Source organism: Bacillus sp. C28GYM-DRY-1 (genome assembly GCF_030519405.1).
In the GTDB taxonomy this organism is placed as follows: Bacteria; Bacillota; Bacilli; order Bacillales; family Bacillaceae; genus Bacillus; species Bacillus spizizenii_A.
In genome coordinates this window covers 1-57,671 of sequence record NZ_JAUMKF010000009.1, presented here as the reverse complement: position 1 = coordinate 57,671, position 57,671 = coordinate 1, and the positions used below count along the sequence as shown (strand labels likewise).

Here is a 57,671-nt window from a genome sequence, read left to right as displayed (position 1 = left end):
GTTTAATTTTCCCAATCGGGCTGAAAATCAAAAAGAGACAGAACCCGACAAATAACGAAACAACTAAAAGATAATACCAGCCAAACGAATTGGTGATAAAAGCTTGCGCGGATTGGGATACGTTTTGCAGGCTGACAGGAGACACAACGCCCCACAATACAGCAGCAGCTGTGATCACAATCACAATCCAAAATACACTAGATATATTTTTCAAATATTCTCACCCTCTAAATTTTTTGTGTACGCCTATATCTTGCTCGCAGGCTTAGTATGGTCGTACGATGGCAGATCATTCCTCTCTTAAAATTACCCCGCAATCAGGTGAAACAAAACAAGTCTCACCCTACCATGAATGCGGAGAATTTTCAAATGTTCAGCGTTTTGTAAAAATTTGAAAAGGCTGGTCAAGCGCGGGCAAAGCGACCGGCATTGAACCCCGCAAGCCTTCCTGTTACAAGGGCTGAGGTAATATTGTATCCTCCTGTGTAGCCATGGATATCCAGAATTTCACCACAAAAATAAAGGCCCTCCATTTTTTTAGAAGCCATCTTTTTCGGATCAACTTCTTTTACAGAGACACCCCCTCCTGTGACAAATGCCTTATCAAGAGACAGTGTGCCGTTTGCGAGAACGGTAAACTGCTTGCAGTCCTTTACAAATTGTCTGAAAGGGTCCTTCGGCAGCTCAGAAAATGATACGTTCGGAGAGATGCTGTTTTTTTCGAGCAAGAATAAGAGATAGCGCTCCTGCATCCAAGGTTTCAGCACGTTTTTAATGGCTTTTTTCGGTGCTTCCTTCATTTCTTTATACATCTTTTGGAATAGTGTTTCTTCATTGATATCTGGATACAAATCAATTCTGATTGGCACTTGCGGCTGTTTTTTCAGCTCTTTCACGACAAATTGGCTGCATCTGAGAATGGCGGGTCCCGAGAGGCCGAAATGGGTGAACAGCATGTCCATTTTATGTGTGATGATCGGTTTGCCTTTTTTATTTAACACACTGACAGCAACATCTCTAAGTGATAATCCTTGAAGTGTTTTTTGCTTAATGAACGGTTCGGCAGAAGTGACGGGAACCTCTGTTGGAAACAGCTCTGTTATTGTATGCCCAGCGGCTTCAGCCCATTCATAGCCGTCTCCTGTGCTTCCGGTATGAGGCACGCTTTTACCGCCGACAGCGATAATGACTGACTGACTATGAATTATTTCGCCGTTATTCGTCACAATCCCTGCTGCTTGCCCATCTTCATAGATGACAGATTTAATTTTCTCGTTCGTTCTAATGGTTACGCGGAGCTGTTTCAGCCTGTTTAACAGCGCGTCAACGACGCTTTGGGCTTTGTCTGTTACAGGAAACATCCGGCCGTGATCTTCTTCCTTCAATTGAATGCCGAGATTTTCAAAAAACTTGATAATGTCTTCATTGCTAAATTCAGAAAACGCACTGTATAAAAAACGCCCGTTGCCGGGGATGTGCTTAATTATTTCCTCTACAGGAAGTCGGTTCGTCACATTGCAGCGGCCGCCCCCGGAAATCGCGAGTTTCCGGCCTAATTTATTTCCTTTATCTATCAGCAAAACATCTGCGCCCTGTTCACCTGCTGCAATCGCAGCCATCAAGCCTGAGGGGCCTCCGCCGATTACGATTACGTCGTATTGTTTCATCTTTATCATCAACTTTCTTTATCCGTTTCGTGTTCGAACACCTTGTCCGCATTACTATTATAGCGAAAGAAAGCCTCTCCTTAAACGTCTTTTGCCGCGAACCTGAATGTTCACCAGATTGCTTTTGTATTTATTACCGTCTAAATGCCCAGTTGTGGTAAAATAGAAAAGTTGAATCTTCGTAGAAAATGGTGATGAAGAAACATGTCAAGCAAACTGTTAAGAGGCACGTTTGTATTAACGCTCGGTACATATATATCGCGGATTCTGGGAATGGTCTATTTAATTCCCTTCAGCATTATGGTCGGGGCGACAGGCGGTGCATTATTTCAATACGGATACAACCAATACACTTTATTTTTGAATATTGCTACGATGGGCTTTCCGGCCGCTGTTTCTAAATTTGTTTCCAAATATAATTCCAAAGGGGATTATGAAACAAGCAGAAAAATGCTAAAGGCGGGCATGTCAGTTATGCTCGTCACTGGAATGATTGCCTTTTTCATTCTGTATTTATCCGCTCCGATTTTTGCGGAAATATCGCTTGGGGGCAAGGATAATAACGGCGTGACAATTGATCATGTCGTTTATGTCATTCGCATGGTCAGCTTAGCGCTTTTGGTCGTGCCGATTATGAGCCTTGTCCGCGGATTCTTTCAAGGGCACCAAATGATGGGACCGACAGCTGTTTCCCAGGTCGTTGAACAAATTGTCCGCATCATCTTTTTACTGAGCGCGACATTCTTAATTTTGAAGGTTTTCAACGGCGGCCTTGTGATCGCCGTCGGTTATGCAACCTTCGCAGCGCTGATTGGCGCCTTCGGAGGACTGATCGTGCTGTATATTTATTGGAACAAACGGAAGGGCAGCCTGTTGGCGATGATGCCGAATACGAGGCCGACAGCAAACTTAAGCTACAAGAAAATGTTTTTCGAGCTGTTCAGCTATGCCGCTCCGTACGTTTTTGTGGGACTAGCCATCCCTTTGTATAACTATATTGATACAAATACGTTTAACAAAGCGATGATCGAAGCCGGCCATCAAGCCATCAGCCAGGACATGCTGGCGATTCTTACCCTGTATGTACAGAAGCTCGTGATGATCCCGGTTTCCCTTGCGACGGCTTTCGGGCTGACATTAATTCCAACGATTACTGAATCGTTTACAAGCGGAAACTATAAGCTGCTGAATCAGCAGATCAATCAAACGATGCAGACGATCCTGTTTTTAATTATTCCGGCTGTTGTCGGGATCTCTCTACTGTCAGGACCGACGTATACGTTCTTTTACGGATCAGAGAGCCTTCATCCTGAGCTGGGGGCAAACATCCTGCTTTGGTATTCGCCAGTTGCGATTCTGTTCTCATTATTTACGGTCAACGCAGCCATTCTGCAGGGCATCAACAAACAAAAATTTGCGGTTGTCAGCCTTGTGATCGGCGTCGTGATCAAGCTTGTGCTGAATGTTCCGCTGATCAAGCTGATGCAGGCTGACGGCGCGATTTTAGCGACAGCGCTTGGATATATTGCTTCACTTTTATACGGATTTATCATGATTAAGCGCCATGCAGGCTATTCGTATAAGATATTAGTTAAACGGACTGTTTTGATGCTGGTCTTATCAGCCATTATGGGTATTGCCGTGAAAATCGTACAGTGGGTATTAAGCTTCTTTATTTCCTACCAGGATGGCCAGGTGCAAGCTGCGATCGTTGTGGTGATTGCGGCAGCTGTTGGCGGAGCTGTTTATCTGTATTGCGGCTACCGGTTAGGATTTTTGCAGAAAATATTAGGCCGCCGTTTGCCGGGGTTCTTAAAGAGAGGCAGACATGCTGGCTGATGAACAAGATTGAAACTGAGAGCTCGCAGCTGCGGGCTTTCTTTTATAAAGGAGAGATCGGGTATGAGACTTGATAAGCTGCTTGCCAACAGCGGATATGGTTCCAGAAAAGAAGTCAAAGCTGTTGTGAAGGCGGGTGCCGTCATGGTCGACGGTAAACCGGCAAAAGATGTAAAGGCGCACGTTGATCCTGATACGCAGGAGGTTACTGTATACGGGGAACCGGTTGATTACCGCGAGTTCATTTATCTGATGATGAATAAGCCCCAGGGAGTGCTGTCGGCGACTGAGGACAGCCGGCAGCAAACAGTGATCGATCTGCTGACGCCAGAGGAGATGAGATTTGAGCCGTTTCCCGCCGGCAGGCTTGATAAAGATACAGAGGGCTTTTTGCTGCTTACAAATGACGGCCAGCTCGCACATCGGCTCCTTTCGCCTAAAAAGCATGTTCCCAAAACGTATGAAGTCCATTTAAAATCACAGATTTCACCGGAAAACATCTCTGATCTGGAAACGGGTGTCTACATTGAAGGCGGCTATAAAACAAAGCCGGCAACAGCGGAAATCAAAGCCAACGACAATGGCAATTCCGTAGTTTACCTGACGATTACAGAAGGAAAATACCATCAGGTCAAGCAAATGGCAAAGGCTGTCGGCAATGAAGTCATTTATCTGAAGCGGCTTTCGATGGGTCCAGTTTCCTTGGATCCCGCTCTGGCGCCGGGAGAATATCGTGAGCTTACAGAAGAAGAGCTTAAGAGGCTGAATGAGCCGCAAGCATGAAAAAATCCCGCATTTCGATGCGGGATTTTTTATATTTATAAGCACACAAAAACAAGGCTCAGACGTTTCTGCGCCCTATATCTATCAGGCCGCTCACAGGCGGCCCTATGTAATTTTTCAATTTATGAGGTAATCTTTACTTTCTTTCTCGTTGTCTCCCACTTGCCACGGCTTGGACTATGAACAAGATCATTATATGCCAACACATTTAAGTCTCTTTGAATTGTTCTAGGTGTAATGCCGAATTCGTCAACCAGTTCCTGTGTTGTCACAAGACCTTTTTCTTGGATAAACATGTAAACTGATTTGATTCGAGTTAGCATACGGTTTGTTGAAGGTTTCAAAAAACCACTCCCTATCATAAGATCGGATGGACTTGACTAACCACAACTCACGACTATCAACTGCGTACGAAATAGCAACAAAGGCAGACATCTGTAATCTTTATAAAATAATTCGCCCTCATTATACACGATATCGCAGTGATGAATCTAGGGATAACTCCTATAAATTTTTTCCAATTTGAGTTGGGCAGCCATCCTTGTTGGATAACTATGTATTTCGACACAATATTATTATAGTTAAAGAAACTTTTTTTATTCTGTTTCGTAGTAAATTTTGGAGGTGGGTGAGATTTGACAAAATTGCTTGAAGCTTCAATAGAACAGGCAGGGTATACAAGCCGAAAAAAAGTGCTCACCAATGTTTTTTTGGAAGTTGGAAAAGGAGAGCTAGTCGGTCTGATCGGAGCTAACGGCGCCGGAAAAAGCACCGCAATCAAGGCCATTCTGGGACTCTCAGAAGACTTAAAGGGCATATTGCCTGGAACGACTGTTCATTTGCGTATATTCCGGAGCATCCGTCCTTTTACGAAGAACTGACGCTGTGGGAGCATTTGGATCTGATCAGCACGCTCCACGGTATTGAGGAAAGTGAATTTGCGCATCGGGCCCAAAGCCTGCTGGAGACGTTTTCGCTTCATCATGTCATGCACGAGCTGCCAGTCACCTTTTCAAAAGGCATGCAGCAAAAACTGATGCTTATCCAGGCTTTTCTCTCTAAGCCGGATATATATGTGATTGATGAACCATTTATCGGTCTTGATCCGATATCGACAAAACGTTTTGTGGACATGCTTAAGGCAGAAAAAGATCGAGGAGCCGGCATTCTCATGTGTACCCATGTACTCGATACCGCCGAAAAAATCTGTGACCGGTTTTACATGATTGAGAATGGTTCTTTATTTCTCCAAGGCACGTTAAAAGATATTCAGGGCGAGACCGGATTAGAGGGACAATCATTGCTTGACTGTTTTTATCAGGCGGTCCAAGGTGATCGGCCATGAACGGGCGATCGCTCTTTTTTCGAAGGCTGTTTGACTATTATAGATATCAGTTTAACGTATTCCATGCGGTCATTGACTGGACAGTCGCCCTCTACATTGTTTTGCCGGCGGTTGCTTTTGTCATCTATCAGTATATTGATTTGATGAACGGAAGAGGCCTTTTTTATGAGTGGTCTGAAATGATGGGATGGAGATGGCTGTACGCTGTGTGTGTGCTTATCTTGTGCACAGGCTCAATCCATACGTTTTTAATGGAAGCAGACAAAGTGTTTTTGCTGCAAAAGAAAGAGATAATCTATTCACTCAAGCGGTACGCGCTGGTGTATACTTTTTTGGTCACGCTGGTCAAATGGCTGCTGCTCTTTTTCATTGTCCTTCCCTTTATCAGTCATTCTGTTCACGTCACATCGGCAGAAAGCGCTGCTCTATTGTGTTACATGTTTGGCCTTCATACAATTTTTTTATCCTTAAAGCAAGATAGGATCAGAAAGCCGCGTTCCATTTCGGGACGGATTGCCGAAATTCTTTTCAGAGCCGTTCTTTTCTCTGGTTCTGCTGTCCTGATCGTATTCACTGAGCGGCGTTTGCTTGCGTTCATTGGCATTTTGTTTTTGATTTTTGCATTCGTCCGCGGTTGGAAAAAGACAGCTTCGATATCGGCTTTTGAAGCGGAGGTAACTGAAGAGAAGAAAAGCAGGCTTGCGCTTGCCGGGCTTGTGATGATGATGAGCCAGGAGGCGGGAATCCCGAAAGTGAAGGACAGGTTGAGAAGGAAGCCATTATTATACCGGAATTCAAAAAGGATATATAAAAGACGAACGATCATGACTGGCTATAAGGAATTGTTTTTTAAAGTTATGCTGAGGAATGTTGAGTATACGAGGCGGATGTGCATGCTGTTGTCAGCATTCATCATCTTAATTTTGATGTCCCCGATCTGGCTGAAGGTGATTGCACTGCTGGTGTATACAGGAGTTTGCTATTATATCCTTACGCTTATCTTTGACAAAGTGATGGACGCGCCTATTTTAATTGGAGCCCATAAGGAAAGTGATGAGTATTACCGAGCCAGAAAAAGCTGTATAAGCACCCTGCATTATGCATTTGTCGCCTGCTGTTTTGTAGCGGCCGTTGTTTCTTTATTGTTTACATAAAAAACCCAAACGTCAGACGTTTGGGTTTTTGCATGTGCTATAAAATAAACAGCTGGATGAAAAACAGAATGGCGAAAACGATGACGAGCGGGTGAATCTCTCTCCATTTTCCACGCGCTGCTTTAACGATCGGATACAAAATAAATCCGAGCGCAATTCCTGTAGAAATGCTGGATGTCAAAGGCATGGCCAGAATGACAAGAAACGCAGGAAAGGCCTCGTCCATCTCTTTCCAATTTATACGAGAAACCGAGTTCATCATCAGGCTGCCGACAATAATCAAAGCAGGAGAGGTGATGGCGGCTATGCCGGATAATGCACTGACAAGCGGACTGAAAAACAATGAAACCGCAAACAGCACCGCAACAGTTAAAGCCGTAAGCCCCGTTCTTCCACCGGCTGCGACACCGGCGGAAGACTCGATAAATGCGGTTGTCGGACTTGTGCCGAAAACAGCTCCTACTGTCGTCGCCGTAGAATCGGCAAGCAGCGCTTTTCGCACGTTCGGCAGCTTGTTGTTCTTCATCAGCCCGGCTTGCTCGGCAACACCGATCATCGTGCCGGTCGTATCAAATATCGTGACCAATAGAAAAGAAAAGACGACAGCGTACAGGCCGTGATGAACGACATCGCCAAAAGCGGAAAACGGATTAGAGATGATCAATCCTTCCGGCAAATGTGGAAGTGACATAAAGCCCTTTGGAAAATGCAGCTGCCCGGTAAAAAAGGCGATCAAAGCGGTAGCTGCCATTCCGATGAATAAGGCGCCACTGACATTCAGCACCATTAAGACTACACTGATCAGAAGGCCGATCAGCGTTAATATGACACCTGGTGAATGCAAATTGCCGAGAGTAACCAGGTTTGACTCATCAGCCGCCACAATTCCCGCCTGCCGCAAACCGATAAAAGCAATAAAAAGCCCAATCCCTGTTGTGATTCCGTATTTTAAATTATTTGGAATCGCTTCTATAAGTTGTTTTCTTAAAGGTGTTAACGATAGAATAATGAAGAGAACCCCTGCTGTAAATACGGCACTGAAAGCTGTTGCGTACGTAATGCCGCCATCGCTTGCGCTTACGACATGAAAGGCTAAATAAGCGTTCAAGCCCATGCCGGGCGCAATAGCAATCGGATAGTTTGCTGCCAGGGCCATCCACAGCGTTCCGACAATGGAGGCAATAATCGTTGCGGTGAAAACCTGGTCGAAAGGAACTCCGGCGTTAGCCAGAATGACCGGATTAACCACGACGATATAGACCATTGTGAAAAAAGTGGTCAGTCCTGCTATGACTTCTTGCTTTATGGATGTTTGCTGCTCTTTTAGATGAAACATAGTATCCTCCAATTACGAACGTTTTAACAAAACACCATTAATATTATTCGTTTTATTTTGTTTTTGCAAGTCATATCTTGCGGAAAGGGGAACGTTATGAACTGGGAAGTCGAAGTGATCAGAAAAAAAGAGGATTTAATTCGTGATACGCAGGAATTTTTGAGAATCAACAGCGTAATGGACGAGACAACTGCCGGACCCGGCAAACCGTTTGGAGAAGGGGTAAACGCCAGCTTGACTTCATTGCTGAAGCTGGGAGAAAAAGAAGGCTTTACAACAAAAAATCTTGACGGCTTTGCGGGCCATATTGAATGGGGCGAGGGCGATGACATTGTCGGCGTACTTTGCCATGTTGACGTCGTGCCGCCAGGAGATGGGTGGACGAGTGATCCGTTTTCAGCTGATATCCGTAACGGAAGGATTTATGCAAGAGGCGCCATTGATGATAAAGGTCCGACAATGGCTGCGTTCTACGCGCTGAAAATCGTGAAAGATATGAATCTGCCGCTGTCCAAACGTGTCAGAATCATTATCGGAACAGATGAAGAAAGCGATTGGAGATGTGTGGAGCATTATTTCAAGCACGAAGAGATGCCAACGCTGGGATTTGCGCCTGACGCCGATTTTCCGATTATTAACGCGGAAAAAGGGATCATTGATGCTTCATTACTCATCCCGCACTGCTCAAACGAAGCCGATTCAGAAACAGTGCTTGTCTCATTTCAGTCGGGCCTCCGCTTGAACATGGTGCCTGATGCTGCGGAAGCTGTCATTCAAGGGCCGAAAAAAGAAGAGATTCTTGCTTCGTTTAAAGACATGCTTCGTACGACAGATCGAAAAGGGGAAGCTGAAATAGAGAACGGACAGCTCATTTTGCGTATGTACGGGCTTTCCTGCCATGCGATGGAACCGAACAACGGAATTAATGCCGGCCTTTTATTGTGCGAATTTCTGGACCAGGCTGAGCTTGATAAAGCAGGGAAGCGATTTGTGCAAGTTGTGACAGGCAAGTTTTCAGACGATACGAGAGGGAAGAAACTGAATATCGACTGTGAGGATGACATTAGCGGAGAACTGACATTAAATGTCGGAACATTGCGCTATACGGAAGGGCAAGGAGGCGAGCTTGGGATTAATATCCGATATCCTGTGACCGCAGACAGCAAAGTGATCCGTGATGCATTCGAAAACGCCGATGAATTTGAGCTCGGAGAATTCAAAGACAGCAAGCCGCATCACGTGTCAGCAGACCATCCGTTAGTCAAAACCCTGCAAAAGGTTTATGAAGGCCAGCTGGGCAAAAAAGCTGAATTAATCTCAATCGGCGGGGGAACTTATGCCAGATCTTTAAAAGCCGGTGTCGCGTTCGGCCCGCTGTTCCCCGGACGTCCCGACAGTGCACATCAAAAGGATGAATATATCGAAATCGATGATCTGCTTAGATCGACAGCTTTATATGCGCAGGCGATCTATGAACTTGCAAAATAAAAGGACCGGCTTCTTCTGAAGCCAGTCCTTTTTTAAACAAATGACCATAAATCAGTTGATAAATACCGTTCTCCCGTATCGGCTGTCATGCAGACCACAACTTGGTCAGGAGAGAGGCGTTTCGCTGTTTCGATTGCTGCGAAGCAGGCAGCTCCTGACGAAGGCCCGACAAGAATTCCTTCTTCAGCAGCAAGGCGTCTTGTGGTCGCATATGCGTCTTCATCAGAGATTTTGAAAATTTCATCATATACCTCTTGATTTAAAATCGGGGGAATAAAGCCCGGACTCGTCCCTACAAGCTTATGGGCCCCGGGTTTACCTCCGGATAATACGGGCGACCCCGCAGGCTCGACAACATGAACCGTAATTTCCGGAAAAATCTCTTTGAGCGCTTCACCTGTTCCGGTAATGGTTCCGCCCGTTCCGGAAGAGGCGACAAAAGCGCCGAGCGGTTTTCCGATTTCCTTTATTGCCCGGGCAATTTCAAGCGCCGTCGTTTTCCGGTGCGCGTCAGGATTGGCGGTGTTATCGAACTGCATCGGAATATAGCTGTTCGGAATTTGTTCGGCAAGCTCCTTCGCTTTTTTGATGCTTCCCGGCATTCTTTCCGCTCCGGGTGTTAATACAACCTCGGCGCCGTAAGCTTTTAGTAGGTTGATCCGTTCCTTCGTCATCGTATCAGGCATGACTAGGATCGCTTTATAGCCGCGTGCTGCCGCATTCATGGCGAGCCCGATTCCGGTATTTCCGCTTGTCGGCTCTATAATAACTGAGTCCGGCTTGAGCAAACCGTTTTGTTCTGCTTCTATGATCATCTGATAAGCGGCTCTGTCTTTCACACTGCCGCTCGGATTAAAGAATTCAAGCTTTAAATAGACCTGTGCCGCGTTTTCCGGCTGAAGCCGATTCAATCTCACAAGCGGTGTATCTCCTATTAAATCGGCTGTATTTTCAACGATTTTCAACATTGTCATTCCTTTCTGAATAAAACAAGTGTCACATAATATCCTAACATAATAAACGTTTGTGCGAGAGTGTTTTCATACACTGTTCCTCTATTCGCACAGCCTCTTTATTGATAAAATAATAGCTGTCAAAGGAAGGGAGTGTCAGACGGATGCCAGATATACGGCCTCATTATTTCATCGGTGTTCCCATTCCTGAGGGAATTGCGAATCCGGTTTACCATGCTGCGAAAAACGAGCCGATTTTGACGTTTCAAAAATGGGTGCACCCGCTTGACTACCATATCACGTTGATTTTTCTCGGAGCGGCGGATGAGACGCAAATCCAGCAGCTTGAAGGCTCACTAGCTGCGGTTGCTTCAGAAACAAATCCGTTTCCAATTGAGTTTGGCAAAATTGATGTATTCGGCGACCGCAGAAGGCCGCGTGTCTTACACCTCGAGCCAAAGAAAAACAAAACACTTGAAATGCTGCGGGAACATACAAAACAGGCTGTTCTTCAAGCTGGATTTCAAGTGGAAAAAAGACCGTATCACCCTCATATGACGCTGGCTAGAAAGTGGACAGGCGAAGAGGGATTTCCGGCACATGTTCCGTTTGAAAGCAGCGAAGTTTCCATGATGGCTGAACGGTTTTCGCTCTTTCAAATACACTTGAACCAATCACCAAAATACGAGGAAATAATCAAATTTCATTTATCTTAATTCATTGCGGAGTGGAGAAACAAACATGGCACAAATCATCAAAATTCATGATTATATATCGAGATATGAGCTTGATCCGTACCATTATATTAATCAGTTTGTACGGCTGAAAAAAGAGCGCTGGCTTTCACTATTAGAAGCAGCGGAGCGCCAGCATGAAGAAAGACAAGCCAGTACAGAAGAGCCGGAATCGGTGCGGAAACGAAAAAAATTTTCATTGAAAAGAAGAAAAGAAGAGATAAAAGCCGATATACAAGAAGAGAGACACCAATGGTTTGAGGAAGAAGACGATTTACATGTAAGGCTGCCGAAGAGCAGGATGGCGCTTGCTTCTTTTTATAAAAGACATTTATATGACTTTCAGCTAAAATGGGCAAGCTCTACTCTTTCAGAAATATCACATCTCTCAAACCAGGTGAAGCAGGACCGCATTTTGCGTTATCTGACCCAGCAGCTGCCTGACTCTTATTTCATTATGTATAAGCCTGTGCTGCAAATTCAGCAGGCGGCGGTTGAATTAAGCATTGTGATTATTTCCCCGCTTGACATTTATTGCGTTTCTTTTTTAGAGGCAGAGGAAGACAGTGTATACATAGGGTCTAAAAATCGTTTTTGGGAGAAGAAAACAGCCTCTCAGACTGCATCAGTGTTAAATCCGGGGCTGAGCGTGTTTCGCACGGACTCCGTTGTATCAAAAATCATAAAGGAAAAACAGGCTGAAATTCCAGTTCGAAAATTGCTTCTGAGCAGAACGTCGTACATCGATTACCCGGAACCGCCATACGGCTTAGAAATAGCAGATAAGCGGGGCGCGGAGGAATGGATTGAGCGGCAGAAGAAAAACACTGCTCCGATTAAACATCATCAGGTAAAGGCAGCGAAAGCTCTATTGTCCTACTGCATGTCTGACTCCTATCGCAGACAAGAGTGGCTGGAGTAATAGAGAACGATTTAAGCGGTTTTCTCATACCATAAGCAGGTGAGAAAGATGAGCCATTGGTTTTTTATTATTAATCCGACAGCAGGGCATCGAAACGGCCTGCGTGTTTGGAAGTCCATTCAAAAGGAATTGATCAAACGAAAGGTCGAGCACCGCTCATTTTTAACTGAACACCCGGGACACGCCGAGGTGCTCGCCAGGCAGATTTCAACGATACAGGAATATAAGATAAAGCGCCTGATCGTCATTGGCGGAGACGGAACCATGCACGAAGTTATCAACGGGCTGAAAGATGTTGACGATATTGAACTGAGCTTTGTGCCGGCGGGCGCGTATAATGATTTTTCGAGAGGATTCTCTGTTAAAAAAATAGATTTGATACAGGAAATCAAAAAGGTAAAGCGCCCGTTAACCCGAACCTTTCATTTAGGGAGCCTTAATTTCCTTCAGGATAAATCTCAAATTCTATATTTTATGAATCATATCGGGATCGGGTTTGACGCATATGTCAATAAAAAGGCGAAGGAATTACCGTTGAGACGGTTTTTTCTTTTTCTTCGCCTACGATTTCTTGTGTATCCGCTTTCCCATTTGCATGCCTCGGCGACCTTTAAGCCGTTTTCATTAGCTTGTACAATAGAAGGAGAAACACAAGAATTTCAAGATGTCTGGTTTGCGGTTGTATCCAACCATCCGTTTTATGGCGGCGGCATGAAGGCTGCGCCGCTTGCAAATCCGCGCGAGAAGGCATTTGATATCGTGATCGTTAGAAATCAGCCGTTTTTAAAAAAATATTGGCTTTTATGTCTGATGGCATTTGGAAAACATACAAAGCTGGACTGCGTGACAATGTTTAAAGCGAAGGACATTACGTTTTACACGAAGGGCAAAATTCCTTTCCATGCTGACGGAGAAATCATGGGCACCACCCCGTTTCGTCTGGCATCGAGTCCTTCACCCCTGAGGATCAAAACATAAACGTGTTTGGAGGAGAGAGGTCCCAATGGTCAACATCCGCCGCAGCCTCGAAGCGTATGTCGATGACATGAATGTCATTACCGTTCTGATTCCTGCAGAACAAAATGCAATCATGACACCGCCGTTTCGGCTTGAGACAGAAACAACCGATTTTCCTTTGGCTGTCAGGGAGGAATACCGCCTTGAAGGCACATACAAGTACGTCTGCGTATCAGAACCTCCAGTGACATTCGGAAAGACAAGCGGCGATAAAACCGATCTCCAAATTGGCGCAGTTATCCGGACGGACGCGTTTGATGATTTATTTTATTATGATGGAGAGCTGGGTGCCGTTTAGACTGAGGCTCATACCGTATTTAAAGTATGGGCGCCTGCTGCGACCTCAGCTGCTGTCAGGCTTTCACATCCAAATAAAAGCAGCCGCATTTTCCAAATGGTTAGAACTGAAAAAGGCGTCTATACCATAACTGTCACCGGTGATCTTCACAGGTATGAGTATGTGTTCTGTATCTGCAACAATACAATATGGGCGGAAACCGTTGATCCGTATGCAAAGGCTGTGACTGTAAATGGAGAGAAGGGCGTCGTCCTTCGCCCGGATCAAATGAAGTGGGATGCTCCGCCCAAACCGTTCTCAACCCCTGTAGATGCCGTCATCTATGAGATGCACATCCGCGACTTCTCCATCCATGAAAACAGCGGCATGAAAAACAAGGGAAAATACTTAGCGCTGACGGAAACAGAAACGCAAACCATGAATGGCTGTTCTTCCGGACTGGCGTATATAAAAGAGCTAGGCATTACACATGTAGAGCTTCTGCCGGTGAATGATTTTGCCGGAATGAATGAAGAGAAGCCGCTCGATGCTTACAATTGGGGATATAACCCGCTTCATTTCTTTGCTCCGGAGGGAAGCTATGCCTCAAACCCTCATGATCCTCAAACAAGAAAAACAGAGTTAAAACAAATGATCAAAACCCTTCATCAGCATGGACTTCGAGTCATTCTGGATGTCGTCTTTAATCACGTATACGAGAGGGAGAATTCACCTTTTGAAAAGACGGTGCCAGGTTATTTTTTTCGGCAAGACGAATTTGGGATGCCGGCAAACGGCACCGGCGTTGGCAATGACATCGCGTCAGAAAGAGGATGGCGAGAAAATTCATAGCGGATTGCGTCATGTACTGGATTGAGGAATACGATGTCGACGGCTTCCGCTTTGATCTGCTTGGCATTTTAGATATGGATACCGTGCTTTATATCAAAGAAAAAGCAACTGCAGTAAAGCCTGGAATTTTGCTTTTTGGAGAAGGATGGGATTTGGCGACGCATGAACAAAAAGCGACCTTGGCAAACACTGCAAAAATGCCGGGCAGCGGTTTTTTAATGATACGTTTCGTGACGCTGTGAAAGGGAACACCTTTCATCTCATGGCAGCGGGATTTGCGCTCGGCGGCGGTGAAGCAGCGGATAGCGTTATGCACGGGATAGCCGGCTCTTCCGGATGAGAGGCATTAGCACCAATTGTTTCTGATCCCAGCCAGTCCATCAATTATGTTGAGTCACACGACAATCACACCTTTTGGGATAAAATAGGCTTTGCGCTCTCTCAAGAAACTGACAGCCGAAAGAGAAGCAGGCAAAGGCTGGGAGCCGCGATTATCTTGCTTGCCCAAGGGGTGCCGTTCATTCATAGCGGACAGGAATTTTTCCGGACGAAGCAGGGAGTGGAAAACAGCTATCAATCCAGTGACAGCATCAACCAGCTGGATTGGGATCGGCGTGACACGTTCAAAGAAGATGTTGACGATATCCGCAGGCTGATTTCGCTGAGAAGTACGCATCCGGCATTTCGTCTCAATTCCTCTGCAGACATCCAGAGCCATCTTGAATGTTTAACGCTAAAAGAACACCTTATCGCATATAGGCTTTATGATCTTAACGGGATCGACCAATGGGAAGACATCATCGTCATTCATCACGCGAGTCCGGACTTCGTTGAATGGGAGCTGCCAAACGACAAAACGTACCGGCTTTTATGTGATACATCAGGTTTTCATCGTGACCCGAAAGAAATCAAGAAAGCGGTTGCGGTAAACGGCATCGGAACAGTTATCTTATATTTGGTATCAGATCTTAAGAGTTTTGCTTGACGAAGTTTGTCCTATAGCGCTAAAATTTAAAGGACGGCTATTGATTAGCATATGAGACTCTCAATAGCTGTCTTTTTTATTTTCATACGATTCGTACGAAAAAGGCACTCGCTGGATAGACTAGAGACGATTAGCCTTTATTCTAAAATATTTTAAGAAATGATGGGTTGAACATTGATATGAACTGGTTGGGACAATTACTAGGTAGCGATTGGGAGATCTTCCCCGCCGGAGGAGCTACAGGAGATGCATATTATGCGAAACATAACGGGCAGCAGCTTTTTTTAAAACGTAATAGCTCACCTTTTTTAGCTGTTTTATCCGCCGAAGGCATTGTTCCGAAGCTGGTTTGGACAAAACGGATGGAAAATGGAGATGTCATCACGGCTCAGCACTGGATGACCGGCAGAGAGCTGAAGCCTAAAGATATGAGCGGACGGCCCGTTGCTGAATTGCTTCGTAAAATACACACATCAAAAGCCTTGCTGGACATGCTAAAGAGACTTGGAAAAGAACCGCTGAACCCGGGGGCTTTTCTGACTCAGCTGAAGCAAGCTGTATTTGCTGTGCAGCAATCTTCGCCGCTGATTCAAGAAGGGATCAAGTACTTAGAAGAACATCTGCATGAAGTGCATTTCGGTGAGAAAGTCGTTTGCCATTGTGATGTCAATCATAATAACTGGCTATTGTCTGAAGACAACCAGCTGTATTTAATTGACTGGGACGGCGCCATGATCGCTGATCCTGCGATGGACCTCGGGCCTTTGCTGTACCACTACGTCGAAAAGCCAGCTTGGGAGAGCTGGCTGAGCATGTACGGCATTGAGTTAACAGAAAGCCTTCGGTTACGAATGGCTTGGTATGTGTTATCTGAAACACTCACTTTCATTGCCTGGCACAAAGCAAAAGGCAAAGATAAGGAATTTCATGATGCAATGGAAGAACTGCATATTCTCATGAAACGTATCGTTGAATAATCAGGAATACGAATCCATTTGCTCTACCCATTGAGACAGGCTGTTTTGATGCTCTTGTATGTGTGAGTCGATGGATTTGGACGATATTCCTGATTGGCTGTAGCGGTAAACATCTTCCAATACGTTTTTGAAGTTTGAATCAAGCTCGGTGTTTGCCATAAGCGATTTAATCACACGCTCAAGCTGCTCGTACTCTGCGACTGTTCCGCAGCAGTCCAATTGATGGTCAGTCAATATATCCTTCAATAAATGAACTTGATGCTCATAATGTAAACCCATAATGGTACACATCCCTTCATGATCATACGGGTTAAATTGTTCAAAATAGAGCGTTTTTATGCATGTGAAAGGAGTGTTCCGGCAGACGGGAACCTCTTTTTTTATATAATTGGCCCTAGAAGACACGCTGGAAAAACGATCTTGCGGGTCTTTTTAATTCATGGTATGTTGTTAGTCGAAATAATAGATAGAGGTGTCAATCATATGAGAATGCGCCACAAGCCTTGGGCTGATGACTTTTTGGCTGAAAACGCAGATATTGCCATCAGCAATCCTGCTGATTATAAAGGAAAATGGAGAACAGTGTTTGGCAACGACAATCCGATCCATATCGAGGTTGGTACAGGGAAAGGGCAATTTATTTCTGGAATGGCCAAACAAAATCCCGATATCAATTATATTGGTATTGAGTTGTTTAAAAGCGTCATCGTGACAGCCGTCCAAAAAGTAAAAGACAGCGAAGCGCCGAATGTAAAGCTTCTGAATATAGACGCGGACACGCTGACGGATGTGTTTGAGCCGGGTGAAGTCAAACGGGTCTACTTGAACTTTTCTGATCCTTGGCCGAAGAAACGCCACGAAAAACGCCGTCTGACGTATTCCCACTTCCTCAAAACATATGAAGAAGTAATGGGAAAAGGCGGAGCGATTCATTTTAAAACGGACAACCGCGGCTTGTTTGAGTACTCTTTGAAGAGCTTCTCTGAGTACGGCCTGCTGCTGACATATGTCAGTCTCGATTTGCATAACAGCAATCTGGAAGGCAATATTATGACAGAATATGAAGAAAAATTCTCAGCACTCGGACAGCCGATCTATCGGGCTGAAGTTGAATGGAGAACGTAAACAGACTCTGAAGGAGTCTGTTTTTTTTATGGACCGTTTGCTACCATGATGACAGGGGGGATGAAAATGGAATCAATGAAAATTGGGAACATGACGTTAACCTGGCTTGACGGAGGCGTGACACATATGGACGGAGGTGCCATGTTTGGCGTCGTTCCGAAGCCGCTGTGGTCTAAAAAATATCCAGTTAATGAGAAAAACCAGATTGAACTAAGGACAGATCCGATCCTTATTCAAAAGGAAGGGATGAATATCATCGTCGAAGCCGGCATTGGGTACGGCAAGCTGACTGAGAAACAAAAACGGAACTATGGCGTGACCCAAGAATCGAATGTGAAAACATCGTTAGCGGAGCTAGAATTGACGGTTGCTGATATTGATGTAGTCGCTATGACACACCTTCATTTCGATCATGCATGCGGTTTAACGGAATATGAAGGAGAACAGCTCGTCTCTGTCTTTCCGAATGCAGTAATTTATGCATCAGCTGTTGAATGGAATGAAATGCGCCATCCAAATATAAGATCGAAAAATACGTATTGGAAAGAAAACTGGGAGGCTGTTGCCGGCCAAGTTAAAACGTTTGAAGACACCTTAACGATCACAGAGGGGATTACGATGCATCACACCGGAGGCCATAGCGACGGACATAGTATACTTATATGCGAGGATGCCGGTGAAACCGCCGTACATATGGCAGATCTGATGCCGACACACGCACACCGCAATCCGCTATGGGTGCTGGCTTATGATGATTATCCGATGACCTCTATACCGCAAAAGCAGAAATGGCAGGCATTCGCAGCGGAAAAAGACGCTTGGTTTATTTTTTATCATGATGCTGGATATCGCGCGCTTAAATGGAATGAGGATGGAAGTATCAAAGATTCAGTTAAGCGAATGTAGCAATAGCATATTTTTATGTTTACCCTGCATGTTTTCCGGCTAATAATGCAAACCTAGTACTAATTATGCTCAGAAAGGAAGAGGCAGGGTGAAACAATTCAAAGTAACAAACGAAGGAGACATTCAAACAACATTAAGAGGCCTTGAAGTACTCTCTGTTCCTTTTTTGAACAAAGGTGTTGCTTTTACTGAGGAAGAAAGAAAAGAACTTGGCTTAACAGGCTTTCTGCCGCCAAAGGTATTAACAATTGAAGATCAGGCGAAAAGAGCATACGAACAATATTCTGCACAGCCTGACGATTTGAGCAAGAATGTTTATTTGACGGCACTGCACGATCGGAATGAAACGTTATTTTACCGCCTGTTAAATGACCATTTAGGGGAAATGCTCCCGATTGTCTACACACCGACAGTCGGAACGGCGATTCAGAGATACAGCCATGAATACAGAAAGCCTAGAGGGCTCTATCTGTCTATCGATGACCCGGACGGTATGAGAAAAGCATTTAAACAGTATAAAGATCAAAGCGATTCAATCGATTTAATTGTTGCAACTGATGCGGAAGGCATTTTAGGAATCGGAGACTGGGGCGTCGGCGGAATCGCGATTTCTATCGGCAAGCTAGCGGTTTACACGGCGGCTGCCGGCATTGATCCGAGCAGAGTGCTGGCTGTCGTTTTAGATGCGGGGACAAATCAGGAGAGCCTCTTAAACGACCCGCTTTATGTCGGCAACCAGCATTCCAGAGTGCGCGGAGAACGCTATGACCAATTCATTGACGATTATGTTGCTCTGGCGAGAGAAACATTCCCAAATGCATTGCTGCACTGGGAGGATTTCGGAGCGAAAAACGCGCGCAGCATTTTGAAACGCTATAAAGATAAAGTGTGTACGTTTAATGATGATATTCAAGGTACAGGCGCTGTTTCACTGGCGGCAGTCTTATCCTGTGCAAAAGCGTCTAAAGTGCCGCTGAGAGATCATAGAGTTGTCATATTCGGAGCAGGAACAGCAGGAATCGGAATTGCTGAACAGCTGCGGGAAGCATTGGTGCGCGAAGGGCTGAGTGAGGAAGAATCATACCAGCGCTTCTGGTGCATAGATCGGAACGGGCTGTTAACAGATGATATGGACCAGCTTCTCGAATTCCAAAAGCCTTACGCCCGTTCGTCTGATGAAGTGAAGGATTATCAGCGTAACGGAGAAGGCGGGGGCATTGATCTCCTTGAAGTGGTCAGACAGGCGAAACCAACGATCCTGATCGGTACCTCTACGGTTTCCGGTGCTTTTACTGAAGAAATTGTAAAAGAAATGGCGTCGCACGTAAAACGTCCGGCGATTCTGCCGATGTCGAATCCAACTACTCTTTCTGAAGCAAAACCAGAGGATTTAATCAAATGGACAGAAGGGCGTGCGCTGATTACGTCAGGAAGCCCGTTCCCGCCAGTAGAATATAACGGGGTAACATACCATATCGGCCAAGCAAACAACGCGCTTGTTTTCCCTGGTCTCGGGCTAGGAACGATTGTCACCAAATCAAAATTAATAACCGATGGCATGTTTGAAGCATGTGCCCGCGCGATCGCAAGTATGGTCAATGTCGGGGTGCCTGGCGCGCCGATGCTTCCGAAAGTAGAGGATTTGCGGACTGTATCGGCAACCGTCGCAGTTGAAGTCGCTAAAACTGCGATTAAGGAAGGCGTTGCGACAGAAGAGCCTGAGGACATCATACAGGCTGTGCAGGACGCAATGTGGTATCCGGTATATAAACCAATTCGCGCGATATAATAAAAAAAAGAGCCGCTGCATGGGCAGCGGCTTCTATTTTACGCTTGTCCGGTATTAAGAGGCGATTGTATCAATAACATCTACAATTTCCCCCGTTTTCGCATCCACCATGACTTCATACTGCTCTAATTCTCCGAAAGCTGATCGTGTAATGCCGGTTTTGTACACCTGTACTGTTTCTCCGTTCACATTGTAAGGCTCCGGCTGGGTGTAAATCCATGATCCATCAATCGGCCCCCGTTGCTTAAAAGCGGATTTTACGATTCGAAGCGCTTTTTCTGAAGAAATATAAGGCTTCATCACATATTGTTTCACAACGATAGCCGTACAAATGCCAAGTCCGGCTCCTAAAAGAAGATGACGCAATTTCAAAATAAAGCACCTCCTGGTTGATCGTACTTTTCATTATACAGAAACAGCCAAATCCTGTTAAGCAATACGCGGCTGTTCGAGCAGATTCGGTCAGGGTGCTTGGAAAACTTGATTTTTTCTAATAAAATAAAAGGACTACATAGAAATGAGGGGAAAACATGAATCAAGAAACGAAAGCGCTTTTCCAAACACTGACGCAGCTTCCCGGCGCGCCGGGCAATGAGCATCAGGTTCGTGCTTTTATGAAGCAGGAGCTTGCCAAATATGCCGATGACATCGTTCAGGACAGACTGGGAAGTGTTTTCGGGGTGAGAAAAGGCACAGAGGGCGCACCGAGAATCATGGTAGCCGGGCATATGGACGAAGTCGGCTTCATGGTTACATCCATCACAGACAACGGGTTGCTCAGGTTTCAGACGCTCGGGGGCTGGTGGAGCCAGGTGCTGCTTGCACAGCGAGTTGAAATTCAAACAGATAACGGGCCGGTTCCGGGTGTGATTTCAAGCATACCTCCGCATCTGCTGACAGATGCTCAGCGTAATCGCCCGATGGATATCAAAAACATGATGATCGATATCGGAGCGGATGATAAAGAAGACGCTATCAAAATCGGCATAAAACCGGGACAGCAGATTGTTCCTGTCTGTCCGTTTACGACGATGGCGAATGAAAAGAAAATATTGTCAAAAGCGTGGGATAACCGGTATGGATGCGGCTTGAGCATAGAGCTTTTGAAGGAATTGCACGGAAAAGAGCTTCCGAACACGCTTTATGCGGGCGCAACGGTTCAGGAAGAAGTGGGGCTGAGAGGCGCGCAGACGGCTTCTCATATGATTAAACCGGACTTGTTTTTCGCGCTTGACGCCAGTCCGGCAAACGATATGAGCGGTGACAAAAATGAATTTGGCCAGCTTGGAAAAGGCTTTTTGCTCCGCATTCTTGACAGAACGACAGTCATGCACCGCGGAATGAGAGAATTTGTTCTTGACATGGCGGAAACACATGGTATTCCGTATCAATATTTTGTATCAGGCGGTGGAACAGATGCAGGCAGAGTTCATATTTCCAACAGCGGCGTTCCTTCTGCGGTTATCGGAATTTGCTCCCGCTACATTCATACGAACGCTTCTATCATTCATATCGACGATTATGCTGCTGCTAAAGAAATGCTCATCAAACTTGTAACAGCCTGCGATAAGCAGACGGTGGATGCGATTAAAGAAAATATGTAGAAATTCAAAAAAGCTTGTTGAACGGGGCAGTAAGCCCGGATCGACAAGCTTTTTTCTTATTCTGTTTCAAACACATAGGAAAGGGCTTTAATGGCTTGGTTCACGGTTTCAACCGTTATATTTGCTTTGTTGGAAAGCTCTTTTAACGGATGGTGGAGCGATTCCGGCCGAATGATAATCAGGGGTTTTCCTTTTGCGATTGCATATGATGCATCCATTGCCGTGTTCCACTGTTTGTATTTTTCGCCAAACAGGGCGATCACAAAGTCTGCTTTATTCATCAGCACGGCGGTTCTGAAGTTGTTTATGTCAGAGGCTTTGTCATCTTTCAAAACGCCATTTGGCTGAATGCCCATAATTTCTTCTCCGATATTGTCTGATCGGTCATGATTCTCCATCGGGCCGACAAACGTAATCGGCAGCTTCAGCGTTTTTGTTTTCTCTTTGATTTCCTCACGCCAATTGCTGTGAATTTCTCCTGCTAGATAGACGGTAAACTCCATACTGAATCCCTCCTTATGTATGTCCATCTGTAAATTTTACCCTCATGTACACGATGTTAAACGAAACGAGCTTGATAATGCAAATGAAATATGATAATGATAATGGGAAAGCCAATCTTACATATACATTCGTTGCATATAAGTGGTTTTGCCGCAAGCAGTTTGGTATGATCCAAATGGACGAGTATTGATAAACAAACATGTAAGAACATAAACAACTGGAGGGATATGACATGAAAAAAATTGAATCAACTCAAGAGCTGGAAAAAGCGGTAAAGGATGATTGGGCGGTATTTATGTTTTCAGCTGACTGGTGCCCAGATTGCCGTTTTGTAGAGCCTTTTCTGCCTGAACTGGAAGCGAACTTCCCTGAATTCACTTACTACTACGTAGACCGCGACAAGTTTATTGATACGTGTGCAGAGTGGGAAATTTACGGGATTCCAAGCTTTGTGGTGTTTAATGGAGGAAAAGAAGTAAATCGTTTTGTGAGTAAAGACCGCAAAACAAAAGAAGAAATTGAACAGTTTTTAACTGACTCTCTCGCTAAAGTGTAAAGGAGGACATCGGTTTGAAAATGACCTCAAGGAAGCTGTCAGATATACTGAAACAGCGCCTTCAGCACGAGAATCGTTCCTTTCTGTTTGACAGAGAGAAAGACACCCTTCGTGTTGAGGATCAAACGACCAAAAAGGGCATTACGCTCGACCTGCCGCCGATTATTGCAAAATGGGAACTGAAAAAAGAAGAAGCCATTGATGAGATTGTGTACTATGTCTCCGAAGCAATGACGGCAATGGAAGGGAAGGCTCAGGAAATAACCGGAAAAGAAAGCCGCATTTATCCGGTTATCCGCTCGACTTCTTTCCCGGACAAGTCCAGCGAAGATATTCCGCTCATTTATGATGATCATACCGCAGAGACAAGAATTTATTACGCGCTTGATCTTGGGAAAACCTATCGTTTAATTGATCAGCGCATGCTTGAGAAAGAAAACTGGACAAAAGAGCGGATCAGAGAGACGGCTGCATTTAATCTCCGTTCCCTGCCGACGGTTGTCAAAGAGGATACGGTTGCCGGCAATTACTTTTATTTCTTCAGGGCAAACGACGGTTACGACGCCAGCCGCATACTGAACGAAGCGGTTTTAAATGAGTACAAGCAACGTGCAGAAGGTGAGCTGGCAATTTCTGTTCCGCATCAGGACGTTCTGATTCTTGCTGACATCCGGAATGAATCGGGGTATGATATTCTAGGACAAATGTCGATGAGCTTCTTTGCAGGCGGCACCGTTCCGATTACGGCCCTTTCATTTTTGTACAATGAAGGAAAGCTGGAACCGGTGTTTATCCTGGCGAAAAGCCGTCCGAAAAAGGATTAGAAAGGATTTTTACTTATGAACGCTTTTTATAATAAAGAAGGTGTGGGAGACACGCTCCTGATCTCTCTTAAAGATGTGACACGTGAACAAATAGGCTATGAAAAACACGGTGACGTCGTCAAAATGTTCAATAACGAAACAAAGGAAACCACGGGCTTCAACATATTCAATGCGTCTTCTTACTTGACCATTGATGAAAACGGCCCTGTTGCGCTTTCAGAAACATTTGTGCACGATGTGAATGAGATTCTAAGCAGAAACGGCGTTGAAGAAACATTAGTCGTTGATTTATCTCCGAAGTTTGTTGTGGGGTATGTGGAATCAAAAGAAAAACACCCGAATGCGGATAAACTAAGCGTATGTAAAGTCAATGTAGGAGAAGAAACGCTTCAGATCGTCTGCGGCGCGCCTAACGTTGACCAAGGCCAAAAAGTTGTCGTTGCCAAAGTGGGCGCCGTGATGCCGAGCGGACTTGTGATTAAGGATGCAGAGCTTCGCGGCGTTCCGTCAAGCGGAATGATCTGCTCAGCAAAAGAGCTCGCTTTACCGGATGCCCCTGCGGAAAAAGGAATTTTGGTGTTAGAAGGAGAACATAAGGCGGGAGACGCATTTCAGTTTTAGACTCCCATAAATCCGACCCCAAAAACGAATCATGTGAAAAAAGCCGCTAAGCCCTTGTTTAGCGGCTTTATTTTGCTGATAGCTTAATCTTTTCTGGGCCGACCAGCAATGGTATACTAAAAACCGTCCCAGAAAACTATAAGGGAGTTAGAGATAAATTATGAGTTGGCTTCATAAATTTTTTAATTTGTTTTTAGGCGAGAGCGAAGAGAATGCTGAACGGGAGAACAAACCTGCTCAGATTTCGCAGCAACAAGAAGTACATCATCCTGAAGGACAATTAAAAAGATTGGAAGATCCTAAAATATATTATGAATATCCAAAAGGCAAGTTCCGTTTTCCAATCGTGCCTGATGGATACAAAAATCAAGACTTGAGAAGGGGCCGTGCACCATCGGACGAACCGAAACCCGCGCCTCGTCCAAGCGCCGCTTCATACAGAGAACGTCCTAAAGATGAAAAAGAGCAGCATACATATCAAACATCAGAGCCGGCGAAGAAACCGTTTAAACCGACAAATATCCCTTCGCCTATATATGGATTCAATCAAAAACCATCCGTCAAAAAGGATGTGCCGAAACAGCCTTCTGAAACATTGAAGGAACCGGACAAATCTGTAAAAGAGAAAGTAACACTGCTGTCAGAAGAGATTGAACGTGAACGCAGCTATCCTGCTCCAGACAGACCGGTACAGCAGGTGAAAGAACGACCTTTACCGGATAGCCAATTCGAAGAACACAGAACGCCTGCAGGGCGTGAAGAAGCGCGGGCGCAGCGCCCAGCCGAAGGACGGTCAGACAAGAGAGTGCCATCTGCTGCCGACATTCAGCAGCGGCCAGAAAAAGACTCGCCTTTCTTCCCTGGGGGACAAAATGAAGAGCAAACAGCACCTGAGACATTAGCAGATGCGGTGACTGAGGCAAAAGAAGTAAGCCATGAAGACAACATGCCTGCAACGACTGAAGTTCAAGAAGAACAAAGGGAACAACAGCCAGCGGAATTGGAAGAGCCTGTGTACCAGGGTGAACAAAATGAAGAGCAAACAGCACCAAGGTCTCTGACAGAGGCAATATCTGAGACCGAAGTATCTGAAGAGCCGTCTGACAGCTCAGTAAACAATCGTCATGAAATCGCGGCAGAAGCTGCTGAGACCCGATCTGTTCAAGAAGAGCAAATGGAAATTCAACAAGAAGGGCCTTCCTTATTTGCTGATCATGAGCATTCAGCATCTGAGATTCTGACACAAGCAGAAACTAATGCGAATGAATCAGAAGTGCCATCAGAAGACAGCTTAGTAAATAATCAGACCGATATTCCGGGAGAAGCTGAGGACACGAAGATAGATGTTCAGCCAGAAAGCCAGACACAATCGGTGCAGAATGACAGCCGGGAGCAGAGTTCCCGATCGTTTCCTGCAGCCCATGAAAATCGGCAGGAAATCCATGCGAACGAAACACATGCAGCCATAGAGAAGCCGCAAAAAAGGCCTGCAATGCAGGAGAAACGGACTGAACGAAGCGCATCTCCGCAAAAAGGGCCGTCCGTTCCTTTTAATGTCATGATGCTGAAAAGGGATACGCATAAACAGCAAAAAGCAGAGGAGCGCCGCGGCAGCTATGTGTTTCCGAATGTCGCACTGCTTGATGTTCCGCCAGCACAAGTTCAGGATGATACTGCTTGGATTGAAGAACAGCGTCAGCTTCTTGATTTGACTCTGAAAAATTTCAATGTCCGCGCCAATGTTGTCCATGTGACCCAGGGACCGTCTGTCACAAGATTTGAAGTGCATCCTGAGCCAGGCGTAAAGGTGAATAAAATCACCAACTTATCTGATGATATTAAACTCAGCCTGTCCGCAAGAGATATTCGGATTGAAGCGCCGATTCCGGGGAAAAACACAATCGGAATTGAAGTGTCGAACCGCTCGAGCAAGGTGGTTGATTTGCGCCAAATGATTCGCAGCTCAGCCTTCAGGACAAGCAAGTCACCGCTCACGGCTGCGCTGGGATTGGATATCTCAGGAAACCCTGTCGTCATCGACTTAAAGAAAATGCCGCATGGTTTGATTGCGGGCGCCACTGGCTCGGGAAAAAGCGTTTGCATCAATACAATATTAGTCAGCCTGCTGTATAAAGCCGATCCGAGTGAGGTAAAAGTGCTGCTGATTGATCCGAAAATGGTAGAGCTGGCTCCTTACAACAAAATTCCTCATCTCGTCAGCCCAGTCATTACAGACGCCAAAGCGGCTACGGCTGCGTTAAAGTGGGTCGTTGAGGAAATGGAGCGGCGCTATGAGCTGTTTGCCCATTCAGGTGTTCGCGATATTGACCGCTTTAATCAATTAACCGCTGATCATCATACGGGCGAAAAGCTGCCGTATTTAGTTGTGGTTATTGATGAGCTTGCTGATTTGATGATGGTGGCTCCAAATGATGTGGAAGAGAGCATTGCGCGGATTGCCCAAAAAGCCAGAGCGTGCGGAATTCATCTGCTTGTCGCAACTCAGCGGCCGTCAGTCGATGTCATCACCGGCCTGATTAAGGCGAATATCCCGACGAGAATCGCATTTTCTGTCTCAAGCCAGGTTGATTCCCGAACGATCATTGACATCGCCGGTGCAGAAAAGCTTCTCGGAAAAGGGGATATGCTCTTTTTGGAAAACGGCTCGGGAAAACCTGTCCGCCTTCAAGGGAACTTTGTGTCGGACCGCGAAATCGACCGTGTTGTTTCCCACGTCAGAAAACAAATGCCGCCAACCTATTTATTTGAACAAGAAGAGCTTGTAAGACAAGGATCAGCCCTGAAAGAAGAGGATGAACTGTTTTACGAAGCGTGTGAGTTTGTTGTTGAGCAAAACAGCGCGAGCACTTCAAGCCTGCAAAGAAGATTCAGAATCGGATACAATCGCGCGGCAAGGCTGATTGATATGATGGAAGCGGAAGGCATGATCTCTGAAGCAAAAGGAAGCAAGCCTCGAGAGGTGCTGATCACAGCAAGTGACTTAATAAACGAATAATAAATGTTCATTTTCACACCAAACATGGTATGATAGTGTTTAGAGCATTTAACAGCTATGCCGCTTTACAGCAGGTGCGCATAGACAATTCTTGATATCTAGGTTTAATCGGAAAGACATAACCGGATACTAAATATAACAAAACATATAAAATACGCCGCTAAGGAGGCTTTTCAGCCGCCGCGGTCGCAAATTGAAATGAGCGTCATATACTGGGGAACAGATAGACGTTTGTTGGAGGTACAATTATGACTGTTTATCATTTTGTTGGAATAAAAGGGACCGGTATGAGTCCGCTTGCCCAAATACTTCATGATAATGGATATACTGTCCAAGGATCGGATATCGAAAAATTTATTTTTACGCAAACAGCGCTTGAAAAAAGAAATATCACGATTCTTCCTTTTAGCGCGGATAATATCAAACCCGGCATGACAGTTATCGCCGGAAACGCATTCCCAGACACGCATCCTGAAATTGAAAAAGCCATGTCTGACGGAATTCCGGTGGTACGTTATCATAAGTTTTTAGGCGACTACATGAAAAAATTCACTAGTGTTGCAGTTACCGGTGCACACGGCAAAACGTCGACTACGGGTCTGCTGGCTCATGTGATCCAAAGCGCAAAACCGACGTCTTTCTTAATTGGGGACGGAACAGGCCAGGGAAATGAAAACAGCGAATACTTTGTGTTTGAAGCGTGTGAATATCGCCGCCATTTCTTAAGCTATCAGCCAGACTACGCAATCATGACAAATATTGATTTTGATCATCCTGATTACTTCTCAAGCATTGACGATGTGTTTGACGCTTTCCAAGAGATGGCTCTTCAAGTCAACAAAGGAATTATTGCCTGCGGAGACGATGAGCATCTGCCGAAAATCCATGCCAACGTACCTGTTGTATATTACGGCACGGGGGAAGAAAATGATTTTCAAGCAAGAAACATCGTGAAAAGCACGGAAGGGACAACTTTCGATGTATTTGTACGCAATACATTCTATGATACGTTTTATATTCCTGCGTACGGCCACCACAATGTATTAAACTCATTGGCGGTCATTGCGTTATGTCATTATGAAGAAATTGATTCCAGCATCATTAGGCATGCCCTCAAATCATTCGGCGGCGTCAAACGCAGATTCAATGAGAAGCAGCTCGGGGATCAAGTGCTGATAGATGACTACGCTCATCACCCGACAGAAATAAAAGTGACGATTGAGGCTGCAAGGCAGAAATACCCGGATCGTGAAATCGTCGCGGTGTTTCAGCCTCATACATTTACGCGGACGCAGCAATTCCTTGACGAATTCGCAGAAAGCCTGAGCGGAGCTGACTGTGTGTATTTATGTGATATTTTTGGCTCAGCCCGGGAGAATGCAGGAAAGCTGACAATCGGCGACCTGCAGGGAAAAATTCATAATGCAAAGCTGATTAAAGAAGATGACACATCTGTTTTAAAAGCTCATGAAAAAGCCGTTCTGATCTTTATGGGAGCAGGAGATATCCAAAAATATATGAGAGCCTACGAAAACGTCATGGCATAATAAAAAGCAGTGATCTCACTGCTTTTTATTTATCTGAAGGGAACAGCTTGTTAAAGGATTTTCTTACATAATGAAGAATAATATGTATACAGCCCAGTACACATGTTTATGATTGAAGAAAACGGGTAAACAGCAGTATATCCTGCAGCAAGGAGGTTTGAGATGATTATCATTCTTTATTTAAGCGTTGCACTCATCGCAGTCGCATTTCTGGTATTAGTGATCTACTTGTCTAAAACATTGAAGTCACTGCAGCTGACACTAAAAAACGTCGCATCCACTCTCGAAGGGCTGGAGGGACAAATGAAGGGCATCACAACTGAAACAGCCGAGCTATTACATAAGACCAACCGTCTGGCTGAAGATATTCAAGAAAAATCAGAAAAGCTGAACACGGTCGTTCATGCTGTTCAAGGGGTGGGAACTTCTGTACAGCAGTTCAATACATCCATGAAACAGGCGGCAGGGTCTGTATCGGCATCAGTAAGAGAAAATCAAGACAAGATCAATCAAGTTGTCACATGGAGCCAAGCAGCAATGGAAATTTGGGATAAATGGAAACTAAGAAAAAAATCAACTCTCTAAGAGAAAAAAATACTATGAGGAGGAATAATGATGAGCAAAGATGGAATTAATAGTAAAGATTTTTTAATCGGAACTCTAATCGGGGGAATCATCGGTGCCACTACAGCTCTTTTTCTAGCGCCTAAATCAGGCAAAGAACTTCGCGACGATCTCGGCAGCCAAGCTGTTGCTTTGCGAGATAAAACTGACAAAATGACAGCAGATGCGAAGGAAAAAGGCACACAATATGTCAGCATCGCAAAAGATAAGACATCTAACATCACACAGCTTGTAGCAGATCAGTCAGGGCAGATCATGAACAAGGTCAAGGATTTAAAAGACCGTTCCAAATCTGAAAAAACAGATTCAACAACTGATATGCAAGAGATGAGAGAAGAAGCGATGCAGGCGGCCGATGAAACAAAAGATCAAGTCCTCCAGACGAAAGAGGATGTAAAAGACGAACTGAAAGATGCACAAAAACAGGCTGAGCATATCAATCGCTGAGCAGGGAAGGAAGAGCTTGAGTCATGGCAAAACAGCTTATTCAATCTGAAGAAGAATTCAAACGGATTGCAGAACAGGAAGGCACCTTCGTCTTCTTTAAACACAGCATCACATGCCCGATCAGCCAGGCAGCATTTCATGAGTTTGATGCCTTTGCAAATCAGCATGAGGATGTGCCGGCTTATTATTTGCAAGTACAAGAAGCTCGGCCGCTGTCAAATTTCATCGCAGAAACATACAGCGTAAAGCACGAAAGCCCTCAGGTTTTCGTCATCCAAAACGGCGAGGTTAAATGGCATACCTCACATTCACAAATTACAGAAGCGGCTATTGAGCAGCATTTGTCATAAAAAAAGCGTCCGGATTATAATCTGGACGCTTTTTTTTGAAAAAACTCTTGAACATTGCCCTCACATCATGTAGGATTACTTCATAGATTACTTTATCACTTAAAAGCGTTTTGGTAATAAAGCGGTATTTTTATAAAATTTTTTTGTATTTCAGTATTTCCATTTGGAATTACTTATAGTAAGATGCATGATAACTACAAAATAAAAAGTGAATGTGCAGGGAAAGGATGAAAAAAATGAGCAACACAGAGTTAGAGCTTTTAAGGCAGAAAGCAGACGAATTAAACCTACAAATATTAAAATTAATCAACGAACGCGGAAATGTTGTAAAAGAGATCGGTAAAGCGAAGGAAGCACAGGGTGTTAACCGATTTGACCCTGTCAGAGAACGCACAATGTTAAACAACATCATTGAAAACAATGACGGACCGTTCGAAAATTCTACCATCCAGCACATTTTTAAAGAGATATTCAAAGCCGGTTTAGAGCTTCAGGAAGAAGATCATAGCAAAGCGCTGCTTGTCTCCCGTAAGAAAAAACCTGAAGATACAATTGTAGATATCAAAGGTGAAAAAATCGGAGACGGCCAGCAAAGATTCATTGTCGGCCCATGTGCGGTAGAGAGCTACGAGCAGGTGGCTGAAGTGGCTGCAGCTGCGAAAAATCAAGGAATTAAAATTTTGCGCGGAGGAGCCTTTAAGCCTCGTACGAGCCCATACGATTTCCAAGGTCTTGGTATTGAAGGCCTGCAAATTTTAAAACGTGTAGCGGACGAATTTGATCTGGCAGTGATTAGTGAAATCGTAACTCCGGCTCATATCGAAGAAGCGCTTGACTACATTGATGTGATTCAAATCGGAGCGCGGAACATGCAAAACTTTGAATTGCTGAAAGCGGCCGGCGCAGTGAAAAAGCCAGTGCTTCTGAAGCGCGGACTTGCTGCAACGATCTCTGAATTTATCAATGCTGCTGAATACATCATGTCGCAAGGAAATGACCAAATCATCCTTTGTGAGCGCGGTATCAGAACATACGAAACAGCAACAAGAAACACACTGGATATTTCTGCCGTGCCGATTTTGAAACAAGAAACGCATTTGCCTGTCTTTGTTGATGTTACGCATTCAACTGGCCGCCGCGACCTCTTGCTTCCGACAGCTAAAGCCGCTTTAGCGATTGGTGCAGACGGCGTTATGGCTGAGGTTCACCCTGATCCGTCAGTCGCACTTTCTGACTCTGCTCAGCAAATGGCGATTCCTGAATTCGAGAAATGGTTGAATGAACTGAAACCTATGGTGAAAGTCAACGCTTAATTGAACAATCCAAAAGGCCGCGTCAGCGGCCTTTTTTATGCTTTCTCGTTTAATTAGTTATAAAATCCAAGTATACGTTTTCATCATCTTTAAAAACGTGTATAATTTCATGAGAAGTAATTAAATTTGATGAATAATGAAAAATAATGTACACTACTGACTTACGCTTACAAATCATAAACGACATAAATTCGGACATTGTGACATTTCTCTACATAAAGTGTTTATGCTATAGATAAGGATAAGTGTATCCAGTAAAAGGAGTGGTTTTTAGGATGAGCAATATTACAATCTACGATGTAGCGAGAGAAGCTAATGTAAGCATGGCAACCGTTTCCCGTGTCGTGAACGGCAACCCGAATGTAAAACCGACAACGCGAAAAAAAGTCTTGGAAGCCATTGACCGTCTCGGCTACCGTCCAAACGCGGTGGCAAGAGGGCTGGCAAGCAAAAAAACAACAACTGTAGGTGTCATCATTCCCGATATCTCAAGCATTTTCTATTCAGAGCTTGCGCGCGGAATTGAAGATATCGCAACAATGTATAAATACAATATTATTTTAAGCAACTCCGACCAAAACATGGAGAAAGAATTGCACCTGTTAAACACAATGCTCGGCAAACAAGTAGATGGCATCGTGTTTATGGGCGGAAACATTACGGACGAGCATGTTGAGGAATTTAAGCGTTCTCCAGTGCCGATCGTACTTGCTGCTTCTGTAGAAGAGCAGAGGGAAACACCGTCAGTCGCGATCGATTACGAACAGGCGATTTATGATGCAGTGAAGCTATTGGTAGATAAAGGGCATACAGATATCGCATTCGTCTCCGGACCAATGACAGAACCGATCAATCGTTCGAAAAAACTGCAAGGCTATAAACGTGCGCTTGAAGAATCGAACCTTCTGTTTAATGAACAATTTATCGCTGAAGGGGATTACACATATGATTCCGGACTTGAAGCGCTGCAGCATCTGATGAACCTGGACAAAAAACCGACTGCCATTCTTTCTGCAACTGATGAGATGGCACTCGGGATTATCCATGCAGCTCAGGATCAAGGCTTATCCATTCCTGAGGATCTCGAGATTATCGGCTTTGATAATACGAGATTAAGCCTCATGGTTCGTCCGCAGCTTTCAACGGTTGTTCAGCCAACATATGATATTGGCGCCGTAGCAATGAGGCTGTTGACGAAACTCATGAATAAAGAGCCCGTTGAAGAGCATATCGTCGAACTGCCGCACCGCATAGAGCTAAGAAAGTCAACCAAGTCATAAGAAAAACAAGAGAGCAAGCTTCACCATTAAGGTGAATTCTTGCTTTTTTAATGGGGAGAAATGATGAAACGTTTTGATTATCTTACACCTGTTGGTTTTGTGTTAGGAACGATTATTATTATTATAGGGATTATCTCGGGATCGGGAGTAAGCGGTTTCCGCTCTTTTCTTGATCTGACCTCTTTCTTCATCGTAACAGGGGGACTATGCGCCGCTGTTTTTATCAGTTTTCCGCCGAGAGAGCTGAAAAAAGCGCCCTCTGTGTTAAAGCAGGCATTTATCCGCCAGGAAGACAATGTGAAAGATCTTGTGAAAACCTTTGTCTCTCTTTCCGATCACGCGCGTAAACACGGGCTTTTATCATTAGATGATCAGTCTCGGGAAATCAAAGATCCATTCATGAAAAAAGGGCTGCTTCTAGCAATTGACGGCTGGGATGAAGAAACGATTCGACTCGTCATGGATTCAGAGATCGCAGCAATGGAGGAACGGCACCGCAAAGGACGGCGTGTTTTTGAAAAAGCGGGGGAATTCGCTCCGGCATGGGGAATGATCGGAACACTCGTCGGGCTCGTGCTGATGCTCAAAAACTTAAATGATCCACATATGCTTGGACCGAATATGGCTGTCGCACTTCTGACGACCTTATACGGTTCATTACTGGCAAACATGGTCTTCAACCCGATTGCTGCTAAGCTCGAAGAAAAAACAGAAAGTGAAATCTTTATCAAGCAGGTAATGGTGGAAGGTATTATCGGAATCCAATCCGGAAAAAACCCGCGCAATCTTGAAAGCCAGCTTGTCGTTTTCAGCTCCCGGGAAGAATGGCAAAAACAGCCAAATCAAGCAAAAGTAAAAAAGGGATCTGTACATGAAGCTTAGAAGAGAACGTTTTGATAGAAGGAATGGAAGCGGGAAAAACAGCCATTCTTCCTCGAGCTGGATGGTCACCTTTTCAGATTTGATCACTTTGATCCTTGTTTTCTTTATTTTACTTTTTTCCATGTCCCAAATTGATCTGCAAAAATTTAAAGCGGCAGTTGATTCGATCCAAAAGGAAGGCAGCGGACTCCAGCCGGACCAAACGTCCATAGAAAAAAAGGATACCTCGCCAGCCGGTGCGAAGAAGCAAGAGGATCAGCAGGATCAGCTTCTTAAGAAAGTAAATACATATATAAAAGACAATCATTTGAAGGCCCAAATGACAGCCAAACGGGATGAACGCGGTGTCGTGCTCGTTCTGCAGGAGGCTGCACTGTTTGATTCAGGTGAGGCAAAGGTGCTGAAAAATGCTGAAACACTTCTTCACCAAATCGCTGTTTTTCTTCAAGCAATTCCAAATGACATTCAGGTGGAGGGCCATACAGACAGCCGAAACATTTCGACATACCGATATCCGTCTAATTGGGAGCTGTCGGCAGCGCGGGCGAGCGGAGTGATTCAATATTTCACATCAAAAGAAAAACTTCCCTCCAAGCGCTTTATCGCTGTCGGTTATGCAGATACAAAGCCTGTAAAGGATAATAAGACAAATGAACATATGAAGGAAAACCGGCGTGTGGAAATTGTCATCAAAAAATAAAAAACGACCTCTTCGTAAAGGTCGTTTTTTATTTTGTTCTTTGCTGCTGCTCAGATCGTATTGCATATAATGCTTTGCTGACGGTTTGTGCATTTTTTTCTGTGATTTCTGGCTTACGGGGAATCGGGGGATATAAATCGGCAGGATCGCTCCAGCTGGACGGAAGGGTGACGGGGCATTGTTTTTGCCATTTAGCGATCCAATCCCGCGGGATATCGTTTCCTGGATCAATTCCCTTCATCTCAAGCCATATTCTGGCCCAGGCGCGGGGCACGACACGCCAAATATCATAGCCGCCGCCTCCTACTGCAATCCATCTTCCTTCGCAATACTGGTGCGCTAACGTGTGTGCAAGCCGGGGAATTTCTTCGTATATGTTGATTGTTGCAGATAAATGCGTCAGCGGGTCATAGTAATGGGCATCGGCGCCATTTTGGCTGATAATGACATCCGGCCGGAAATAAGCGGCTACTTCAGAAGCCGCTGTCTGGTAAGCCTCAAGAAACGAGTCATCCTCTGTAAAAGCGTCAAGCGGGATATTAAAGGAATAGCCATATCCTTTTCCGCTGCCTTTTTCCTGGATTTGGCCGGTTCCGGGGAATAAATACCTTCCTGTCTCATGAATGGACAGCGTGCATACGTCAGGATTATCGTAAAATGTAAATTGCACACCGTCTCCATGATGGGCGTCCGTGTCAATATAAAGCACTCTGGCTCTGTATTTTTTCTGGATATATTGAATCGCCACAGCACTGTCGTTGTATATGCAAAACCCCGAAGCTCTCCCCCGAAAGCCGTGATGCAGGCCCCCTCCAAGGTTGGCGGCATGCAGTGCTTGTCCTGACATCACCCAGTCTGCGGCCGTTAAGGTCCCGCCGACTAAGAGTGATGCCGCTTCGTGCATGCCGGCAAAGACAGGTGTATCTTCTGTGCCGAGCCCGTAGCTTTCTCCTTCTTCAGCGGGAAGTTTTCCCGCGCCTGCAAGCTTGACCGCCTGAATATAATCGTCCGTATGGACAAGGGCCAGCTCCAGTTCTTCCGCGAGTCTGGGACTGACAATGTCTCCGTCATCAAAAGCATTGATCGTCTTGAGCAAGTCGTAAGTTAACAGAACCCGCTGCTGATTAAATGGGTGTTCCTGATGAAACATATAGGTTTGATACGATGGAGAATAGATAAATACACTGTCTCTCATAGCAAATCCCTTTGCTCTGAAGGCCATATGACATGGTGCCTATTTCTTTGTAATGCCTGCAAAAACGGCAGCGGATTCATCGTTTTTACACGGAAGACAAGCACTTTTACACCGGGATCATCATGCGGATAAACAAGCACGCTTAATATTTTCACTTGAAGGTCTTGGCAAAGGCTGCTGATCTCCGCGAGGCTTTTGGTGATGTCGTTCACTTTTATTTCGATTTGCGATCCGGGCTGGTCAGCGCCTGTCAATTTGACAAATGTCCGGAGCAAATCGGTTTTTGTCAAAATGCCTACTAATTTTTGATGCTGCACCACTGGGAGACAGCCGATGCCATGCTCGTAGAACACAGCGGATATTTCTTCGACAAAATCTAACGGGTGGGCGCAGACAACATCTTTTTTCATAATTGAATCTACGCTTCGGGTGAGAAATTGGCACCGTTTGCTTTCTTCAAAAATACTCGGGCTGGCCTGTTTCATGTCCCTGTCTGTAATCATGCCGATCACATGGAGGTTTTCGTCTACAACAGGCAGATGCCTGATATGGAACTCCTTCAGTTTGCATATTGCTGTTTCAAGCGTATCCGTCTTCGTTAATGTAATGACATCCCTTTTCATGATTTGCTCAACAATCATTATTTTTTCCCCTTTGTCAGTGTCAGTTAATACATATAACGATGATAAAAACGGAGCCTGTCAAATTGTTCAATTGATTCTTGGCTGACGTTTTTTCCGATGCGGGCCATCAGACAGTTTGCAGGGTGGGAGCTGATCTCCGGCTCATCCGTTGCAAACCAGACCAATCCGCCTGCATTCATCATCTTTTCCATCATCTTTCTATATTCCCACACGTCTTTTTTCATCCCTTTTAAATCCCAATGCCAGTAATATTCCGTCGTCATCACGATGTAGTTTTCCATTTGTTCATCCATCATGCTGACGATCAGAAGCGTCTTTCCGACAGAACACCCCCGATAGGCCGGCGCCACCTCAATGGCACCGAGTTCAAGCAAATCCTCCATATTTCCTTCAGACCATCTTTCGAGCGGGTCAGGATATAAATACGTCACATAGCCGACAATGGTTCGGCTGTCTCTGGCAATTATAATGCGTCCTTCGGGAAGGCTTGCAATATTGACTAGCGCTTCATGCTGCTCACGGGGCGGGCGAAATGCGGTTAAATCGTTATGAAACTCGTAACCTGCTAAATCCTCTGGAGAGACAGGCCCTTCTATCAGTAAGGAGCCGGTTGCTGTTTTGATGTTTGCTGAATGGTATGTTTTATGATGTTCCACTGATCCACCGTCCCATCAATTCTTATAAAAATACATGCCTTCTTTAAGAATAACAAATTATAAAGCGTTTTCAATACGGTTTATATTTTAAAAATTGAGAAGAATATGAATATATACTATAATAAATGTGACAACTTCAGCAAAGGGGGATGTTTGGGCATGAATTTGAAAGCGTTACCAGCAGTGGAAGGGGATTATCATTTAAAAAATTATGAAGAAACGTACCGGCATTTTGATTGGGCCGAGGCAGAGAAACATTTCTCCTGGCATGAGACAGGGAAACTAAATGCGGCATATGAAGCGATTGACCGTCATGCCGAATCGTTTCGAAAAAACAAAGTAGCGCTTTATTATAAAGACGCAAACCGGAATGAAAAATACACATTTAAAGAAATGAAGGAAGAATCAAACAGAGCTGGGAATGTGCTGAAACGGTATGGAAATGTGGAAAAAGGGGACCGCGTTTTTATTTTTATGCCGAGACAACCCGAGCTTTATTTTATTATGCTTGGCGCTATCAAAATTGGAGCTATCGCCGGACCGCTGTTCGAAGCATTTATGGAGGGAGCGGTGAAGGACCGGCTTGAAAACAGCGAGGCGAAGGTTGTTGTCACAACGCCTGAGCTTTTAGAGAGAATACCGGCTGACAAACTGCCTCACTTACAGCATATATTTGTAGTCGGCGGAGAAGCTGAGAGCGGCACAAACATCATTCATTATGATGAAGCGGCTAAACAGGAGAGCACAAGACTGGATATCGAATGGATGGACAAAAAAGACGGCTATCTGCTTCACTATACATCTGGTTCCACTGGAACGCCAAAGGGTGTGCTTCATGTCCATGAAGCGATGATTCAGCAATATCAGACAGGAAAGTGGGTCCTTGATTTAAAGGAAGAAGATATTTACTGGTGCACAGCTGATCCGGGCTGGGTGACAGGTACGGTATACGGCATTTTTGCACCGTGGCTGAACGGAGCGACAAATGTCATCGTCGGAGGCCGTTTCAGCCCGGAAAGCTGGTATGGAACGATTGAGCAGCTTGGCGTCAACGTCTGGTACAGCGCGCCGACCGCGTTTCGAATGTTAATGGGAGCGGGAGATGAGGTGGCTGCGAAATATGATTTAACCTCACTTCGGCATGTGCTCAGTGTCGGTGAGCCGTTAAATCCGGAAGTCATTAGATGGGGGCACAAAGTCTTTAACAAACGAATTCATGATACATGGTGGATGACAGAAACGGGCAGCCAGCTTATCTGCAACTATCCTTGCATGGATATCAAACCGGGTTCAATGGGTAAGCCGATTCCTGGTGTGGAGGCAGCAATCGTTGACAATCAGGGCAACGAGCTTCCGCCGTACCGAATGGGCAATCTCGCCATTAAAAAGGGCTGGCCTTCCATGATGCACACCATTTGGAATAACCCTGAAAAGTACGAATCGTATTTCATGCCGGGCGGCTGGTATGTGTCTGGCGATTCTGCTTATATGGATGATGAGGGGTATTTCTGGTTCCAAGGCAGAGTTGATGACGTCATCATGACATCCGGTGAGCGAGTCGGCCCATTTGAGGTAGAAAGCAAGCTTGTCGAACACCCGGCCATTGCAGAAGCAGGCGTGATTGGAAAGCCTGATCCGGTGCGGGGAGAAATCATTAAAGCTTTTATCGCACTCAGAGAAGGATTTGAGCCGTCTGATAAACTGAAAGAAGAGATTCGCCTATTTGTGAAGCAGGGTCTTGCAGCCCATGCGGCTCCGCGTGAAATTGAATTTAAAGATAAGCTCCCGAAAACCCGGAGCGGAAAGATCATGAGACGCGTGCTGAAGGCGTGGGAGCTGAATCTGCCGGCTGGAGATCTGTCAACGATGGAGGATTAAAAGGCGACATTGACACGGAATTTTATTTATGTTAAAAATGATATAGCTTCATATGAAAAGGTAAAGATTGAGACAAGTAGAATATCCTTACGTCCCAGAGAGCTGATGGCCGGTGAAAATCAGCACAGACGGATATCTCGAATACACTCATGAACCGCTTTTGCAAACAAAGCCTGCCAGGCTTTCAGTAGTGAAAGAACGGATTTGATCCGTTATCAGGCAAAGTGATAAGACGAATGTTTTGCATTCTCTTATTAGTAGGGTGGTACCGCGATAATTAATCGTCCCTTCGTGTAAACGAAGGGGCGTTTTTATTTTAATCAAAAAAGGAGCTTTATCTCATGACAAACTTACTTGAAGACTTATCCTTCCGCGGATTGATTCAGCAAATGACAGATGAAGAGGGATTAAATAAACAGCTGAATGAAGAGAAAATCCGCCTGTACTCAGGCTTTGATCCGACAGCAGACAGCTTGCATATCGGACACTTGCTGCCTATTTTAACACTTCGCCGTTTCCAGCTTGCGGGGCATCATCCGATTGCGCTTGTGGGCGGCGCGACGGGCCTTATTGGCGATCCGAGCGGAAAAAAAGCGGAGCGTACATTAAATACTGCTGATATCGTATCCGAATGGTCCCAAAAAATCAAAAACCAGCTGTCCAGATTTCTGGATTTTGATGCTGCAGAAAATCCTGCTGTCATTGCCAACAACTTTGACTGGATCGGCAAAATGAATGTGATCGACTTCCTTCGTGATGTCGGTAAAAACTTCGGCATCAATTACATGCTGGCAAAAGACACGGTCAGCTCAAGAATTGAATCCGGCATTTCATACACGGAATTCAGCTACATGATTCTTCAATCTTATGATTTCTTAAATCTGTACAGAGACAAAAACTGTAAGCTGCAAATCGGCGGAAGCGATCAATGGGGCAACATTACAGCGGGTCTTGAACTGATCAGAAAATCAGAAGAAGAAGGGGCAAAAGCGTTCGGTCTTACCATTCCGCTTGTCACAAAAGCAGACGGCACGAAATTCGGAAAAACGGAAGGCGGCGCTATCTGGCTTGATAAGGAAAAAACATCGCCGTATGAATTCTATCAATTCTGGATCAACACAGATGACCGTGACGTTGTGAAATACTTAAAATACTTTACGTTCCTATCAAAAGAGGAAATTGAAACATACGCTGAGAAAACAGAAACGGCGCCTGAAAAGCGAGAAGCGCAAAAGCGCCTGGCAGAAGAAGTGACAGCGCTCGTTCATGGACGTGAGGCGCTGGAACAAGCTATCAACATCTCCCTTGCGTTGTTCAGCGGCAATATTAAAGAGCTTTCTGCCCAAGACGTAAAAGTCGGCTTTAAAGATGTTCCATCTATGGAAGCTGACAGCAGCCAGGAGCTTTCACTTGTAGATGTATTGGTGCAATCTAAATTATCTCCTTCTAAACGCCAAGCCCGTGAAGACATTCAAAACGGAGCTGTTTACATTAACGGCGAACGCCAGACGGAAATCAATTATATCTTATCGGCTGAAGACCGCATCGAAGGCCAATTTACTGTCCTACGCCGCGGGAAGAAAAAATACTTCCTTGTAACTTATAAATAAGAAAAAAATCCTTTGCCGCTAAGGGCAAAGGATCTCTTTTTGTTTAGCGCATAGGAAAGACAGGAAAAGAGTATATTAGATAGGGCAAACACGATCAATCACCACCTTTTAACAGAAAGGAGCGCTCACCGTGAATCTCATGTTTACGATTGCAAAAGAAAGGCTGCAGCGGGATTATTGGGAGCAGCAGGCGCGAGATAGTGTTGGCCAGCAAGAGGTAAAAGACGAAACAGACGATAAAAAAACCCCGACCGCATAGCGGCAGGGGTTTTTAAAACGATTAACGAGAGTAGAACTCAACGATAAGCGCTTCGTTAATTTCCGGAGCAAGTTCAGAACGCTCAGGAAGACGAGTGAAAGTACCTTCAAGCTTTTCAGCGTCGAAAGTAAGGTATTCAGGAACGAAGTTGTTCACTTCAACAGATTCTTTGATGATAGAAAGGTTTCTTGATTTTTCGCGAACACCGATTGTTTGACCAGGTTTTACTTGGTAAGACGGGATGTCAACGCGGCTTCCGTCTACAAGAATGTGACCGTGGTTAACCAATTGGCGAGCTTGACGGCGAGTACGTGCTAAACCTAGCTTGTACACAACGTTATCAAGACGAGAATCTAAAAGAATCATGAAGTTTTCACCGTGTTTACCAGCTAGTTTGCCAGCTCTGTCAAACAAAGTGCGGAATTGGCGTTCGTTTACACCGTACATGTGACGAAGCTTTTGCTTTTCTTGCAATTGCAAACCGTATTCTGATAATTTTTTACGTTGTCCTGGACCGTGTGGACCTGGAGCGTAAGGGCGTTTTTCTAATTCTTTTCCTGTACCGCTAAGAGAGATTCCTAGACGGCGGGACAGTTTCCAAGATGGACCTGTATAGCGAGCCATAATGTGACTCCTCCTTTGGTTTTATTTTTGTGGAAAATAAAAACCGTCTGCTCTATTCGACCATGTACATTTTGTTTTCATGTATCCTCGCTCCAGCAGCAGAGAGTTACACGATACACCTTATGGATAAGGAACAAAATGAAAACATAGAAGCTGAACAAAAAGGCTGCAATATTTCACACAAAGGTCATTATATAATTTATTTGTTTTGAAGTCAACCATTCCTTCATTATTGCCTCGTCGTTTATGATATAATGAACAAAAATTAGTGGTAAACTTTTAGGTGATAAAAACATGGTAGAACAAATAAAAGCACAATTATCCGCCTTTCATTATCATATGCTAGATTTTTTATTAACCAAATCTGAAAAAGTCACATTCACCGACTCATTCCTATGGCTGACTTCGGCTATTCAAACCTACTTTTCATCCCTTTGCGTTTCGCTTACACCGTCACTATCTGACTCTGCTGAAAAACTGGCAGATGATGAATTGTATTTTTCCGCTTCGAAAATAAACGCTAAATTTTATATGATTGAGGACGGCTCCGGCAGGCGCTTTCATCTTACATGCAGACAGGATGGAGAGATCCCTGAAGGGCTTCCGGACCTGATTGCTTCATTTTTAAACCAGTCAATGAAACAGGAAAGGCTCTATATCCAAACGATCTATCAAAAAAAGATATACAAAATGACAGAGCTGTTCCATTCACTGCTTGATCAGACAGAGGTGCTGAAGCAGCTTTTAGAAAGCTTGACCCGCACGTTCTCTCCTTTTGAGTTTTCATTATTTATTTCGCACGACCAAGATCAATGTTTAGGTGTTCCTGCAAAAGAGCTGTATATGGAAGGGGAAAATTCCGATTCCTTTGCTCTCAAAGTGTTTTTGTCCGGGGATATTTTGCGGAAGAATGAATCAGCCGCCTACATTCCGATCAAAGGACAGCAGGGAACATACGGGGTGTTGATGGCTGAAGGAACGGGCGGCAGTTTAATTACTGACGTCTACCTTGATGAAATGTCGCTGATAGCAAACGCGGCGGGAAAAGCATTTGAAAATGCCCAGCTCTATGAACAATCCAAAGCAAGCATCGCAAATTTGGAATTGATCAATGAAACGACACGCCGCCTGAATCAACGGCTGACACTGACCGATACAATGAATGATCTGGCTGTGAGAATGGCAGGATCATTTCAGGCAGCAGAAGTGGGTTTTTTTCATATAGACCATTTTGAAAAGCTAACATTGCTCCCTGGCAGCACAGCGTTTTTTAAAGAAGCGAAACCATCTGATTTTTATGATGAGTTGAAAGAAAAGCTGTATGAAGGTGAAAAAGGGGTTTTTATCGGAAATGGCCGGTCTGTTTTTGGGAAGGCTGGCTACGGATCGCTGATGGCAGCTCCGATGATTGAGAATGACCGGCTTTTAGGCTTTGCGGTTTTATTAAAACAGGAACTGTACGCTTTTACATTTGAAATGTACAAACTGTTTCAAGCGCTAATTCATCATGCAACGCTGGCTGTAACCAATTCAATGCTCCGCGACCGCCTTGAGCATCTTGTGAAAACAGATCAGCTAACGGAACTGTATTCAAGGGTATATTTAGATGAAAAAATTCAATACAGCATGAAAATCCACCAAAAGGGTGTCTTTATTCTAGTAGATATTGATAATTTCAAAAATGTAAATGATACGTACGGTCATCAGACTGGCGACGAGATTTTAATTCAAGTCGCTTCGGTAATTAAAAGCAACATCCGAAAGCATGATGTAGGCGCCCGCTGGGGAGGCGAGGAGCTGGCGATTTATTTGCCGAATGTGCCGGTTGCGGTGGGGAAACGGATTACTGAGCGATTGGTTTATGCGGTCAGAAATAATACGAAACCCGAGGTGACCATTTCATGCGGTATCTCCTGCTGGACTGCAGAAAAAAGAAAGTCTCTGAAAGAGCTTGTGCATGAGGCTGATGAAGCGCTCTACAGCGCGAAACGAAGCGGAAAAAACCGCTTGATGATTCACGAATCAATAAAATAAAAAAAGCCCAAAACAACATCAGTTTTGGGCTTTTTTATTACTGTGCTAACGCTTTTTCAAGCGTTTCGGCAAATTGTGATAGATATTTTTCATCAATTTCGTCGAAACGGTTTTTCACTGGGCTGTCGATGTCCAAAACACCGACAACTTTTCCGCCTACATGAATCGGAAGCACAATTTCTGATTGAGACGCTGCATCGCAGGCGATATGTCCTGGAAACGCGTTTACATCCTCAACACGCTCCACTTTTCCGTTTGCATACGCTGTACCGCAAACGCCTCTGCCGAAAGGAATTCGAACACATGCCGGCAGACCTTGGAACGGCCCTAACACAAGCTGTCCGTCCTCTTCTTTGGCAAAATAGAAACCAGCCCAGTTTACTTCAGGCAAAGAATGATACAGAAGCGCTGAGGCATTTGCATAGTTTGCAATTTGATCTGTCTCGTCTTCAGTCATGGCTTCGAGCTGTTTTAGCAGAAGCTGATAGTCTTTTTCTTTATCTCCAGATTGTTTTTCGACATGGAACATGGAAAACCCTCACTTTTTCTATAATATAAAACAAAGTTCCGGCTTTTCTGCCGGCATTTGTCGATAAGTTCTTACAGGAACAGCGGCCTTCTGCTTGAATAGTACATAAAGGAAGGAGTGAGCCGTATGAAAGTAAGCACCAAAGACAAAATTATTGAATCTGCTGTCATGCTCTTTAACCAAAAAGGATTTTCTGGCACGTCTGTCCGTGAAATTGCAAAGTCAGCTGATGTAAATGTTGCGCACATCTCCTACTATTTTAAAGGTAAAGGAGGTTTGATGGAACACTTAGTTTCAGAGTTTTATGAAGGCTACAGCAAAACGCTTGAAACAGCGGCAGGCAATATCTCTTCCCAAAGCACGCAGGAACAGCTTCTCCAACTGGTTTTCGATATTTTATCCTATCAGCATAATCATCGTCAATTAACTCGTTTTGTCTACCGGGAAGTCACGATTGACTCCACGTTAATCAGGGAAATTATGTCGACATATTTAATGAAGGAAAAGTATATCTTCCAGCTGATCATTGAGAAAGGAGAAAAACAGCGTGAACATCTAACGCTGCCGCTGCCCCATTTTATTCTTCAATTAAAATCTCTCTTAATGATGCCATATCTCCAGCCTCAATATATTTCAGAAGTGCTCTACATGCAGCCGCACGAGCCGTATTTTTATAAAATGTATTTTGAAGAAATCAAAATTTGGATCAGAAGCGTCTTCCGGACAGGAGACGTGGCGCTTATCAATTAGAACCCCTTCAAAAACGTATCATATGCGTATCCGACATCTCCCGCTTGATGGGCATCAGACCCAAACACAAGCGGGATTTTCTTTTGCTTCGCTTCATTCAGCATCCAATCCTCGATATAAATGCCGCCAGCGTACGCTTTTCTTAAGCCGGAAGTATTGAAGTCGAGCTCCATTCCGTTTTCATGTATGGCATTCAGGCACTGAGAAACGAGTCCGCGAATATGTTCAGACATGCTGTATGGAAACAGCTTGATGAATTTTTGAACGAGTGTGATATGGCCGACTCTTCTTGGCTTATTAGAGCCAAGAGGTGCTACAATGGAAGAATAGATGCTGCGGTAATACTGTTCATATACAGCTTCAATGCTCCCGCAGGCTGAAATCAGCTCCTTAAAGGTATGCTCATCATAATCAAGGCACAGATAGGAAGAACCTGCGCGCAAAAAATGAACGGATAGGATGCTGTCATCTAAATATGGCCCGTATGTGTCCAGAAACAATTTGATTTCGTCTTCAAATTCAGCAATATAATCGACCTCAAGCCCGGTCCGTACGGTAAGCTGTCCCCGATATTCTTTCTTTAATCGGGAAATTTCATTGATATAGCGCTCCAGAGAGGCTTGTGCCATTGCGCTGTCTTTCAGCGGTGTCGGATCAGTAAATGAGGGCGGCAATGGGGCGTGTTCGGTAAAAGTGATCGAAGCAAAGCCTTTTTTTAAGGCTTCCTCTGCATATTGCCTGAGTGTGTCATTTGAGCCGTGAGGGCAAAATGGTGTGTGAATATGTCCGTCTCGCTTTTGCATTGGCGTCACTCCATGAAAAAATAGTCAAATCCTGCCGATTTTGCACAAAAAGTTTTTGATTTCTGGTCAAAAAATGTTGGTTACATGGTATCATAATAACAATGAAAACGACAGTTTTTCTCAATACATATCCTGAAATCTTTCTGATTAAATAAAATACCCTGACAGATTAAGGTTAACAGCAAGGGGGCTCATTATGGAGTTTGTCATTGGATTATTAATTGTACTGCTCGCGCTGTTTGCGGCAGGCTACTTTTTCAGGAAAAAAATCTACGCTGAAATTGACCGGCTGGAATCGTGGAAGATTGAAATTCTAAACCGGTCGATTGTGGAAGAAATGTCAAAAATCAAACATTTAAAAATGACGGGTCAGACAGAAGAGTTCTTTGAGAAGTGGCGCGAAGAATGGGATGAGATTGTCACAGCCCATATGCCGAAAGTTGAAGAGCTCCTTTATGATGCCGAGGAAAATGCAGACAAATACCGTTTTAAAAAGGCCAATCAAGTGCTCGTTCATATCGACGACCTGCTGACAGCGGCGGAATCGAACATTGAAAAGATTCTTCGCGAAATCAGCGACCTCATCACAAGTGAGGAAAAGAGCCGTGAAGAGATTGAACAGGTGAGAGAACGCTATTCAAAATCGAGAAAAAACCTGCTTGCTTACAGCCACCTTTACGGAGAGCTTTATAACAACCTTGAAAAGGATCTTGACGAAATCTGGAGCGGAATCAAACAATTTGAAGAAGAGACAGAAGGCGGAAACTATATTACTGCACGTAAAGTGCTGCTTGAGCAGGACCGCAATCTTGAACGGCTTCAGTCATACATTGATGACGTGCCGAAGCTGTTAGCTGACTGCAAGCAGACGGTGCCAGGCCAGATTGCAAAGCTCAAGGACGGCTATCGCGAAATGAAGGAGAAAGGGTATAAGCTTGAGCATATCCAGCTTGATAAGGAATTAGAAAATCTGTCAAATCAGCTGAAACGGGCGGAACATGTCTTGATGACTGAGCTGGATATTGATGAAGCGTCCACAATCCTGCAGCTCATAGACGAAAATATTCAATCTGTTTATCAGCAGCTGGAGGGCGAAGTTGAAGCCGGCCAATCTGTGCTAAGCAAAATGCCTGAATTGATCATTGCTTATGACAAGCTGATAGAAGAGAAAGAGGATACAAAGGCGGAAACTGAGCTGGTAAAGGAAAGCTACAGACTGACAGCTGGCGAGCTCGGTAAACAGCAGGCTTTTGAAAAGCGCCTTGATGAAATTGGCAAGCTGCTCTCATCCGTTAAAGATAAGCTCGATGCAGAGCACGTCGCCTACTCACTTTTAGTAGAAGAAGTTGCTTCAATAGAGAAGCAAATTGAAGAAGTGAAAAAAGAGCATGCCGAATACCGTGAAAAGCTGCTAGCGCTGAGAAAAGAAGAGCTTCAGGCAAGAGAGACGCTCAGCAATTTGAAAAAAACAATTTCTGAGACAGCAAGATTGCTGAAGACAAGCAATATACCAGGGATTCCGAGTCATATTCAAGAGATGCTGGAAAACGCATATCATCATATTCAAGAAACAGTCAATCAACTAAACGAACTTCCATTAAATATGGAAGAAGCCGGAGCCCACTTAAAGCAAGCAGAAGATATCGTCAACAGGGCAAGCCAGGAATCAGAGGAGCTTGTCGAGCAGGTGATCCTCATTGAGAAAATCATTCAGTTCGGAAACCGGTTCAGAAGCCAGAATCATATTTTATCTGAACAGCTGAAAGAAGCGGAAAGACGTTTTTATGAATATGAATACAGTGAAGCGTATGAAATTGCAGCAGCAGCAGTTGAAAAAGCCTCACCAGGGGCTGTCCGAAAAATAGAATCGCAAAAGACAAAAGAGCATCAATATCAATAACGTGTATATAAAAGGCCGACGCGTGAGTGCTCGGCCTTTTAATGTATTCATAATATAAAAGCCTTATTGGATGTAGAACCAATAAGGCTTTCGTTTTTACTCGTTGATATTAGCTGTTTTTTTATTCGAAGCAGCAGCAAGAGAAATCAGATAACCAGCAATGGCTCCAATGATTGCAGGGATAACCCAGCCGAATCCTAAGCTGTAAAGCGGCAGCGATTGCCCGAGAACTTTATTTAAAGAATCGAGCGGAATGCTCGCGGCATTCAGGCCATCAATAATACTGAAAATACCAGTTGCAATCAAACAAAGGATATATACTTCACGTCTGCCTTTAAATGATTTTTCAATAAATGAAAGCAAAATGATAACAATTGCTAACGGATAAATAGCTGATAAAATAGGAACTGAGAACAAAATAATATTTGACAGCCCAAAGTTAGAAATAATAAAACTGAAAACAGTGACAATCGTTACAACGGCTTTATAAGATAAAGAAGGAATCAGCTTTGAGAAATAATTTCCACATGAAGAGACAAGGCCAATGCTTGTTGTCAGGCACGCGAATAGGATAGCGACGCCTAAAATCATATTTCCTAATGACCCGAATAGGTGCTGTGAAGATTCTGATAAAATTTTGCTGCCTGCGCCAAGGAGTCCGACAGATTCTGTGCTTGTTGCTCCTAAATAGGCGAGTGAAACGTAGACCAGGCCGAGTCCCGCTGCGGCAACCAGCCCCGCTTTAATACATACGGAAGCAACTGATTTACGGCTGGTAATGCCTCTCTCCTTAACGGCATTAACAACGACAATTCCGAACACGATAGAAGCAAGTGCATCCATTGTTTTATAGCCTTCTAGAAATCCTTTAAACAATGATTCGGAAGCATACGCTTCAAGCGGCGACTGTATGTCCCCCATCGGCGTCACGATGCTTTTGATGACTAATATTGCGATAACAGCAAGTAATATAGGCGTTAATACCTTACCAATCCTGTCAACTAGCTTTGTAGGATTTAAAGCCAGGTAGTACGTAACTGTAAAGAAAAGAAACGTAAATATAAGAAGTGTAAGCCATGCCGGCATGCCGCCTACAAAAGGTACAGCCCCAATTTCATAAGAAACAGTGCCTGTTCGCGGAATTGCAAACAGCGGTCCGATTGTTAAATAAAGAACGACAGTAAAAATGGTTCCGAAGACAGGATGTGCTTTATCTGCAAGGCCTTTAGCATCTGTACCTGTTAACGCAACAGCTACAACACCTAAAAGCGGCAGGCCGACACCGGTCACGAGAAATCCTGTCATCGCTTTCCAAACATTCTCACCGGCTGCTTGTCCAAGTTCCGGCGGAAATATCATATTTCCTGCGCCAAAGAACAAAGCAAAGAGCATAAGCCCAATGGCGATCGTTTCCTTGGCTGATAGTGATGATTTCATAACGTATAAATCCTCCTAATTTCACTTTGGTAGAATATTCTGTCAATTAATTGTCAGATAATATGACGAAAGTAACAAATCTAATTATAGGTGAATGTATGAAGAAGTCAATAGTAATTTTATTTACTTTTTCAGCAGTAATTTGATATGGTAACATATAAAATTGGTTTTGGATTGCTTTCATATTAAAGGAGTAAAAAGATGTTATATTTAGACAATAGTTCAACGACCAAACCTTACGATGAAGTCTTGAACACATATGAACAAACAAGCAGACGATATTTTGGAAATCCCTCATCTTTGCACCGGTATGGAGCAGAAACGGAACAGCTGCTTCAGGCAGCTAAACATCAGATAAAAAGAGCCATAGGCATAAAGAATTATGATATTGTATTTACGTCAGGCGCTACAGAAGCTAATAATATGGCTTTAAAAGGAGCCGCTTTGTCAAAAATAAAAGCAGGCAAACATATCATTGCCACTTCTATTGAACATCCGTCGGTTACGGAATCATTAGAACAACTGACAGAGTTATTCGGGTTTGACGTCACTTATCTTTCAGTGAACGAAGAAGGATTGGTTTCAATTGAAGAACTGAAACAAGCCATCCGTCCGGATACCGTGCTTGTCACCATGATGCATGTGAACAATGAAGTCGGTTCCGTGCAGCCGATTGAAAAGGCAGGAGAAGTGCTGAAAGAGCACCCGAACATTTTGTTTCACGTCGATTATGTGCAGGGCATCTATAAAGTGCCCTTGGCGATTGAAAAGGCAGGCATTGATCTTTGTTCGATTTCCGGGCATAAATTTCACGGGCTGAAAGGGACAGGCGCGCTTATCGTAAAAGAAGGAACACGTCTTATTCCCCTACTAACGGGAGGCTCCCAGCAAAAAGGCATTCGGGCCGGAACGGAGCATACTGCGGGGGCGGTTTCGCTAGCCAAAGCCATGAATCTTGCCGCTTCTGATTTTGAAACAAGGCTTGACACGATGGCTTCAGCAAAGGAATTGTTTAGGAAAAGGCTGAGTGAAATCGAAGGCGTTGTTGTCAATACGCCTCAAATGAATAGTGCGCCGCACATTATTAATTTCTCTGTTCCTGGGATTAAAGCAGAAGTGCTTTTACACATGCTCGAGGAACAGGATATATTCGTCTCAACCACATCGGCCTGCTCGGCAAAAGAGCATAAGCCCAGCGAAGTTCTCCTGCAGATGGGCAAGGGAGAGCAAATTGCCGGAAGCAGCATCAGAATCAGCTTAAATTACAGCCAGACAAGCAATGTAGTAGAGCCGTTTATGAACGCGCTCCGTCCTGGCATCAAAAAATTAAAGAAAATGATGAGGTAGAATATGAATTACGATCATATATTAATTCGTTTTGGGGAAATTTCGACCAAAGGCAAAAACAGAAAAAGCTTTATTGAGCGCTTAAAGCAAAACGTCAGACTCGTTTTGAAAGACTATACGAACTTAAAATACTTTTCCAATCGGGACCGTATGACGATTACATTAAATGGAGAAGATCCTGAGGCTCTTTTTCCTCATTTAAAGCAGGTGTTTGGCATTCAAAGCTTCAGCCTGGCGATTAAGTGTGATAGCCGTCTTGATGATATTAAGGCCACTGCTCTGCAAGCTATCGAAAATCAGTATCAGCCTGGTGATACGTTTAAAGTCGCAACGAAGAGAGCGTATAAACAATTTGAATTAGATACGAATCAAATGAATGCCGAAATCGGCGGCCATATTTTGCGAAATACAGAAGGGCTGAGGGTCGATGTTCGCAATCCCGACATCCCGCTCAGAATTGAAATCAGGGAAGAAGCGACTTTTTTGACGATCCGCGATGAAAAAGGTGCAGGCGGCCTGCCCGTTGGTTCAGCAGGCAAAGCGATGCTGATGCTTTCCGGCGGTTTTGACAGCCCTGTGGCTGGCTTTTATGCGATGAAACGGGGACTGTCGGTAGAAGCTGTTCATTTCTTCAGCCCGCCATACACAAGCGAGCGCGCAAAACAAAAGGTAATGGATCTGGCAAAATGCCTGGCCCGCTTTGGGGGAAGCATGACGCTTCATATCGTTCCGTTTACGAAAACGCAAGAGCTCATTCAAAAACAAATACCTGAGAACTATACAATGACGGCAACCCGCCGCCTCATGCTTCAAATTGCCGACAGAATCAGAGAAAAGAGAAACGGGCTTGCCATCATCACGGGAGAAAGTCTCGGTCAGGTAGCGAGCCAAACGCTTGAAAGCATGTATGCGATAAACGCGGTGACGCCAACACCGATTTTGCGTCCGTTAATCGCCATGGATAAAACAGAAATCATCGAAAAATCACGTGAAATCGGCACATATGAGACAAGCATTCAGCCGTTCGAAGACTGCTGCACGATCTTTACGCCGCCAAGTCCGAAAACACGTCCTAAAAAAGAAAAAATCGAACACTTTGAAAGCTTTGTTGATTTTGAGCCGTATATTCGAGAAGCGGTTGACAACATTGAAACAATGACGCTTTATAGTGAACAAGAAGCAAACGATAAATTCGCAGAACTCTTTTAAATCGCTCCGGCTCCTGTATACAATTACCAAAGTTTTTCTGTATGAAGCCATGTGTTTTAACACATTCTATACTCACAAGGAGGTGAGACACATGGCACAAAACAGTCAAAACGGTAACAGCAGTAACCAACTCCTAGTACCAGGAGCTGCTCAAGCCATCGACCAAATGAAATTAGAAATCGCTTCTGAATTCGGTGTAAACCTTGGAGCAGACACAACTTCTCGCGCTAACGGTTCTGTTGGAGGAGAGATCACAAAACGTCTTGTATCTTTTGCTCAACAAAACATGGGCGGAGGACAATTCTAATTTACAATTTCACATAATGGCTTAGGAGTGGGGATATCCCCACTCTTTTTCGTTTTTTATGTATAAAAAAGGACCAGCGGCCTATAAAAACCTATGTTTACAGAGCTTGTTTTTAGGCATATCCTTACGGAAAGAGCCTGTATTTATGTATAATGGGTGAAGAAAGTGAGGAGTTGTACGTGTTAAAACGAGAAGATTTAATTGCCCCTATGGAATATAATTTAGTGAATGAAATGGAAAAGTTCAGTGCCACTGGACAAAAAACCGCTCTTCTATGGGAGGATGAGTCAGGTAAGCAAATATCTTGGTCATATGAAAAGCTGATGGAAGAAACAAATAAAATTGGAGCAGCTTTGGCTGACCTTGGATTTAAAAAGGGAGACAAGCTGATTGTAATGGTTCCGCGTGTGCTTGAAGCCTATGCTGTTTATTTGGCTATCCTAAAATCAGGAATGGTTGTCATTCCGTGCTCGGAAATGCTTCGTGCGAAAGATCTTGAATACCGGATTGAACATGCAGAAGTAAAAGGCGCCATCGTCTATTCTGAATTTATCGGCGCTTTCCGTGATGTCACTACGGCTGACAAACTGATTAAACTGTCTGTTGGCGAAAACGATGCCGGCTGGAAAAATCTCTTATCGATTGAAGCGGACGGAAGTCAATTCCAAACAGCTGACACAACAAGAGAAGATATGGCTTTCTTATCTTATACATCCGGAACAACAGGTCAGCCTAAAGGTGTTGTACATACACACGGATGGGCATTTGCTCATTTAAAAACATCTGCTGGCGCTTGGCTAGATATTTCTGAAAAAGATGTCGTCTGGGCGACTGCTGCCCCTGGCTGGCAAAAGTGGGTGTGGAGCCCGTTTTTAGCGGTACTCGGCAGCGGAGCAACGGGTTTTGTGTACCACGGCAGATTCAAAGCAGAAAAATATTTAGACCTTTTAAGCCGTTACAAAATCAATGTCTTCTGCTGTACGCCGACGGAATACCGTTTAATGGCGAAGGTTGAAGGTTTAGACCGGTATGATCTTTCTGCCCTGCACAGCGCCGTGTCCGCAGGCGAGCCGCTTAACCGTGAAGTCATTGACGTGTTCCAAAAGCACTTCGGCATTAAGGTGCGGGACGGGTATGGCCAAACAGAAAGCACGCTTTTAGTCGGTGTCTTGAAAGATATGGATATTAAACCGGGAAGCATGGGAAAACCGACACCGGGAAATCAGGTGGAGATCATTAATGAAGACGGTGAAATCTGCAAATCTGGTGAGGTTGGCGATATCGCAGTTCACCTTAGCACGCCGGCACTCTTTAAAGAATATTACAAAGATCCTGAAAGAATGAAAACACAAATTCGCGGCGATTTTTTCCTTACAGGAGACAGAGCTAAAAAAGATGAGGAAGGTTACTTCTGGTTTGAAAGCCGAAATGACGATATCATTATCAGCTCCGGCTACACGATCGGGCCATTCGAAGTGGAAGACGCGCTTGTTAAGCACCCTGAAGTAAAAGAATGTGCTGTAGTCGCAAGCCCTGATGAAATCAGAGGATCCATCGTTAAGGCGTACGTTGTCCTGCAAAATCACGAAAAACGCAGTGATGAGCTTGTCAAAATACTGCAAAACCATGTAAAGACCATTACAGCTCCATACAAATATCCGAGAGAGATTGAATTTGTGGAAAGCCTGCCGAAAACGGCTTCTGCTAAAATCAGACGAGTGGAATTAAGAAAACGTGAAGAACAGCTCAAAGCCAATAAAAAGGCGTAAAGAAAGAGAGTGAACGTGGATGAAGGCGATATGGCACGGCGGTTTCATTTATACGATGCTCGAAGAAGGCGATTTGACAGAGGCAGTTTATGTCGAGGATGGTGTCATAAAGGGCACCGGCAGCTATGAACGTCTAAAAAAAACGTACGGGTCCCCGGAAACAGAAGAAATCAGCCTGAACGGAGCAGTGATGTTTCCTGGTTTTGTCGACAGCCATCTACATTTGATCGGCCACGGTGAGAAACAGCTTCAGCTCGATCTGTCCGCACTAACGTCAAAAGAAGCTATTTTGCAGGCTGCCAAAGAAAGAGAGCGACAGCTTCCTGAAGGCGATTGGCTCATTGGAGAGGGCTGGAATGAAAATCAATTTGAGACACCGGACTATTTGGTTAAGCATGATATTGATCACTTATTTCCAGACAGGCCTGTCTTGCTCAAGCGAATATGCCGGCATGCGATAGCCGTCAATTCTGCTGCTCTTCAAGCGGCAGGGATTACTAGAAACACTCCTGATCCTGAGGGCGGAGTAATCGCAAAAGATGCAAACGGTGAGCCGACCGGGCTTCTGTTTGATAAGGCGCAGAATTTGATTTTGCAGGCTGTCCCGCCAGTCTCCCAGCACTATGTTGATGAGGCGCTTACGGCTGCGATAAAGGACTGCTGGACAAAAGGCCTGACGGGCGGACATTCGGAAGACTTGTCCTATTATGGTGACGTTTCGGTGCCGATGAAAGCTTATGAGAAAGCTGCCGCTAGCGGAAAGCATCCGTTCCGCTGTCATTTGCTCGTTCATCACGAAGCGGTAGATCGGTGGGAGCAGCTGGAGAAGCCGTCCGGCCCGTATGTGGAGTTCGGTGCGATGAAAATCTTTGCTGACGGGGCGCTTGGCGGGAGAACGGCGTTATTAAAAGAACCATACCAGGACGATCCGTCCACTAATGGTGTTCAAGTTCATGATGACGAAACCCTTGACAGGCTCATTCGAAAAGCGAGAGAAAAAGGCATGGAAGTTGCCGTTCATGCAATCGGCGACCTAGCTTTTGAAAAAGTGCTGAACGCAATAGAAAAGCAACCGCCCAAAAACGGCCGCCATGATCGGCTGATTCATGCTCAAGTGCTGAATGACGAATTAATCGAAAAAGCAGCACGTATGCCAGTCGCACTTGATCTTCAGCCTCATTTTGTCGCCAGTGATTTTCCCTGGGTGATTGACCGTCTCGGAAAAGACCGGATGAACACAGCCTTTGCGTGGAAAACACTGATGTCTAAAGGCATATTATGCGCGGGCGGCTCAGACGCCCCAATTGAGCCTGTTGACCCGCTTCTTGGCATCCAGTCCGCGGTGCTCCGTAAAAGCAGTCATGAACAGAACGGGCCAAGCTATAATGAAAACGAATGCTTAACGGTATATGAAGCAATTAAGCTCTATACAGAAGGAAGCGCCGGGATCATTTATAAAGAGACATCACGCGGAAAAATTGCCGAAGGCTATGACGCGGATTTTACGGTTCTCAGCGAGGATCCGTTTACAATTGACCCTGCAAAGCTTCATCTTTTAGACATTGAAAAAACCGTAATTAACGGCCAGATTGTATATGAGAAATAATAAAAGGACGGGCGGGCAGCCTGTCCTTTTCATGTTCTATAAAAAAGTGCGTTTTACTTTCTCCCAAAATGAATTGTCTTTTAATTTGACTGTTTTGATTTTCTTGTCAGACAGCTTGATTTCGATTGTTTTTACGTTTCTCGTGCTGAGTGCTTCATTGTCCAACCCGATGATTGGGTGCTCATTGCCGTCTTGTACCACACGAAGGGTCAGCTTTCGGTCAGAGCTGAGTACAAATGGCGAGCCGAGTGTCCGGTAGTTGTTATTGTTGAGAGAAGCAAGCTCAGATACCTGCATGCATGGGAGCAGCGGATCAACAACCGCTCCTGCAACAGATTTGTTATATGCGGTGCTGCCTGTAGGCGTAGAGATAATCATCCCGTCACCTCTAAACGTTTCAAAGTGCAGATTATCAATCAGCACGTCCATCACAAAGGTCTTAATGATGCTTGAACGGATGGAAACCTCGTTTAGGCAGTGAAAAGGCCTGGCGTTATCCACTGTCACTTCAATCAGCGGATATTTTCTGACTTCAATTTGTTCAAACGTCATCGCATCGACCATTTTTTCACGCTCATCACTATGAAAGTCGCAATATAAATGAGCTTTCCCCTTTTTGGTAATGCCGACGTACAAGCAGTCGTCACGGAAATTCGTCTTTCTGACTGCCTGCAAAAATGTGCCGTCCCCGCCAATGCTAGCAATGATATTGGCGTCTGAGTGCTGATTCACAACTGTAAATCCATGCTCTTCAGCCAATTGCGCTAAAGAGTTGGCTTGTTCGTTTGTTTCCTGGTCCTGTTTGTGAAAAAAATAAACATTACGGCGTTGATCGGTCATCTCCCATTTCCCCTTTGCTGTCATATTTAAGTTTTTCTGCCATCCAGTATTTGTGATAAAATACCTTTGGCCATAAGTGTACCACGTTTGCCGGCAGCCCGTTAAGCCGGAGCTTTCTCATCACATGAAACATTTTTCATATTGAATCGTATAATGAGAGAGTGTGGGAAAAAGGAGGAGAAAAAGATGAATGCAAAAAGATGGATTGCATTAGTGATTGCCCTGGGGATTTTCGGCGTGTCCATCATTGTCAGCATTTCAATGAGTTTCTTTGAAAGCGTTAATAAAGGCGCTCAAACGGATCTCGCATCACTGACAGATGAATCGCATGAAAAGACGCTGGAAAACGGCAGTCTTTCAAGTAAAATTGCCGTATTGGAGGTTAGCGGCACCATTCAGGATAATGGGGATTCAAGCAGTCTGCTCGGATCAGCCGGATATAACCACAGAACGTTCTTAAAAAACCTTGAGCGCGCAAAAGATGACAAAGCGGTCAAAGGCATCGTTCTCAAGGTGAACTCTCCGGGCGGCGGAGTATATGAAAGTGCTGAAATACATAAGAAGCTGGAAGAAATCAACAAAGAAACTAAAAAACCAATTTACGTATCGATGGGATCAATGGCAGCATCCGGCGGCTATTACATTTCAACGGCGGCTGATAAGATCTTTGCGACACCGGAAACTCTGACTGGGTCACTCGGCGTCATTATGGAAAGCGTCAATTATTCAAAGCTTGCTGATAAGCTCGGTATTTCTTTTGAAACGATTAAGAGCGGGGCCCATAAGGATATTATGTCACCTTCCCGTGAGATGACGAAAGAAGAAAAGAACATCATGCAATCCATGGTTGATCATTCGTATGAAGGCTTTGTTTCTGTTATTTCTGAAGGCCGCGGCATGTCGAAAGCAGAGGTAAAGAAAATCGCGGACGGACGCGTGTATGACGGACGGCAGGCGAAAAAACTGAATCTCGTCGATGAGCTTGGTTTTTATGACGATACCATTTCAGCGATGAAAAAGGATCATAAAGATTTGAAAAACGCCTCTGTCATTTCTTACGAGGAAAGCTTCGGATTAGGCTCACTGTTTTCCATGGGCGCGAACAAAATGTTTAAGAGTGAAATTGATTTTCTGAATATGAGAGAAATTCTTTCACAATCCGGTTCGCCGAGAATGATGTATCTCTATGCGAAGTAGGAGGGATCAATAATGGACGCGACATATGAAGAGTTAGAGCGCAATGGCATTAAAAGCCCACAAGAAGCAGAGCAGCTGACACACGCCTATGCCGGCTTTTGGGTTCGTTTCTGGGCTTTCCTGCTTGACTGGCTCGTTGTATGGGGATTAAACCATTTGCTTGTTTCTCCCCTCTTTACCGTATTGGATCTGCCGAAAACATCTGGTATGTTTACCTTCTCGGCCTACAGTGTGACTACGCTTGTTGTTTATCTTGCCTATTTTGCGCTGATGACAAAATTTTTCCGTCAGACGCTTGGGAAAATGGTGTTCGGCCTCAAAGTGGTTTCCGTGAAGCCAGATCATAAGCTGACATGGAGTACAGTGATTTTTCGTGAAGTAGTCGGACGATATATAGATAAGATTTGGATTTTATATATCGTTGTTGCTTTTTCGCCTACAAAACAGGGGATTCATGATTACATTGCGGATACGACTGTGGTGCATGAAAAACTATATCGCAATAACCGATAAACCCGGACCTCGTCCGGGTTTCAGGCTGTCGAGAAAATCTCGACAGCCTTTATTTTTCCCTTAAAATATCCATTCTCCTGTAATAAAATAAAAGAAAGACTTCAAAAGGACGGTGTCTTTCTTATGTTCCACACAAGAAATTCTTCT

54 protein-coding genes, 2 pseudogenes and 1 other annotated feature (1 of these 57 running past the window's edge) are annotated in these 57,671 nt (G+C 44.5%); of the genes and pseudogenes, 40 read left to right on the top strand and 16 right to left on the bottom strand.

The window, feature by feature from the left end; translation table 11 throughout:
• Window positions 1–214, bottom strand: the 5' portion of a protein-coding gene (gene opuD / locus Q3W56_RS10560; protein WP_302895437.1) for a glycine betaine transporter OpuD. 1,322 nt of this gene lie to the left of the window's left edge; only the first 214 of its 1,536 coding nucleotides appear in the window; its start codon is at window positions 212–214; the stop codon falls past the left edge of the window.
• A gap of 190 nt (window positions 215–404) precedes the next feature.
• The gene (locus Q3W56_RS10555; protein ID WP_302895515.1) at window positions 405–1,667 is read right to left on the bottom strand and encodes a BaiN/RdsA family NAD(P)/FAD-dependent oxidoreductase; all 1,263 of its coding nucleotides are present in this window, start codon (window positions 1,665–1,667) and stop codon (window positions 405–407) included.
• A gap of 204 nt (window positions 1,668–1,871) precedes the next feature.
• On the opposite strand from Q3W56_RS10555, the gene murJ reads away from it, so the two are divergent.
• Both murJ and Q3W56_RS10545 read left to right on the top strand, forming a co-directional pair.
• Window positions 1,872–3,506, top strand: coding sequence for a lipid II flippase MurJ (murJ, locus tag Q3W56_RS10550; protein ID WP_302895436.1), 1,635 nt, complete (start codon window positions 1,872–1,874; stop codon window positions 3,504–3,506).
• 63 nt (window positions 3,507–3,569) lie between these two features.
• On the top strand, window positions 3,570–4,289 hold the full coding sequence (locus tag Q3W56_RS10545; RefSeq protein ID WP_302895434.1) for a pseudouridine synthase: 720 nt from the start codon (window positions 3,570–3,572) through the stop codon (window positions 4,287–4,289).
• Window positions 4,290–4,411: 122 nt separating this feature from the next.
• Here Q3W56_RS10545 and Q3W56_RS10540 read toward each other — a convergent pair whose 3' ends face one another.
• The gene (locus tag Q3W56_RS10540; RefSeq protein ID WP_003152337.1) at window positions 4,412–4,633 is read right to left on the bottom strand and encodes a DeoR family transcriptional regulator; all 222 of its coding nucleotides are present in this window, start codon (window positions 4,631–4,633) and stop codon (window positions 4,412–4,414) included.
• Window positions 4,634–4,924: 291 nt separating this feature from the next.
• Here Q3W56_RS10540 and Q3W56_RS10535 point away from each other — a divergent pair.
• Both Q3W56_RS10535 and Q3W56_RS10530 read left to right on the top strand, forming a co-directional pair.
• Window positions 4,925–5,634 (top strand): annotated as a pseudogene (locus Q3W56_RS10535) (ABC transporter ATP-binding protein).
• Window positions 5,631–6,788: an ABC transporter permease gene (locus Q3W56_RS10530; RefSeq protein WP_302895433.1), complete on the top strand. Its 1,158-nt coding sequence runs from the start codon at window positions 5,631–5,633 to the stop codon at window positions 6,786–6,788. The pseudogene Q3W56_RS10535 and the gene Q3W56_RS10530 overlap by 4 nt, the downstream one beginning before the upstream one ends.
• Before the next feature lie 37 nt (window positions 6,789–6,825).
• On the opposite strand, the gene pbuO is transcribed toward Q3W56_RS10530, so the two are convergent.
• Entirely contained in the window at window positions 6,826–8,124 is a 1,299-nt protein-coding gene (gene pbuO, locus Q3W56_RS10525) for a hypoxanthine/guanine permease PbuO (RefSeq protein WP_019715413.1), read from the bottom strand.
• 96 nt (window positions 8,125–8,220) lie between these two features.
• Between pbuO and pepV the strand changes: the two genes are divergently transcribed.
• Window positions 8,221–9,612 carry a dipeptidase PepV gene (pepV, locus tag Q3W56_RS10520; protein WP_302895432.1) on the top strand — a complete coding sequence of 464 codons (1,392 nt, stop codon included), beginning with the start codon at window positions 8,221–8,223 and terminating at the stop codon, window positions 9,610–9,612.
• Window positions 9,613–9,644: 32 nt separating this feature from the next.
• On the opposite strand, the gene cysK is transcribed toward pepV, so the two are convergent.
• Window positions 9,645–10,580 (bottom strand): cysteine synthase A, encoded by a 936-nt coding sequence (gene cysK / locus Q3W56_RS10515; RefSeq protein ID WP_019715411.1) that lies wholly within the window; start codon window positions 10,578–10,580, stop codon window positions 9,645–9,647.
• A 149-nt stretch (window positions 10,581–10,729) separates the two neighbouring features.
• On the opposite strand from cysK, the gene thpR reads away from it, so the two are divergent.
• From thpR to Q3W56_RS10490, 5 genes and pseudogenes are all read left to right on the top strand, one after another.
• A complete protein-coding gene (thpR, locus tag Q3W56_RS10510) occupies window positions 10,730–11,281 on the top strand; it encodes an RNA 2',3'-cyclic phosphodiesterase (RefSeq protein WP_302895431.1) in 552 nt (183 codons plus the stop codon).
• A 25-nt stretch (window positions 11,282–11,306) separates the two neighbouring features.
• Window positions 11,307–12,221 carry a hypothetical protein gene (locus tag Q3W56_RS10505; protein ID WP_302895430.1) on the top strand — a complete coding sequence of 305 codons (915 nt, stop codon included), beginning with the start codon at window positions 11,307–11,309 and terminating at the stop codon, window positions 12,219–12,221.
• Window positions 12,222–12,269: 48 nt separating this feature from the next.
• Window positions 12,270–13,199, top strand: a complete 930-nt coding sequence (locus Q3W56_RS10500) for a YegS/Rv2252/BmrU family lipid kinase (protein WP_302895428.1) — start codon at window positions 12,270–12,272, stop codon at window positions 13,197–13,199.
• Between the two features lie 25 nt (window positions 13,200–13,224).
• Window positions 13,225–15,352, top strand: a pseudogene (gene pulA / locus Q3W56_RS10495) (type I pullulanase).
• Window positions 15,353–15,531: 179 nt separating this feature from the next.
• Complete coding sequence (locus Q3W56_RS10490; protein ID WP_302895426.1) at window positions 15,532–16,329, top strand: phosphotransferase family protein; 798 nt, start codon at window positions 15,532–15,534, stop codon at window positions 16,327–16,329.
• Here Q3W56_RS10490 and Q3W56_RS10485 read toward each other — a convergent pair whose 3' ends face one another.
• Window positions 16,330–16,608 (bottom strand): YtzH-like family protein, encoded by a 279-nt coding sequence (locus Q3W56_RS10485; RefSeq protein ID WP_003237926.1) that lies wholly within the window; start codon window positions 16,606–16,608, stop codon window positions 16,330–16,332.
• A 204-nt stretch (window positions 16,609–16,812) separates the two neighbouring features.
• Between Q3W56_RS10485 and trmB the strand changes: the two genes are divergently transcribed.
• The 3 genes from trmB to Q3W56_RS10470 all read left to right on the top strand — a co-directional run bounded on the left by trmB (window position 16,813) and on the right by Q3W56_RS10470 (window position 20,149).
• Window positions 16,813–17,454: a tRNA (guanosine(46)-N7)-methyltransferase TrmB gene (gene trmB / locus Q3W56_RS10480; protein ID WP_019715405.1), complete on the top strand. Its 642-nt coding sequence runs from the start codon at window positions 16,813–16,815 to the stop codon at window positions 17,452–17,454.
• A gap of 66 nt (window positions 17,455–17,520) precedes the next feature.
• Window positions 17,521–18,360 carry a YtnP family quorum-quenching lactonase gene (locus Q3W56_RS10475; RefSeq protein ID WP_302895425.1) on the top strand — a complete coding sequence of 280 codons (840 nt, stop codon included), beginning with the start codon at window positions 17,521–17,523 and terminating at the stop codon, window positions 18,358–18,360.
• 88 nt (window positions 18,361–18,448) lie between these two features.
• A complete protein-coding gene (locus Q3W56_RS10470; protein WP_302895424.1) occupies window positions 18,449–20,149 on the top strand; it encodes an NAD-dependent malic enzyme in 1,701 nt (566 codons plus the stop codon).
• A gap of 54 nt (window positions 20,150–20,203) precedes the next feature.
• Here Q3W56_RS10470 and Q3W56_RS10465 read toward each other — a convergent pair whose 3' ends face one another.
• Complete coding sequence (locus tag Q3W56_RS10465; RefSeq protein ID WP_019715402.1) at window positions 20,204–20,521, bottom strand: PepSY domain-containing protein; 318 nt, start codon at window positions 20,519–20,521, stop codon at window positions 20,204–20,206.
• Window positions 20,522–20,679: 158 nt separating this feature from the next.
• On the opposite strand from Q3W56_RS10465, the gene Q3W56_RS10460 reads away from it, so the two are divergent.
• Entirely contained in the window at window positions 20,680–21,753 is a 1,074-nt protein-coding gene (locus Q3W56_RS10460; protein ID WP_302895423.1) for a M42 family metallopeptidase, read from the top strand.
• Between the two features lie 56 nt (window positions 21,754–21,809).
• Here the strand turns inward: Q3W56_RS10460 and Q3W56_RS10455 are convergent, their stop codons facing one another.
• A complete protein-coding gene (locus tag Q3W56_RS10455) occupies window positions 21,810–22,256 on the bottom strand; it encodes a YtoQ family protein (protein WP_019715400.1) in 447 nt (148 codons plus the stop codon).
• Window positions 22,257–22,333: 77 nt separating this feature from the next.
• Between Q3W56_RS10455 and Q3W56_RS10450 the strand changes: the two genes are divergently transcribed.
• The 13 genes from Q3W56_RS10450 (at window position 22,334) to motS (ending at window position 34,417) form a co-directional block, all read left to right on the top strand.
• Window positions 22,334–22,447, top strand: coding sequence for a hypothetical protein (locus tag Q3W56_RS10450; protein WP_138921996.1), 114 nt, complete (start codon window positions 22,334–22,336; stop codon window positions 22,445–22,447).
• Between the two features lie 42 nt (window positions 22,448–22,489).
• A complete protein-coding gene (locus Q3W56_RS10445; protein WP_302895422.1) occupies window positions 22,490–22,813 on the top strand; it encodes a thioredoxin family protein in 324 nt (107 codons plus the stop codon).
• Between the two features lie 14 nt (window positions 22,814–22,827).
• Entirely contained in the window at window positions 22,828–23,637 is an 810-nt protein-coding gene (locus Q3W56_RS10440) for a DUF1444 domain-containing protein (RefSeq protein ID WP_268398047.1), read from the top strand.
• A gap of 15 nt (window positions 23,638–23,652) precedes the next feature.
• Window positions 23,653–24,258 (top strand): YtpR family tRNA-binding protein, encoded by a 606-nt coding sequence (gene ytpR, locus Q3W56_RS10435; protein WP_302895420.1) that lies wholly within the window; start codon window positions 23,653–23,655, stop codon window positions 24,256–24,258.
• 160 nt (window positions 24,259–24,418) lie between these two features.
• A complete protein-coding gene (locus Q3W56_RS10430) occupies window positions 24,419–27,274 on the top strand; it encodes a DNA translocase FtsK (RefSeq protein ID WP_302895419.1) in 2,856 nt (951 codons plus the stop codon).
• Between the two features lie 248 nt (window positions 27,275–27,522).
• On the top strand, window positions 27,523–28,821 hold the full coding sequence (murC, locus tag Q3W56_RS10425; protein ID WP_302895418.1) for a UDP-N-acetylmuramate--L-alanine ligase: 1,299 nt from the start codon (window positions 27,523–27,525) through the stop codon (window positions 28,819–28,821).
• 162 nt (window positions 28,822–28,983) lie between these two features.
• Window positions 28,984–29,406 (top strand): DUF948 domain-containing protein, encoded by a 423-nt coding sequence (locus tag Q3W56_RS10420; RefSeq protein WP_302895417.1) that lies wholly within the window; start codon window positions 28,984–28,986, stop codon window positions 29,404–29,406.
• Window positions 29,407–29,436: 30 nt separating this feature from the next.
• Window positions 29,437–29,892: a YtxH domain-containing protein gene (locus Q3W56_RS10415; protein WP_019715394.1), complete on the top strand. Its 456-nt coding sequence runs from the start codon at window positions 29,437–29,439 to the stop codon at window positions 29,890–29,892.
• A 23-nt stretch (window positions 29,893–29,915) separates the two neighbouring features.
• Window positions 29,916–30,242, top strand: a complete 327-nt coding sequence (ytxJ, locus tag Q3W56_RS10410; RefSeq protein WP_014114796.1) for a bacillithiol system redox-active protein YtxJ — start codon at window positions 29,916–29,918, stop codon at window positions 30,240–30,242.
• A gap of 236 nt (window positions 30,243–30,478) precedes the next feature.
• Window positions 30,479–31,555 carry a bifunctional 3-deoxy-7-phosphoheptulonate synthase/chorismate mutase gene (locus Q3W56_RS10405; protein ID WP_302895416.1) on the top strand — a complete coding sequence of 359 codons (1,077 nt, stop codon included), beginning with the start codon at window positions 30,479–30,481 and terminating at the stop codon, window positions 31,553–31,555.
• Window positions 31,556–31,830: 275 nt separating this feature from the next.
• On the top strand, window positions 31,831–32,835 hold the full coding sequence (gene ccpA, locus Q3W56_RS10400; RefSeq protein WP_302895415.1) for a catabolite control protein A: 1,005 nt from the start codon (window positions 31,831–31,833) through the stop codon (window positions 32,833–32,835).
• A gap of 63 nt (window positions 32,836–32,898) precedes the next feature.
• The gene (gene motP, locus Q3W56_RS10395; protein ID WP_302895414.1) at window positions 32,899–33,717 is read left to right on the top strand and encodes a flagellar motor protein MotP; all 819 of its coding nucleotides are present in this window, start codon (window positions 32,899–32,901) and stop codon (window positions 33,715–33,717) included.
• Window positions 33,707–34,417: a flagellar motor protein MotS gene (motS, locus tag Q3W56_RS10390; RefSeq protein WP_302895413.1), complete on the top strand. Its 711-nt coding sequence runs from the start codon at window positions 33,707–33,709 to the stop codon at window positions 34,415–34,417. The genes motP and motS overlap by 11 nt, the downstream gene beginning before the upstream one ends.
• A 28-nt stretch (window positions 34,418–34,445) precedes the next feature.
• Here motS and Q3W56_RS10385 read toward each other — a convergent pair whose 3' ends face one another.
• From Q3W56_RS10385 to acuA, 3 genes are read right to left on the bottom strand one after another with little or no spacing between them, the layout of a single operon-like run.
• Window positions 34,446–35,612 (bottom strand): acetoin utilization protein AcuC, encoded by a 1,167-nt coding sequence (locus tag Q3W56_RS10385; protein ID WP_302895412.1) that lies wholly within the window; start codon window positions 35,610–35,612, stop codon window positions 34,446–34,448.
• Window positions 35,609–36,253: an acetoin utilization AcuB family protein gene (locus Q3W56_RS10380; RefSeq protein WP_302895411.1), complete on the bottom strand. Its 645-nt coding sequence runs from the start codon at window positions 36,251–36,253 to the stop codon at window positions 35,609–35,611. The genes Q3W56_RS10385 and Q3W56_RS10380 overlap by 4 nt, the downstream gene beginning before the upstream one ends.
• A 26-nt stretch (window positions 36,254–36,279) precedes the next feature.
• Window positions 36,280–36,912 (bottom strand): acetoin utilization protein acetyltransferase AcuA, encoded by a 633-nt coding sequence (acuA, locus tag Q3W56_RS10375; protein WP_302895410.1) that lies wholly within the window; start codon window positions 36,910–36,912, stop codon window positions 36,280–36,282.
• A gap of 159 nt (window positions 36,913–37,071) precedes the next feature.
• Here acuA and acsA point away from each other — a divergent pair, with 159 nt between their 5' ends.
• From acsA to sr7p, 3 genes are all read left to right on the top strand, one after another.
• On the top strand, window positions 37,072–38,790 hold the full coding sequence (acsA, locus tag Q3W56_RS10370; RefSeq protein ID WP_302895409.1) for an acetate--CoA ligase: 1,719 nt from the start codon (window positions 37,072–37,074) through the stop codon (window positions 38,788–38,790).
• A 54-nt stretch (window positions 38,791–38,844) separates the two neighbouring features.
• Window positions 38,845–39,082: a binding site (T-box leader), on the top strand.
• Between the two features lie 49 nt (window positions 39,083–39,131).
• Window positions 39,132–40,400 carry a tyrosine--tRNA ligase gene (gene tyrS / locus Q3W56_RS10365; RefSeq protein WP_302895408.1) on the top strand — a complete coding sequence of 423 codons (1,269 nt, stop codon included), beginning with the start codon at window positions 39,132–39,134 and terminating at the stop codon, window positions 40,398–40,400.
• Between the two features lie 130 nt (window positions 40,401–40,530).
• Window positions 40,531–40,659: a small protein SR7P gene (gene sr7p / locus Q3W56_RS10360; RefSeq protein ID WP_003223472.1), complete on the top strand. Its 129-nt coding sequence runs from the start codon at window positions 40,531–40,533 to the stop codon at window positions 40,657–40,659.
• Window positions 40,660–40,680: 21 nt separating this feature from the next.
• Here the strand turns inward: sr7p and rpsD are convergent, their stop codons facing one another.
• A complete protein-coding gene (rpsD, locus tag Q3W56_RS10355; RefSeq protein WP_019715385.1) occupies window positions 40,681–41,283 on the bottom strand; it encodes a 30S ribosomal protein S4 in 603 nt (200 codons plus the stop codon).
• Window positions 41,284–41,577: 294 nt separating this feature from the next.
• Here rpsD and Q3W56_RS10350 point away from each other — a divergent pair, with 294 nt between their 5' ends.
• A complete protein-coding gene (locus tag Q3W56_RS10350) occupies window positions 41,578–43,317 on the top strand; it encodes a diguanylate cyclase domain-containing protein (RefSeq protein WP_302895407.1) in 1,740 nt (579 codons plus the stop codon).
• A gap of 37 nt (window positions 43,318–43,354) precedes the next feature.
• Here Q3W56_RS10350 and Q3W56_RS10345 read toward each other — a convergent pair whose 3' ends face one another.
• Window positions 43,355–43,846, bottom strand: coding sequence for a GAF domain-containing protein (locus tag Q3W56_RS10345; protein ID WP_014114784.1), 492 nt, complete (start codon window positions 43,844–43,846; stop codon window positions 43,355–43,357).
• Between the two features lie 126 nt (window positions 43,847–43,972).
• On the opposite strand from Q3W56_RS10345, the gene refZ reads away from it, so the two are divergent.
• Window positions 43,973–44,596, top strand: coding sequence for a transcriptional regulator RefZ (gene refZ, locus Q3W56_RS10340; RefSeq protein WP_302895406.1), 624 nt, complete (start codon window positions 43,973–43,975; stop codon window positions 44,594–44,596).
• On the opposite strand, the gene hisJ is transcribed toward refZ, so the two are convergent.
• The gene (hisJ, locus tag Q3W56_RS10335; RefSeq protein ID WP_302895405.1) at window positions 44,593–45,399 is read right to left on the bottom strand and encodes a histidinol-phosphatase HisJ; all 807 of its coding nucleotides are present in this window, start codon (window positions 45,397–45,399) and stop codon (window positions 44,593–44,595) included. The two genes, refZ and hisJ, sit on opposite strands and share 4 nt — an antisense overlap.
• A 196-nt stretch (window positions 45,400–45,595) precedes the next feature.
• Here hisJ and ezrA point away from each other — a divergent pair, with 196 nt between their 5' ends.
• Window positions 45,596–47,299, top strand: a complete 1,704-nt coding sequence (ezrA, locus tag Q3W56_RS10330; protein ID WP_302895404.1) for a septation ring formation regulator EzrA — start codon at window positions 45,596–45,598, stop codon at window positions 47,297–47,299.
• Between the two features lie 96 nt (window positions 47,300–47,395).
• On the opposite strand, the gene brnQ is transcribed toward ezrA, so the two are convergent.
• Complete coding sequence (gene brnQ / locus Q3W56_RS10325) at window positions 47,396–48,736, bottom strand: branched-chain amino acid transport system II carrier protein (RefSeq protein ID WP_302895403.1); 1,341 nt, start codon at window positions 48,734–48,736, stop codon at window positions 47,396–47,398.
• Window positions 48,737–48,937: 201 nt separating this feature from the next.
• Between brnQ and Q3W56_RS10320 the strand changes: the two genes are divergently transcribed.
• From Q3W56_RS10320 to Q3W56_RS10300, 5 genes are all read left to right on the top strand, one after another.
• On the top strand, window positions 48,938–50,083 hold the full coding sequence (locus Q3W56_RS10320) for a cysteine desulfurase family protein (protein WP_302895402.1): 1,146 nt from the start codon (window positions 48,938–48,940) through the stop codon (window positions 50,081–50,083).
• A 3-nt stretch (window positions 50,084–50,086) separates the two neighbouring features.
• Window positions 50,087–51,292 carry a tRNA uracil 4-sulfurtransferase ThiI gene (gene thiI / locus Q3W56_RS10315; RefSeq protein ID WP_302895401.1) on the top strand — a complete coding sequence of 402 codons (1,206 nt, stop codon included), beginning with the start codon at window positions 50,087–50,089 and terminating at the stop codon, window positions 51,290–51,292.
• Window positions 51,293–51,383: 91 nt separating this feature from the next.
• Complete coding sequence (locus tag Q3W56_RS10310; RefSeq protein ID WP_010329658.1) at window positions 51,384–51,599, top strand: alpha/beta-type small acid-soluble spore protein; 216 nt, start codon at window positions 51,384–51,386, stop codon at window positions 51,597–51,599.
• 179 nt (window positions 51,600–51,778) lie between these two features.
• Entirely contained in the window at window positions 51,779–53,368 is a 1,590-nt protein-coding gene (gene mbcS / locus Q3W56_RS10305) for an acyl-CoA synthetase MbcS (protein ID WP_302895399.1), read from the top strand.
• A 19-nt stretch (window positions 53,369–53,387) separates the two neighbouring features.
• A complete protein-coding gene (locus Q3W56_RS10300; protein WP_302895398.1) occupies window positions 53,388–54,974 on the top strand; it encodes an amidohydrolase in 1,587 nt (528 codons plus the stop codon).
• 36 nt (window positions 54,975–55,010) lie between these two features.
• Here the strand turns inward: Q3W56_RS10300 and Q3W56_RS10295 are convergent, their stop codons facing one another.
• Complete coding sequence (locus Q3W56_RS10295; RefSeq protein WP_302895396.1) at window positions 55,011–55,814, bottom strand: NAD kinase; 804 nt, start codon at window positions 55,812–55,814, stop codon at window positions 55,011–55,013.
• 186 nt (window positions 55,815–56,000) lie between these two features.
• Here Q3W56_RS10295 and sppA point away from each other — a divergent pair, with 186 nt between their 5' ends.
• On the top strand, window positions 56,001–57,011 hold the full coding sequence (gene sppA / locus Q3W56_RS10290) for a signal peptide peptidase SppA (protein WP_302895395.1): 1,011 nt from the start codon (window positions 56,001–56,003) through the stop codon (window positions 57,009–57,011).
• A 12-nt stretch (window positions 57,012–57,023) separates the two neighbouring features.
• A complete protein-coding gene (locus Q3W56_RS10285) occupies window positions 57,024–57,524 on the top strand; it encodes an RDD family protein (protein WP_302895394.1) in 501 nt (166 codons plus the stop codon).
• The last annotated feature ends 147 nt before the right edge of the window (window positions 57,525–57,671 follow it).

Excerpts from the sequence above, each read along its gene's own strand:
- Q3W56_RS10555 (WP_302895515.1), bottom strand. The coding sequence starts at position 1,667 with ATGAAACAATACGACGTAATCGTAATCGGCGGAGGCCCCTCAGGCTTG.
- murJ (WP_302895436.1), top strand. The coding sequence starts at position 1,872 with ATGTCAAGCAAACTGTTAAGAGGCACGTTTGTATTAACGCTCGGTACA.
- Q3W56_RS10545 (WP_302895434.1), top strand. The coding sequence starts at position 3,570 with ATGAGACTTGATAAGCTGCTTGCCAACAGCGGATATGGTTCCAGAAAA.
- Q3W56_RS10530 (WP_302895433.1), top strand. The coding sequence starts at position 5,631 with ATGAACGGGCGATCGCTCTTTTTTCGAAGGCTGTTTGACTATTATAGA.
- pbuO (WP_019715413.1), bottom strand. The coding sequence starts at position 8,124 with ATGTTTCATCTAAAAGAGCAGCAAACATCCATAAAGCAAGAAGTCATA.
- pepV (WP_302895432.1), top strand. The coding sequence starts at position 8,221 with ATGAACTGGGAAGTCGAAGTGATCAGAAAAAAAGAGGATTTAATTCGT.
- cysK (WP_019715411.1), bottom strand. The coding sequence starts at position 10,580 with ATGTTGAAAATCGTTGAAAATACAGCCGATTTAATAGGAGATACACCG.
- thpR (WP_302895431.1), top strand. The coding sequence starts at position 10,730 with ATGCCAGATATACGGCCTCATTATTTCATCGGTGTTCCCATTCCTGAG.
- Q3W56_RS10505 (WP_302895430.1), top strand. The coding sequence starts at position 11,307 with ATGGCACAAATCATCAAAATTCATGATTATATATCGAGATATGAGCTT.
- Q3W56_RS10500 (WP_302895428.1), top strand. The coding sequence starts at position 12,270 with ATGAGCCATTGGTTTTTTATTATTAATCCGACAGCAGGGCATCGAAAC.
- Q3W56_RS10490 (WP_302895426.1), top strand. The coding sequence starts at position 15,532 with ATGAACTGGTTGGGACAATTACTAGGTAGCGATTGGGAGATCTTCCCC.
- Q3W56_RS10485 (WP_003237926.1), bottom strand. The coding sequence starts at position 16,608 with ATGGGTTTACATTATGAGCATCAAGTTCATTTATTGAAGGATATATTG.
- trmB (WP_019715405.1), top strand. The coding sequence starts at position 16,813 with ATGAGAATGCGCCACAAGCCTTGGGCTGATGACTTTTTGGCTGAAAAC.
- Q3W56_RS10475 (WP_302895425.1), top strand. The coding sequence starts at position 17,521 with ATGGAATCAATGAAAATTGGGAACATGACGTTAACCTGGCTTGACGGA.
- Q3W56_RS10460 (WP_302895423.1), top strand. The coding sequence starts at position 20,680 with ATGAATCAAGAAACGAAAGCGCTTTTCCAAACACTGACGCAGCTTCCC.
- Q3W56_RS10455 (WP_019715400.1), bottom strand. The coding sequence starts at position 22,256 with ATGGAGTTTACCGTCTATCTAGCAGGAGAAATTCACAGCAATTGGCGT.
- Q3W56_RS10450 (WP_138921996.1), top strand. The coding sequence starts at position 22,334 with ATGCAAATGAAATATGATAATGATAATGGGAAAGCCAATCTTACATAT.
- Q3W56_RS10445 (WP_302895422.1), top strand. The coding sequence starts at position 22,490 with ATGAAAAAAATTGAATCAACTCAAGAGCTGGAAAAAGCGGTAAAGGAT.
- ytpR (WP_302895420.1), top strand. The coding sequence starts at position 23,653 with ATGAACGCTTTTTATAATAAAGAAGGTGTGGGAGACACGCTCCTGATC.
- Q3W56_RS10430 (WP_302895419.1), top strand. The coding sequence starts at position 24,419 with ATGAGTTGGCTTCATAAATTTTTTAATTTGTTTTTAGGCGAGAGCGAA.
- murC (WP_302895418.1), top strand. The coding sequence starts at position 27,523 with ATGACTGTTTATCATTTTGTTGGAATAAAAGGGACCGGTATGAGTCCG.
- Q3W56_RS10420 (WP_302895417.1), top strand. The coding sequence starts at position 28,984 with ATGATTATCATTCTTTATTTAAGCGTTGCACTCATCGCAGTCGCATTT.
- Q3W56_RS10415 (WP_019715394.1), top strand. The coding sequence starts at position 29,437 with ATGAGCAAAGATGGAATTAATAGTAAAGATTTTTTAATCGGAACTCTA.
- ytxJ (WP_014114796.1), top strand. The coding sequence starts at position 29,916 with ATGGCAAAACAGCTTATTCAATCTGAAGAAGAATTCAAACGGATTGCA.
- Q3W56_RS10405 (WP_302895416.1), top strand. The coding sequence starts at position 30,479 with ATGAGCAACACAGAGTTAGAGCTTTTAAGGCAGAAAGCAGACGAATTA.
- ccpA (WP_302895415.1), top strand. The coding sequence starts at position 31,831 with ATGAGCAATATTACAATCTACGATGTAGCGAGAGAAGCTAATGTAAGC.
- motP (WP_302895414.1), top strand. The coding sequence starts at position 32,899 with ATGAAACGTTTTGATTATCTTACACCTGTTGGTTTTGTGTTAGGAACG.
- motS (WP_302895413.1), top strand. The coding sequence starts at position 33,707 with ATGAAGCTTAGAAGAGAACGTTTTGATAGAAGGAATGGAAGCGGGAAA.
- Q3W56_RS10385 (WP_302895412.1), bottom strand. The coding sequence starts at position 35,612 with ATGAGAGACAGTGTATTTATCTATTCTCCATCGTATCAAACCTATATG.
- Q3W56_RS10380 (WP_302895411.1), bottom strand. The coding sequence starts at position 36,253 with ATGATTGTTGAGCAAATCATGAAAAGGGATGTCATTACATTAACGAAG.
- acsA (WP_302895409.1), top strand. The coding sequence starts at position 37,072 with ATGAATTTGAAAGCGTTACCAGCAGTGGAAGGGGATTATCATTTAAAA.
- tyrS (WP_302895408.1), top strand. The coding sequence starts at position 39,132 with ATGACAAACTTACTTGAAGACTTATCCTTCCGCGGATTGATTCAGCAA.
- rpsD (WP_019715385.1), bottom strand. The coding sequence starts at position 41,283 with ATGGCTCGCTATACAGGTCCATCTTGGAAACTGTCCCGCCGTCTAGGA.
- Q3W56_RS10350 (WP_302895407.1), top strand. The coding sequence starts at position 41,578 with ATGGTAGAACAAATAAAAGCACAATTATCCGCCTTTCATTATCATATG.
- Q3W56_RS10345 (WP_014114784.1), bottom strand. The coding sequence starts at position 43,846 with ATGTTCCATGTCGAAAAACAATCTGGAGATAAAGAAAAAGACTATCAG.
- refZ (WP_302895406.1), top strand. The coding sequence starts at position 43,973 with ATGAAAGTAAGCACCAAAGACAAAATTATTGAATCTGCTGTCATGCTC.
- hisJ (WP_302895405.1), bottom strand. The coding sequence starts at position 45,399 with ATGCAAAAGCGAGACGGACATATTCACACACCATTTTGCCCTCACGGC.
- ezrA (WP_302895404.1), top strand. The coding sequence starts at position 45,596 with ATGGAGTTTGTCATTGGATTATTAATTGTACTGCTCGCGCTGTTTGCG.
- brnQ (WP_302895403.1), bottom strand. The coding sequence starts at position 48,736 with ATGAAATCATCACTATCAGCCAAGGAAACGATCGCCATTGGGCTTATG.
- Q3W56_RS10320 (WP_302895402.1), top strand. The coding sequence starts at position 48,938 with ATGTTATATTTAGACAATAGTTCAACGACCAAACCTTACGATGAAGTC.
- thiI (WP_302895401.1), top strand. The coding sequence starts at position 50,087 with ATGAATTACGATCATATATTAATTCGTTTTGGGGAAATTTCGACCAAA.
- Q3W56_RS10310 (WP_010329658.1), top strand. The coding sequence starts at position 51,384 with ATGGCACAAAACAGTCAAAACGGTAACAGCAGTAACCAACTCCTAGTA.
- Q3W56_RS10300 (WP_302895398.1), top strand. The coding sequence starts at position 53,388 with ATGAAGGCGATATGGCACGGCGGTTTCATTTATACGATGCTCGAAGAA.
- Q3W56_RS10295 (WP_302895396.1), bottom strand. The coding sequence starts at position 55,814 with ATGACCGATCAACGCCGTAATGTTTATTTTTTTCACAAACAGGACCAG.
- sppA (WP_302895395.1), top strand. The coding sequence starts at position 56,001 with ATGAATGCAAAAAGATGGATTGCATTAGTGATTGCCCTGGGGATTTTC.
- Q3W56_RS10285 (WP_302895394.1), top strand. The coding sequence starts at position 57,024 with ATGGACGCGACATATGAAGAGTTAGAGCGCAATGGCATTAAAAGCCCA.